Origin of the sequence: Sporolactobacillus nakayamae (genome assembly GCF_900113325.1) — a bacterium.
Classification (GTDB): Bacteria; Bacillota; Bacilli; order Bacillales; family Sporolactobacillaceae; genus Sporolactobacillus; species Sporolactobacillus nakayamae.
Genome location: NZ_FOOY01000012.1, coordinates 57270 through 114940, shown reverse-complemented (window position 1 = coordinate 114940; position 57671 = coordinate 57270). Strand labels below are relative to the sequence as shown.

Below are 57671 nucleotides of genomic sequence, written 5' to 3'. Positions count from 1 at the left end.
ATAATCAGCAACTTTTTGAGCAATTAGATGTGAGTAAGCCAATTTCTTTTACATACAAAGGTGCCGATGGATGGAAAATCGACGGATGGCTGCTCATGCCTCCGGAGTCCTTCCCAACCACAGACAAAGTTCCAGTGGTATTAGAGATACACGGCGGCCCCGCAGCCGCTTACGGTGACTCGTTTAATCATGAATTTCAATGTCTCGCGGCACAAGGATACGCTGTTGTGTACACGAATCCACGCGGCAGCCGCGGTTATGGCGCCGAATTCTGTGCCGGATGTTACGGCGACTGGGGCAGAAAAGACAAGATAGACATTATTAAAGGACTAGACTATGTGTTGGATCATTTTCCTAAGTGCGATCGTGATCGCCAGTATGTCACCGGCGGCAGCTATGGCGGCTTTATGACTAATACGATTGTCGGAACCACCAACCGTTTTCGTGCGGCAGTAACACAGAGATCAATCTGCAACCTGTATAACTTCTTTGGTACAAGCGATATCGGCTATTATTTTCTCACGCGTTACTTTAACGGTGCCGACTTATGGAGCGATGAAGATCTGCTGATGAGTTTCTCACCAATCCGTAACGCGAATAAAGTCAACACGCCTATTTGTATCATTCACAGCGAGCAGGATCATCGCTGTCCAATCGAACAAGCGGAGCAATGGTACGTTGCACTGCGCCGACTTGGTGTCACAACACGCTTTGTGCGAATCAAAGGGGAAAACCACGAGCTTTCGAGAAGCGGGCGACCGCAAAATCGTCTGACCCGACTGCACGAGATCATTAGCTGGTTCAATCGATACACTACGATAGAAACAATTCAATGAGTACCTGCACACCTATAAATGATTAATAGCTCAGTCTTTCGATGTTCGTTGAAGATCGAAGGGCTGTTTTTTTGTCTCAACATGACAATGGGTCCACAAAACGATTATCTTTCGAACTCTTTGCAACTATCCCTAACAACCAATGAGGACAACCATTTATGTTCTCTTTCTTCTTATATAATAAGCTCTAAAACGCACGTTTACTCACATCTGGCTGGATCTTCCACAAATATGGTAACATCATGTAATTCCACCCTTTACCCCACTACAAATCTCCCAAACTCGAAACCTATTAACCAAGGAGGGAATTACACAATGAAAAAGAAAGTAGTTGGTTTAACCATCGCAGGGATGATTGCCCTGCCACTCGTAATCGGAGGTGGACAGGCAAACGCAGCAGAGCAGCCAAAAAACGAATTATGCAAAGCTGACGTGACGAGCCTGCTTAACTCATTAAAAGTGAAGGATCAACAGAATCTGGATCTTAACGCATTGTTGAAAAGTCTGGGTATTACCCTTGATTTTACACAAGTTCAGGAACAGGATGCGCAGCATACTTCTAAGAACGCAGATACGCCAAAGAAGAAGCATGCAAGCAAAGCGGAAAAACCTAAGGCCGCTAAGCCTGCCGAACCGCAAAAATCCGAGGCACCTGCCAATGCTGAAAAGCCTGCGGCTGACAACTCGTCCAAGCCAGCAGACAACAATCAAACCTCAAATAGTGAGATGAACGCTTACGAGCAAAAAGTCGTCGAACTGACGAATCAGGAACGAACAAAAGCCGGACTCCAGCCACTGAAAGCAGATAACAGCACTCTATCGAAAATGGCGCGCGCCAAATCTCAAGATATGAGTGACAAAAATTATTTTGACCACCAGTCACCGACCTATGGTTCACCATTTGATATGATGAAAAAATTCGGTATTTCCTATAAAACAGCCGGGGAAAACATTGCTGCCGGACAAAAGACACCTGAAGAAGTTGTTCAAGGATGGATGAACAGCCCGGGCCACCGTGCGAATATTTTAAACGCAAGCTTTACCACAATCGGTGTCGGCTATGTTCAGGGCGGCTCCTATGGCTCCTACTGGACTCAGGAATTCATCGGCAACTAATCCGTTTTACTTCGACAATCAACGAACCCAATAGAAAACAGCGTCTCACTGTGTTTCACATGTGGGCGCTGTTTTTTTTAGTACATTTCCCTCTATCCCTCCTTTAACGCGTCTGAACCTGTTCTTCTATATTGAATACACTATAGCAAAAAGACAGTTCGTGAACGGAGGTGATCGTAGTGCAGACTCGTCCGCTTTATACTGCTGTTGGTGATTCACTGACTGTAGGCGTGGGTGCAACAATTTTTCAGCCGAATTTTGTCAAGCTGTATCACCACGAGCTCGAAGCCTACTATCAGACACGAATTGAGCGCCGGGTTTACGCAAAAAACGGGGCAACTACCGCAGAAATTAGCGCGAATCTCTCACGACCGGACGTCTCTGAAGCAATCAGAAATGCTCAGTTCATTACATTGACCGGCGGAGGAAATGATTTTCTTAAAGCTGGACGACAATGGATGCGCACAGGAAACTTTTCGCCAGTCATTCAAGCAAGCGAGCAGAGTTTAGCTCATTTTGAACAAATGATCCGGCAGATCGGTGTGCTCCATAAAAATAATCCTAGTCCGTTTATTGTTCGTGTGTTGAATTTGTACAATCCTTTATTCTACATTCCGGATACAAATCGTTGGTTGGAGTCCTATAATGAGCGGCTTAACTCGCTCGAGGATTATCCTTTCGTTCGAGTAGCTGATATTTATCACGCATTCTCAGGGCACGAACCGCAGCTACTTGGATTCGACCGTATTCATCCGAATCCAATCGGCTATCGAATCATGGCCCAAGTCACTGCCTCGCTGGGCTTTGAACCCGCCTTCTGATTCTCTGAGTCATTAAATCTAGTCGCTGTCACATACAAAAACCGGAGCATGATTCGCTCCGGTTTTTGTATGTTGATTCACACCTGCCATTTTGGCGGCATGTTCTTTCCCCAGTAAATTGTCTTGATTTCATGGTGCTTCTGGAATCCGTCCAGTGCTGTATGGTAATGAAAATTAAAATAATAACCGTCTAAAGGCGGATGATCACGCCGAACATGAAGCTTAAGCACTTCTTTGCCAGTCTGTTTGTTGTAGACATGCATGATTCGCTCGCCGAGTCCAGAAGCAGGATCATGTGTCACCTCAAGCTGACGTATCCATAAAGAATTATGCATATCACCAATCTCTTTTACAGCTTGTGCAAATATCGGAACGATTTGTTCTGAGTATTGCTTATTGATTTTCGGAGCGATTCGCGTTCCGAATTTTTCTGCCCCTTGTTTTTTTGCTTCATTGACCGCATAAATAGAGAAACCATCGATCAGCTCTTGCTTTGACAGTTGTGTGTCATCACGATTCGGCTCTTCAGATAGAGGACGGCTCTCAAAATCGCGTACAGCAACAGTGCTTCTCGGTTTTTGGATATTTTGCTTATCATTTTGTTTGTCAAGATCATGTGTGGGCAGTGTCGGAATAACCGTTCCAAAGGTTAATACAGCGACACAGGCAACCAGACTTTTTCTTATCCATTGGGGAATCACAGAATCGACCTCCAAATACAGTAACTCATCATCTTTATATAAAAATTCGTGTGTCTTGCGAATTTTCTGTCAGTCTTCTGCAATAAAAATGTTCCGAGCACTAAGGATCGGAACTTATTCATTAGACATTATCGAAATTGAAATCTTCATCAGTTAACGGTTCGATATTTAGCGGAACAACATAATCGCCTTTTGTTGAAAAGAAATCATGATTAATCGTACTCGTATCAATTCCATTCAACACGATCTGGCTGACCGGAGCGTGATCGTATTTATCGTCATAACCTAAATTCTGCAGAGCTCGGTTCGCATTATAATAGACATAGTCCATGACTTCATCGACTAAACCGATTTTCGTGTAAATTTTGGCTGTATATAGTTTCTCAACCTCAATCAGCTTATCCAGCAGTGTTTCGCGTTCTTTGTCCGCAATTTTACGTTCTTCTTCCGAGAGTTCGTCACGGTAGAGTCGCTGAGCCACCATTCCGGTAAAACTTCCATGTATCGACTCATCCTGAATAATCTTGCGGATGATTTCACCGCTTGCGATCATCCGTCCTTGGCCGGATAAGAAAACCGGGTAGAAGAAACCACTGTAAAAGGAAAAGCTCTCAAGAAACACTGAGGCGCACATTGCCATATAACGCTTGAACGGAGTCACATTTTCCCGTTTATCAAAGAGCTGATCATACCACTGTGCGATCAACCGATATTTTTCTTGAAGTTCGGGCTGATTGTTTACCCATTCTCCTAAATAATAATCCGTCTCTCGCGATGAAATCAACGTTGAAAAAATATGTGAATAGGATTTCGCGTGAACATGCTCCATCATGCCCATCCAAGCGAAAACCGCTTGCTCATGCATGTTGTCATGGTGAATGGCTACCAGCGGCATCCCGTTGTCCCCTTGCTCACGGTCGAGTCCGGTAAGTCCTGAGAGAACCTCAACATAGGTCGCGCGTTCATCATCGCTCATTTTCGACCAATCCGAGAGATCGCGTGAAACTTTGAACGCTTCCTCTGTCCAGAACTGGTTAATGTTTTGTTTCCAATAAACCTTTGCGACTTGATTATCGCTGCTGTTCCAATTAATAGCTTTCATCGTTAACAATCCATCCTTCATTCTGTCATCTGTTTGGAAAGTCGCCTTAACCCTCACACAGAGCAAGCCGTGCATTCTTCAGGCGACAGAAGCTGAGTTCTTGTATAGTAAAGGGATTTGAGTCCCATCTTGTGCGCGTAAACATATAATCTTGCCAATTGCCTTGTGCTCGTCATGCTATCGACGTAAAGAATAGTCGAGATGCCTTGGTCAACATGCTTCTGAATTTCAGCAATCATGTCGATCACGCGAAATTGGTTTGTTTGGTAAGCTGATTTGTAATACCACATGGATTGGGGAGACAGAAATGGCATCGGATAAATCGTCTCACTGTTACCATATTTGCGCCGTTCAATAACATTTACAACGGGCATAACCGAACTCGTCGCGTTCTGCACATAACTGATAGACTGTGTCGGAGCTATTGCCAGCCGATAAGCATTGTACAAACCATATTCAGCAACCTTTTTCTTCAATTCCGTCCACTCTGCGGTCGTTGGAATATGTATTCCGTCAAACAGCTCCGCAGCTCTTTTTGTTTTCGGTCCGAAAAATTCGTGTTCATAGTTCGTAAAATATGAGCCGTCAGCATAATCAGATTGTTCGAATCCCTTGAACGTGGTACCGCGTTCTTTAGCGATCAGCATAGACTTTTCGATCGAATAATAATTCATAAGCGCGAAGAAGGTACGTGCAAAATCCCGAGCTTCCGCTGACTCGTAGGCAAGTTGATTTTTGGCGAGATATCCATTAAGATTCATTGCACCCAGACCAACGGAATGTAATTCGCGATTCGCTAGGCTCACACCGGGCGCATTGGCGATTTCTGTCATATCACTGACCTGAGTCAATGCTTCAATACCCGAATGTACTGAATTACGAACTTTTCCGGATTCCATCACATTCACGATATTAAGCGAACCAAGGATACATGAAACATCGCGGCGAATATCATCAGGAACACTGTAGTCATTAATTGTCGACGTTTCCTGAAGTTGGAAGATCTCCGTACACAGATTCGACATCTTAATGTCGCCTAAGCGGTGCAACGGATGATTCCGATTGGCATTGTCCTTGTAGAAAATATATGGGTATCCGGATTGCATCTGCATCTGTGCAATCAGATTAAGAAATTCTCGTGAGTCGGCCGACTTCTTCTTGACCGCAGGATTTGCAACCAGCTTATCATACATGTCGTCCATATCCATATCGTCCAAATGTTTGCCATATTCCTCAAAAACCGTGTACGGTGCAAACATATAAAATGGTTTGCCTGCTTCCGCCAGTTCAAAGAATTTTCCTGGAACGATCAATCCAATAGACAGCGTTGAGAGACGGATATCCTCATCAGCATTTTCCTTCTTTGTATCAAGGAATTCCGGTGCGTCCCAATGAAAGATATTCAAATAAGCCGCGCCCGCTCCAGGGCGTTGTCCCAATTGATCGGCATAGGAGAATCCGAGCTGCAATTTGCGCGCAACCGGAACCACACCCTTAGCAACACCTTCAACGCCTTTAATTGATTCACCCCGAGCACGAATCTTCGATAGATTGAGTGCGACCCCACCGCCGATTTTTGATAGCTGTTGTGACGTACTCTCGATGTAGTTAATCGAGTTGAGCGAGTCATCGGCTTCAATAAGGAAACAAGAAACCATTTCGCCACGGCGCGCTTTCCCTGCATTCAGAAATGTCGGTGTCGCCGGCTGATAGCGCTGCTCCATCATCGCGCGCGTAAAGCGAACAGCGAGATCGAAATTTCCACGAGCGAGAAACAGTGACACAATAGCAACACGCTCATCATAATTTTCTAGATAGTGAGATTTGTCATTGGTTTTCATCGCATAATCACGGTAGAATTTACTTGCGGCCATATACGACTTAAATTGGAAATTATAGTCGGCTGCCATATGATGCAGTTGCTCGATTTGCTCGTCCACATAATCGGCAAACACGTCATAGTAGTAGTGTTCGTCCACCAAATAGTGCAGTCGGTCTAGGATACTGTGAAAATGAATCGTTTTCGCATGCACTTCTTCCATATATACCCTGATCGCTTCGTTGTCCTTATCTAAACGGTAAAAACCGTCATCCCCGCGTGTCAGCACCTCATTGTTCAGTTCAGTGTAGGATTTTGACTTTATCGCTTCGTTCGGCAAGTGCCTTCACCCTCTCTCGAAATTCAACGACGTCTTCCCCCGTTCCGCCAAGTTCAAACTTGTATAAAACAGGAACATGAAACATTTGGGACACAACATCCGCCGCATGAGCGAAATTTTGTCCCCAGTTTCGGTTGCCGCTCGCCGCAACGGCGACAAGATACTGTCCATTTTTTTTCAAAAAGTTTTTCACTTGTTCCGGAGCGTCGCCAAACCCAATCGTATTCGTTACGAGAACATATGGCTCATGGACCCGATCGCTGCTGCTGATCGGTTCATGAACAAGTCCGGTTTTCGCGAGAAACCGCTTGACATTGCCCGTCATTGTTTCATATAAAATGAGCAATCGACGCTCCTCCTTTTTCTATACATTTAAATGTACAGCCCCACTAAAACACTATATATTGTTTTATGATAAATACAATACCACAATATGTAGTAGCGTTCAAGTGTTATGAACCTTCACATAGTGTGGTATTCATGTACGATCGAACCTCTATTTTTATAGAAACTAACATTAATCATAAGGCATGTATCCATGTGTTTCAATACGTCACATACATAAAAAGAACGCGCGCCCTCCCCCAGCCAACAAAAATCGCGAGTTAAAGGGAAAATGCCGTTCCAGCTATTTCGATAATTTTTTTGGGGGGCTACGATTATTCCTCTGGATTCAGTAAATCCTCACTGTGTCCTTTAATTGGGGTAAACGTCCGTTTCTCGCGAAGTGAATGCTCACGACGAATCGTTCTCTGCTCCGCGAGCTTCGCCAAATGTTCTTGAACATTGAAGGGAATTTTACCACGACGATCCGGTTTTTCATAGCGATGGTCACTGCCAAGCACACGCGTCTTCACGTTGTCTTTCATCATCAGATCGAATAAATCGATGATTGTCGTCTTTATTTTTTCATCCTCGATCGGGAACATCAGTTCAACCCGCCGGTTCAGATTTCGCGGCATCAGATCTGCACTTGCAAGAAAGACCGACGTCTCCCCGCCATTCCCAAACAAATAGATTCGACTATGTTCAAGATACCGTCCGACAATTGAATGGACCTCGATTCGATCACTAACGCTGGGAATCCCCGTCCGAAGACAGCAAATCCCTCGGACAAGGAGCTGAATGTTTACTCCTGCCGCAGAAGCCCGATAAAGAGCCTTGATAATGGATTCATCGGAGAGCGCGTTCATCTTAGCACGAATAAATGCAGGTTTTCCTGCACGGGCATTATTAATTTCATTCTCGATCAAATCAAGCAGATTGCCACGCAACCATAAAGGTGCCATAACTAATTTGTGAAAGTAAGGAGGCTCCGAATAACCAGAGAGCATATTAAACACATTGGATGCATCGATACCCATCTGCTCATTACACGTAAGAAGCCCCATATCTGTATAGAAATGAGCGGTAATGTCATTATAATTACCTGTTCCAAAATGCATGTAACGTTTAATTCCTTCCTCTTCTCGGCGCACGACAAGAGCCATTTTACAGTGTGTCTTCAATCCCACCAAGCCATAGATAACATGGCAGCCGGTCTTCTCCAGCTTCTGAGCCCAGTTGATGTTATTTTCTTCATCAAATCGCGCTTTAAGCTCAACAAGCACCGTGACCTGTTTGCCGTTCTCTGCCGCTTTTTCCAGGTACCGAATAATCGGCGAATTACCTGAGACTCGGTACAATGTCATTTTTATGGCCAGCACTTGATGATCTCTAGATGCCTGGCGGATCAGTTCAATCACTGGATCGAAGGATTCATAAGGATGGTGCAGAAAAATGTCACCGGAACGCATCGCATGAAAAATGGACTGTTCAAGCAGTTCATAGTGGACAAACGGCCGGTGCGGCGGATAGACCAAATCACCAGGCTCTTTAATTTGTCCGGTTAGTTTCGATAAAAAGGTTAAGTCAATCGGTCCATTGACCCGATAAACGTTATCTGGGCTCACAGAGAGCCTGTCAAACAATTTGGCGACAAGGCGGTCACTGATTCCCGCCTCCACATCAAGATGAATGACATTGCCCCGTTCACGAAGCCTCAGCTGCTTTTCAATTTCTTTAAGCAAGTCCTCCGTATCTTCCTCATCGACTTCAAGATCCATGTCGCGCATGACACGGTAACAAGACGCCTCATCAAGTTCATAGCCGACAAAGAGTTGATTGAGATGCCGCCGAATAATGGTTTCAAGTAAAATAAAGCTTGTATGTCCTTCTCGATCCGGTAATTTAACCACGCGAGGCAATACATTTGGGACCTGAACAGTGACAAATTCGCGATGAGCGGTTGTACTGGCCTTTTTATGAATAAACGCGGCAATATTGATACTTTTATTCAGAATCAATGGAAACGGTCGTGATGAATCCACTGCCATCGGTGTCAGCACAGGATATACTTCACGGTTGAAATAATGATCAATAAATTCAAGCTGTTTTTGCGAAAGCTCGCCAATTTCAAGAATATGAAAATTCTTTTCATTAAGCATCTTCTTTAACATCCGATTATAAGTTGTATATTGCTGGCTAACCATCTGATGCGCTGCCTCACTGATTGCTGTCAACTGCTGCTGCGTTTTAAGTCCGGAGGCGTCCGGTTTGTCATAGCCGACATTAAGCATGTCAATCAGAGATGCGACACGAACCATGAAGAATTCATCTAGATTGCTCGCCGTGATTGACAGAAACTTCACTCTCTCAAGTAACGGATTGTCCTTATCTCTGGCTTCCTCAAGCACCCGCTCATTAAAAAGCAGCCAACTAAGTTCGCGATTGCTGAAATACTCCTCACGATCAAAATTCTCCATGACCATCCACCTATCCTCTTAAAATCGGTTTCAATCCAAATACTTCTTCAAAATATGCCGCTTTATCTTTGAACGTCTGCTTCTCCAGTGAAAGATCATCATCCGATCGGGCGGTAACTGTAACCTGATCATTTTTTAGAGATACGGCAATGCGCGCCACCTTTTGCTGTCGACTGTCGTCAAGGGCGTCGGCGATACGGAGAATGGCTGCAAGTTTTGCCGCAATCAGTCTGCTTGTCGCCGGAAGTCTTTGAAAGTCGGACGAGTTGCTTGAAGGTGTCTCCGCACTGTGATAGCGCGCGATATTTGCGACGATGTCACGTTCATTTTCCGATATACCGATGATTTCTGATGACTCAATGATGTAATAAGAGTGCACATAATGCGCGTTCATATCGATATAGCTTCCGGTATCTTGTAGGATCGCCGCGAGCTGCAGAAGAAGCCTGTCCCGCTTGTCAAGGCCATGCAACCGTTTCAGGCGATCAAATAAATGAAGCGCAAAATTTTCAACAATGCGAATATGTTCTGCATCACAATTGTAGCGGGCGGCTATATTACGTGCCGCGACAATAATATCGTCTGTAAATGAATGATTCAGAATTCCCCTATGCAGTTGCAAGAGTTCATGGACGATTACCCCATCAGCAAGATCAGCATCTGACAAAATAATGCTCTCCGCGCCAGTAATCTCAAGAGCCATCTTCAGCATCATCGCCGAAGGCAACAGCTGCGATGCCGAATCATAGGGCAATGTATACTCCTTAGCCAGCACCTGCGGCGGAATGGTCAGGATGTGCTGATATAATTCCGCAAAGCGTTTCCGGCTGATTGTATCCCCGCTTCCCTCCATAAAAGTCTGCTTAAACGCAAGCAGATCCGTTCCCACAAGAACAAAGTTCTGTATGGTAACTCCTTTAGGCGCGAATTGATGATAACCATCAATTTTGCTGCGAATATAATCTTCCATTATTTCTACAAAGTCGCTCGTCTTGCTTTCTAAATCGCCTAATAATTCGCGAATGCGAAGTGGGCCGAGTTTAATATTTCGTGAAAAAATAAAGTGACCGTCGTTATAAACAGTCAGCTGCATGCTTCCTGAACCGATGTCAATCAGCATGGTTCCTCGCTGAATCAGATCGCTGAATGCATCCGTGTTATAAGCCACAGCCTGGTTATGCAGAAAACGTTCTTCAGCGTTCGCTAGCCACTCGACGTTAAGCCCTGTCTTAATCCGAATTTGTTCTTTGATATATTCGGCATTTCTCGACTCCTGAACCGAACTTGCAGCAACCGCCCGGTAACTTGTGACCCCATAATCATTCATAATTTGCACAAATCCAGCCAGCTGACGGCATGCCTGATCAACAGTCTGAAATTCAATCATCTGATGGTCATAGATATCCGCGCCAATTGAAACATCTGCTTTAACATACTCAACGATCGACATTTTCGTCAGGTCGGCAATTTTTAGCACGAGTGTCTGTAGCCCAACCGTGATTGATGCGAACAGTTTATGTTTCGCCACCGTCCTCACCCCACAACTATAATCTCTTTTTCCTTTTTCAAGCACTTGACTCTTATTATACGGCATATTTCAATGTGTATGAGAAGCCATTTCTATTATTTACAAAAACTTTACGTCAGATCAAATCAATCTCATTTACCGTATTGAAGGTTTTCAGTTCTTCTTCAAAAAATTTCACCTAAGAAAAAGCGAGCAAAAGAGCGCTTCGCCAGAGGCTTGGCGAAGCCAAGTTTTCTAATAAATCATTTTGATCCCTTAATTAAGTAACGCGGCCGGAGTAAAATAAGCGGAGATTTTCCGGTTATATGCATCCTGGCGCTTGTTTCACAGGTACATAAGGGTAATTTTTCCGCTTATGCACAGAAAAACCCTCCATTTTCACGTTTTTCGATTCGATAAGCGGAATTTTTCCGTTTATTTCTAAGATTGGGCGCTAACCTGATCACCCCAATCAAATCTTATGACCTGATCGTCGTACCAGCAAGGCAAAACGCTATATTTTCTTAACTTGAAAAAAAGCCGGCGTTGGCCGGCTTTCAGGTTTCTTTATGAAACGATAATCATAATTATGATGGATTCAATCCCTGCTGATTATTGGTGAAGCAGGGACAACTTTTTATCCAGATATAGATCGACAGCTGCAGCCGCTTTGCGGCCTTCTTCAATTGCCCAGACGATCAAGCTCGCACCTCTACGCGCATCGCCCGCAGCAAAAACGCCCTCCTGGCTGGTCTGATAACTGTACGTATCGGCTTCAATGACACGGCCCGATGGATCTCTAGTCACTTCAAAATCATCGAACACACTATCTTCGGCTCCTTGAAATCCGATGGCGATTAAAACAAGATCTGCCTTCCAGTTTTTCTTTGCCGACTCATCACTTTGTTCTTTTTTGAAGGATCCGGTGATCAGCTCTGTGACATGTCCATCTGTGTTCCCGATAAATTTTTCGGTTTCAACGTAATATTCCCGTGGATCTTTGCCAAGTACCTCTTCTGCTTCTTCGTAAGCATAATCAACTGAGAAAACATTTGGGTGCTCCGGCCATGGATTCTTTTCCGTGCGTTGAGCAGGCAGCTTGCCGTGCTTGCCAAATTGGACAACGCTTTTACATCCTTGGCGAATTGCCGTAGCGACACAGTCTTCTCCGGTATCACCGCCGCCGATCACGATCACGCGTTTTCCTTTTGCATCATAGTCGGATTCTAGGGCTTCTCCATAAAGCTGATTACGGTTGCTGGCGATCAGGTACTTCATCGCCGGAGAAATTCCCTTTAGCTCACGGCCTTCTATCGTTACTTCTCGATGCTTGCCTGCTCCGGTACAGAGAATGACTGCGTCAAACTCATCTTTCAGGGACTGAACGCTAATCGTGTTTCCGACGTCAACACTTGTCTTAAAAATAATGCCTTCTTCTTCAAGTAAACGAATGCGACGATCTACCACATCTTTCTCAATCTTCATACTTGGAATTCCATACATAAGCAAACCGCCGGGTCGATCCGATCGTTCGAAAACAGTCACTTCATGTCCAATTTTATTCAGTTGATCTGCACTTGCAAGCCCGGCCGGTCCTGATCCGATCACAGCAACTTTTTTTCCAGTGCGCCTTTTCGGCGGTTTAGGAACGACCCATCCTTCCTCAAAAGCGCGATCGATAATTGCTCGTTCAATGGATTTGATTGATACCGGATCATTCACAAGCCCGGCTGTACACGAACCTTCACATGGCGCAGGACAGGCTTTTGACGTAAATTCAGGAAAATTATTTGTCTTTGCTAATCGATCATAAGCCTCTTTCCACAATCCGTGATAAACAAGATCATTCCATTCCGGAATCAAATTATGGATTGGGCAACCGGTTGTTCCTCTATTAATCGTTGTGCCAATTTGGCAATAAGGAATACCGCAATCCATGCAGCGTGCCGCTTGATCTTTCGCTTCACTTTCAGCCAAAGGAATTTTATATTCATTCCAGTCATTTACACGTTCGACCGGTTTACGTTCTTTTAGGTATTGCTTCTCTATATTAATGAAACCCATTAATTGTCCCATAGTGTCAACTTCATCCTTTCAAAATTTATCCACTTCATGAATAGGCGACCTGAACTCAAACCGGTAGATACGTGGAGTTACGAACGCTTAATTTTCCTTGCTTTTTTAAATAAAACGCTTGTTCCTTCGCTTCTTCTCCGCTTAATCCTTGCGCTTCATAGCGCGCAATTTGTTCAAGCATCGCTTCATAGTCACGCGGGATAACCTTGATCATTTGTTGAACGGAAACTTCCCAATTCATGAGCACATTCTCTGCCTTAGGACTGCCGGTATGATCCAAGTGATTCTTTATCAATTCAAACACTTCATCTTTTTCTCGTTTATCCGTGAGCGGTTCAATATTCACCAGTTCTTTATTAATGCGGTGAATGGTCTGATCCGGTTCTCCATCAGGCAATATATAGGCAACACCGCCGGACATTCCGGCAGCAAAATTTCGTCCTACCGATCCGAGGACAACCACTCTCCCCCCGGTCATATATTCACAAGCATTTTCACCAACGCCTTCGACAACGGCTTTCGCTCCGCTATTTCGCACGCAGAAACGACCGCCGGCAGTACCGCGCACATAAACTTCACCGCTTGTCGCTCCAAAAAGGGCGACATTGCCCATCATTGCCTGTGAATCTGAATCAACGCCGACAAGCTCTTCAGATTTGATGATTACTTTGCCGCCGGACAAACCTTTAGCAACATAATCATTAGCGTCTCCGGTCAAAATCATCGTGACACCTTTTGGAATGAACGAAGCGAAACTTTGTCCGGCGCTTCCCGTAAAAGATAATGTGATGGTATCCTCAGGGAGTCCTTTCCCGCTGGTTGAACGCGAAATAAAGTAACCGAGTGTTGAGCCTACTGTACGATCAGAATTTTTAAGCTTGTAAACAAGGTGCACAGGCTTTTTATTTTCAATCGTCGGCAAGCAGGTAGCTACCAAATTGCGTTCATCAAAACGGCGTTCCACATGGTGCTCTTGAGCGCGCGAAAAATAGCGTTTCGATACATCGCTTTCCGCTTGATAGAGCAGGTCGGACAGATCCAATGTACGTGCTTTCCAGTGACTGTGCACTTCTTTTTTAATTCTTAGAAGATGTGCCTGGCCGATCACTTCATTGAGCGAACGGTAACCGAGCGCGGCTAAATGCTCCCGAATATCTTGAGCAATGAATGTCATAAAGTTAACGATATGCTCCGGTTTGCCCATGAAGTTTTTACGCAGTTCCGGATTCTGAGTGGCAATGCCGACTGGGCAAGAATCCAAATGACAGGCACGCATCATCACACAACCGAGCACAACAAGCGGCGCAGTAGCAAATCCGAACTCTTCTGCACCGAGACATGCGGCAATAAGAACATCGCGCCCGCTCATCAGTTTTCCATCCGTTTCAAGTCGAACACGATCACGCAGACCGTTCATCATCAAGGTCTGATGCGCTTCGGCAAGCCCGAGCTCCCATGGAAGACCGGCATGTTTGATACTCGTTTTTGATGCGGCACCTGTGCCGCCATCATGACCGCTGATTAAAATGACGTCAGCCTTTCCTTTGGCGACACCTGCTGCGATGGTACCGACACCGCCTTTAGCAACGAGTTTGACACTTATTCTCGCTTTAGGGTTGCTTGACTTCAAATCATAAATTAATTGCGCCAAGTCCTCGATTGAATAAATATCGTGATGCGGCGGCGGTGAAATTAAGGCAACACCTGTGGTTGCGTGCCGTGTGCGCGCAATCCAAGGATAAACTTTGCCGGCAGGCAATTGACCGCCTTCACCAGGTTTCGCTCCTTGCGCCATTTTAATTTGCAGTTCTTCAGCCTCAGACAAGTAGTAGCTTGTTACGCCGAAACGCGCTGATGCGACCTGTTTGATCGCACTGCGGCGCCAGTCGCCATTTGTGTCATGTATAAAACGTTCAGCATCTTCGCCGCCCTCGCCGCTGTTGCTTTTCCCGCCGATTCGGTTCATTGCGATGGCCATGGCTTCATGAGTCTCTTTACTAATTGATCCGTAAGACATTGCACCTGTTTTAAAGCGTTTCAAAATCGCTTCAACTGGTTCAACCTCGTCAAGCGGGACCGGTTTGCGATCCTTTTCAAAAGTGAGCAAGCTGCGAATTGTTGAGAATGGTGCTTTGTCGACCATCTCTTTGTATTCTTTGTACAGTTCGTAATCATTTGTTCGTGCAGCCTGCTGCAGTGTATGCACAATCAACGGATCAATCTTGTGCTGCTCACCGCCTTGCCGCCATTGAAGCGTACTTCCCGGATCTAACGGTTTCATATCTCCTTGTCGGCATTCGTCAGCAGCTTTTTGATGGCGCAGACGTGTTTCCGTTTCAATCTCTTCCAATCCAATGCCGCCAATTTGCGAAACTGTTCCAGCAAAGTACTTATCAATGAGACTGCCTGACAGTCCCAGCGCCTCAAACGTTTGCGCGCCGCGATAACTCTGAATTGAAGAAATGCCCACCTTAGACATAATTTTAACAATCCCTGCAACAAGTGCCTTAATGTAATTTTGTTCTGCTTTTTCTTCCGGCAGATCCACATGTCCCGCTTTGATCAATGCGTGTACGGTGTTAAGCGCTAAATAAGGATGAATTGCGTCAGCACCGTAGCCAAGGAGTGCGGCGACTTGATGGCTGTCTCTAGGTTCACCGGAGTCAACAATTAAGCTGATTTGCGGGCGCGTACCCTGCTTAATTAAGTGGTGATGCAGAGCGCTGACCGCGAGCAGCGACGGAATCGGCAAACGCTTCTCATCAACATTGCGATCCGAAAGGATAATTAATGACGCATCTTCATGAATCAGTTCATCCACATGAAGGATCAGCTGATCGACAGCCTTGGAAAGTCCGTATGTTCCATCCTCAATCGGATAATTCAAGTCGACTGTCTTCGTTTTCAACCCTTGATAGCTAAGATCCTGAAAAGCCTTTCGATCAAGGATCGGATGTTTGAGACGAATTTGTTTCGTGACATGTTTCGTTGGTTCAAGAAGACTGATTTGAGGCCCCAGCCAAGTAATTTTCGACATAACCCGCGCCTCACGAATAGCATCGATTGGCGGATTCGTTACCTGCGAGAACCATTGTTTAAAGTAATCAAAAAGCAATTGTGATTTATTCGACAAAACAGCGAGCGGCGTGTCATTTCCCATGGCACCGGTCGGTTCCTTGCCCTGCTCAGCCATCGGCTGAATCGCCTTAGTCACATCTTCATAGGTGTAACCAAATACTTTTTGTTTAAATAGGCGCGCATGATCGGCAAGAAGTTCACCGTTTCCGTGATCACCATGAAGGCCAATCACTGATTTTTTCAGCAGATCGGCATAGTCAATTGAGGAACAAATTTCTTTCTTCAGCTCGTCACTTGGCACAATTCTTCCTTTTTCTGTATCAATAAGCAAAAGCTGGCCCGGTTTCAGATGGCAGCGTTGCTTAATATTTTCTGCTTTAAGATCAGTCACACCAACTTCTGAGGAGAAAATGACCTTATCATCGTTTGTAATATAGTAACGTGCCGGACGCAGGCCATTTCGATCAAGTACTGCACCAATTTGTTTGCCATTGCAAAAACCAAGCGCCATTGGACCGTCCCACGGCTCCATCGTTCTGCTGTGGAATTCATAGAATTTTCTCAGATAGTCCGGAAGCTCACTATCCCCTTCCCACGGTTCCGGTACCATCATCATGACTGCATGCGGCAACGAAAATCCATGGTAAGTAAGAAATTCAAGTACATTGTCAAAAATGGCTGAGTCACTGCCTTCAGTGTCAATAATCTGCGGCAGCTTTCCACCATTCAGGTACTTCGCTTTCGCGGTAAACCAGCTCATATTGCCGCGAATCGTATTGATTTCTCCGTTGTGGACAATCATTCGGTTCGGGTGTGCGCGCTCCCAGCTTGGGAACGTATTCGTGCTATAACGGGAATGCACGAGTGCCAGTGATGATACAAAACGTTCATCCTGCAAATCTGTATAAAAAGCTGAGACCTCTTTTGCGCGAAGCATGCCTTTATAGACAAGCGTCTGGCTTGAAAGGCTGGCAACATAAATTTCATCTTTCAGCTTAGCTTCAATCGCCTTTCTCAGCAGATATAATTTGGAATCTAATTTAGAACCAGCGTCCTGATTAGCCGTACCAATAAACATTTGGTACATGTACGGTGCTTTGCTACGTGCTAAACGGCTGATCTCATTCTCATCAATCGGCACATCGCGTTCACCATAAATTCTGAGATTACGCGCGGCAATGCACGCTTTAATTTTTCCAATCGCGACCAATCGGCTCGACCGATCCTGAGGCATAAAGAACATACCAACACCATAATGTCCAACAGGGGGAAGTTCAAAATCACATACTTCTTGAAAATAACGGTCGGGAATTTGAACCAGAATGCCCGCACCGTCCCCGGTCTTTCCATCAGCGGCTTTGCCCGCTCTGTGGTCAAGTCTTGCCAGCATTTCAAGTGCTGTTCTGACAATTTCATTAGAAGCGCGTCCTTTAATGTCCGCGTACATGCCGATACCACACGCATCATGTTCAAATTCGGGGCGGTAAAGGCCTTCCGTTCTCTCTCTAGTCTGATCTTTGCTCATGATAAACCTCATCCTTCCTTCTGTTCGCAACCACGCAGCATCTGTGCGATTTTTCTGACAACATATTTTTTATCTCTGTATTAGGTCAAAAGTATGGTGCCTTAATTTTACCCTTTCATTATCAATCTTTACAATATATAATTTAGAATAAATCAATCTCATTTTTAGATGAATGGGGCTTTTGTAATGGAATTAAGACAGATTCGGTATTTTATTGAGGCCGCCGCGCGAGAACATATCACTCAAGCGTCTGAAGCGCTGCATGTCGCACAATCAGCGATCAGCCGTCAAATCTCACTTTTGGAGGACGAGCTTGGCGTTGCATTGTTCTCACGAAAAGGACGAAATATACAGCTGACTCAAGCGGGGAAAATCTTCCTCGAACATGCTGAACGCGGTTTAATCGAGTTTGACAAGGCGCAGCAAAAGATTAAAGAATATCTTAATCCCGACACCGGATTGATTCGTCTTGGGATTTCGACAAGTCTTTCCGTGCACACACTCCCGATTGTCCTGCAAAATTTTCACAGCACACATCCCGGCATTGATTTTCAACTGCATCAGGGCACTGTCCCTTACTTAATAAGGCTTATTGAACAAGGAAGCATCGATCTCGCATTTGCTTCGCCGGTTCCGAAGCACCACGAAGTTGTACGAAGCAGCATCCTTTATACCGAACGAATGGTATTACTCATGCCAAAACAGCATGAAAAGGCAGGGCATGGATCAATTCAGCTGAGCCAGCTCAAAAAGGAACGATTTATCACGTTCCGCAGCAAGCTCTCACTCCAGGAATTATTCCGTGATGCGTGCAGACAAGCAGGATTCACACCGAATATCGTTTTTGAAGGCGAAGATATGGATACAATTAAAAGCTTAGTCTCATCGAATTTCGGCATCGCGTTAATGCCGGAGAATGCAGCGGCATACAACCTTCCGGAGACGATCGCCGCAGTTCCGCTGAGCGCGCCGAAAATCACGCGTTCGGTTGGAGTCATTAGACCAAGAGATCGTGATCTTGCTCCATCAGAACAACTTTTCTCTTTATTTATTGACGAATTCTATGATCGTCTCCATCGTTTTGGGCAATAGATTAGAAAACTTGGCTTTGCCGGAACACCTGCGCTATGCGCCGCTGATTTTTAAACATTCTCTTTAGCACACACAAAAGCCGCCTCTCCAGATGTGGAGAGACGGCACGCGGGCGGAAACTGTTAGTCAGTTCCCGTCTCTTTTTCTGTCTGATTAATGAGTTCGTCATGGCGGCGGCGCGATTCTTCACCTACCTGCTCGTCGGCGTGATACGACGAACGAGCGAGCGGCCCCGCTTCACAATGTTTGAATCCTTTCTCAAGCGCGATGTTCTTTAGCTCATCAAATTCTTCGGGCGTGTAATAGCGAACAACATCCAAGTGTTTCCGTGTCGGCTGCAAGTATTGACCAATAACCATGATATCCACATGATTAGCAAGCAAGTCATCCATCACCTCAAGAATTTCTTCCTTTGTTTCCCCAAGGCCAACCATAATGCTCGATTTCACAGGCGTATTGGGACTCAGCTCTTTAACTCGCTTCAGTACGGCAAGTGATCGATCATACGTGGCGATCGCACGTACACGTTTAGTCAATCGGCGAACCGTTTCAATATTGTGGTCAAAAATATCCGGTTTGGCATCCATAAGTGTCAGGATGCTTTCATCATCGCCTTTCATGTCAGAGGGGAGAACTTCAATTGTGCAGTAAGGCGCCTTTCTTCGAATCGCACGGATCGTTTCCGCAAACACATACGCGCCGCCGTCCTTAAGGTCGTCTCTGGCTACCGCAGTAACAACAACATGACGCAACCGCATTTTGCGAACTGACTCCGCAACTCGCTCTGGTTCACGAAGATCTAATTCCGTAGGTCTGCCTGTCTTCACCGCGCAGAACCGGCAGCCTCTCGTACATACATCACCGAGGATCATAAACGTTGCCGTACGACGTGTTGCCCAGCACTCATGAATATTCGGACATTTCGCTTCTTCACATACCGTATGCAGGCTCTCTTCCCGCATAAGATGTTTAATGCCGCGATAGTCTTGGTTCGTATTGATTCTAATTTTCAGCCATTCTGGTTTTCTCAAGTAGGTTCCACGTTTTTCCAATCTCAATTCCCCCTCGCCTTTTTTCAGATGGCACAGTACTCATCTGGACCGGTTCCATCGATCTGTTGCATACTTGTTTTTAGCCAGAGCGCGAACTTCCTTATCATCTTCCTCTGTCAGCGTTAGTGGATGAAAGGTCACGTTCAGTCCTTTTTCAAATCCATGATAAAAAGCTTTTTTGACTTCATCAAGAGTCACTTCGCGGCCGAGCAGGTTTTCCAGAGAGACCGCTTTGTTTGAAAATACACGCTTCGCACGCTCTTTAAGTCGCGTGTTCGCATAGTGAAAACAATCGAAGAGTTCATCCTCATCGACTGAAATTGGAATGGAGCCATGCTGAAGAATCATCCCTCTTTGTCTCGTCTGCGCGCTTCCCGCCGCTTTCCTGCCCTCAACAACCAATTCATACCAGGATGCCTCTTCAAAGCATACGGGAGAGTGAGAGCTGCCTAGTTTGTTCTCGGGGATTGCAAGATCCGCGTTCAGTCCCAAAGCCCTAAATCCTTCGAGCAGGCCTTTGGATAAAATCCTGTAGGCGCCAACGACTGAGCGCGGCATGTCCGGATAATCTTCGGGAATAATGACGCTATAGGTCAGCTCATTATGATGGAGCACAGCAAGTCCTCCCGTCAATCGGCGAACGCAGACTACATGATGTGCCTTTGCTCCTTCGAAATCGATTTTTCCATCCGTTTTTTGGAAGTAACCGATTGAAAGTCCAGGCGGATTCCATCCATAGAAGCGAAGTACAGGCTGCTTTCTCCCCCGTGCGCCGCATTCCAGCAAATAGTCGTCAAGGGCCATGTTATACTCCGGTGAATGGATACCTGAATCAATAAAAAGCCACTCATTTTCATTCATAACAGTCCCGCCTTTACCATCGATACGCCAAACGTTCACATTTGGCCTGCATCGTAATCAGTTCATTCTCTGCGTCATCAAACGCACTAATGTGAGCGCTAACATAAAAAACTAACAGTATAATTTTGCTTAGTGCTGTGCCATACTGCTATTTAGTATTCGGCAATCTTCTATTTAATAATAACAAGAATGCAACAAAAAAGCATGCAGAACCGTATCATAGGATAAACATTCTTGCAGTATCATCTCAATAGCCGCTATGATACACTTAGAGGATCCTGATTTCACATGAGCAGGTTATCTCAAATAATTATTGAAATCGTAATCAATTATTTCTATAGTATATAACGCGATTCCGTTTTTCTATTTAAGGAGATCTTATTTGATGGATCGATTTCTTCAGATGACTTTTATTCCTCACATCGAGAATACATGGAACTTTTTTATTTGGTTCACCGATAATAGTGGTGAGGCGATGCCCTTTCCAAATAAGCTGACCGACAAAGAGACGATTCCTTCATGGATGGATGAAACTTCCAACTATCCTTTTTTCCCATATAGAGCTAATTTCATCGATGGAAAAAGCGACCATGAAGTGGATGGCGCCATCATGCCGATGGCCGGAGTCTTCCGTTTGATTCGCGAGGGTGGTATCTATGAGAACGATACGGGTATTTTTCCTGGAATCACAACGCAATGGTTCCGGCAAATCTCAGAAGCTATAGAGAGTTTATTAGTAAACGGGCTCTTTTATCCCTTTTTCTATCACTTAAAGCGCGGGAAGGATGAACAATGCTATTTCTGTCATTGGATTCCTGACGCCAACGTCCTTGCAGAGAGCACTGTGTTTGCAGATTGGCTGAGCCGCCTCCCGCGTTTAGCCTTCTCGATCGAAGAACTTCAAGATCAAAAAGTTCGACAGTGGCTCTATTTGATTGTCATCTATTGGCTGAACTCAATGATTCGCGCGTCCGCCCCGGAAAAATTGCTGAACGAAACAGTTCCGTTTACACCGGATGACCAACCAGCGGAACTTAAATTTTTAACACAAAAGGCCGCTTCCGGCGATCTGCTGATCGGAACGGGTACACCTTGGTTAATCACTCGTGATCCTGAACAGATCGAGCAAATGGATCGATTGGAATTCGAATTGACCGGCTGGGTTCAACCGGTCGCGTCCGCACAATCGGATTCATGGGCGCAAGCATTGCTGAACTATAAGCGCGAGCAAACTGGGACTTATTTTGCACCGGAGACGGCTAAAATTGTTCTTCATCCCGGAAGTCCTGACAACCTGTTTTCTTCTTCCGCCGTTTGGTCCTATGCGATCACAATTTCAGGTTGGCAAAATGGACGCCGTGTGGAACAAGCACCTGAAGGCACAACGCTCTCCGCTGCACTAGGCCAGGACAATTGGCTATCGAAACGTCTGGATACGATAAAGGCAAAAGTGCCGGCAGCCATCATTACGCTTTTGAAAGAATCTTCCGAAGGCTACATGACGGTTCACGATCTGTCCGAACTCTATCAAAGCGAGGAGGCCCTTGCCAATGCAGATATTCATGTCATTTTCCCAGACAATATCAAAATTCATGACGCTTCATCTGTGTCCGTGGATCTTGAAATTCATCAGAAAAAGGATGGCGAGGAAACTTCGTTATTCAGTCTCAATTCCCTTATCAACTATGACTGGCGAATTGCGATTGGAGACCTTCAAGTAAGCACTGAGGATTTCAGACAGCTTGTTCGTGCAAATCAACCGTTCATACATCAGGGTAATCAGTGGATTCACGTGCCCGTGAAGCAAATGATGAAGGCTTACGAAGAAATGGAAGATGCGCTGAGCATGTTTGATAAAAAGGCGAATGTCTCTTCAGCAATGAAAATCGAGGCGGCACGCCGAAGGAAACGGAACGGCAGTTTAAAAGTTCATCTGGATTCTGAAATTGGCGATTACTTGAGTCATTTGTTAAAAAAGCCGGCGCGTACCATACCGCTTCCTGATGCTTTCGTCGGACAATTACGTCCTTATCAAAAAAAAGGGTATACTTGGCTTGTGAATTTGCGGCGCCAGCATGTCGGCGGATGTCTCGCTGATGATATGGGGCTTGGCAAGACCGTTCAGGCAATCGCCTACTTAGATTATTGCAAACAGATTTCCGGGGACAGTCCGTCTGATCGTTCTGTTTCGTCGTCCGGACCGGCTTTAATTATCTGCCCGACATCACTGGTCGCGAACTGGAACCATGAATGTGCAGTATTCTCACCGCAACTCGATGTTTACCTGCATCATGGAACGAACCGTTTGCGTGGAGAAGCATTTCAAGAACGCCTTAGCCAGTGCGATGTCATCGTGACAAGCTACGCGATTTACACAAAAGAGGCAAGCGAGTTACTGAATTATTATTGGAACTGTGTGATTCTTGATGAAGCTCAAGCTATCAAAAATCCACATGCGCAAAAAACGCGGGCACTTCGCCCGATCAAAACGGCTCATCGTCTCGTTTTAACCGGAACACCAATCGAGAACCGTTTGGAAGAACTGTGGTCGATCATGGAATTTCTAAATCCGGGCTATCTCGGATCGCTCGAACGATTCAGAGCGCAGTTTATTCATCCGATAGAGAAGAAAAACAGCCGCTCCAAATCGAATCAATTGACGCAGATGATCCGTCCTTTTCTTCTGCGCCGCGAAAAAACAGACAAGAAAATTATTCATGATCTTCCCGAAAAAGTGGAGGCTAAACGCGTTTGTAATTTGACAAAAAGCCAGGCATCTCTCTATCAGTCAATCGTCAACAGATTACAAAAGAATGTCGCGGATACCGGTGGAATTCAGAGAAAAGGTATGATTCTATCCACGCTGACAAAACTGAAGCAAGTATGCGACCACCCTTCTTTAGTAAGTGATCGTGATCAGCTGGAAGATCGCAAGTCCGGCAAACTTGATTTATTGTTTCATATATTAGATCCACTTTTCGAACAAGATGAAAAAGTACTCCTCTTTACACAGTATGTGAAGATGGGAAAGATACTTATCGAGGAGGCGCAAAAGAGATATCCGGACGCGACTATTTTCTTCCTCTATGGGGCCTTGAGCGCGGAGCAGCGTCAGAAAATGATCGACAGCTTTCAAGACCCAGAGCAAAAGAAGACACTTTTCATCCTGTCATTGAAGGCAGGCGGAGTGGGCATTAATCTGACAGCTGCCGGCTATGTCATTCATTATGACCGCTGGTGGAATCCCGCCGTTGAGGAGCAGGCAACAGACCGCGCCTACCGCATCGGTCAAGATCGCAATGTCTATGTTTATAAGCTCATTTGCGAAGGGACACTTGAAGAACGGATTGATCTGCTCATCGAACGAAAAAAGAGTCTGCAAAATCAAATTCTCAGCGGCGGAGAAGCCTGGTTAACAGAAATGAGTGACCAAGAACTCTTAGATCTGATTCAGCTGCATGAAGGAGTGGTTTAACTATGGTTCGCAGGCTTATATTCCGTAACGTGCGGCTAGCTAATTGGCTCGCCGATTATGCGGCGAAAACAGAACAGAACACGTTTGAACGTGGTATCATGTTGTTCGACAAACACCGGGTATGGGATTATCACGCTTCTGAACAAGGGCTGCATGCCAGCGTCGAAGATCTCCATAGCACGTTTTTTCAAGTGCATATTCGTTGGTTTAAAGAAACAGACGACATAAGCGCGAATCACCTTCCGCCTAATTTGGATCAGATAGACGCTGTATGCGGCTGCCATTCCAAAGCACCTTTCTGCGAACATATTACTGCGTCAATCATTTACTGGATCATGCGTCTTGATAAGTCGAAAGGAGTCGGAAAAACCGAATCCGCCGCTGATCAAGGAGACAGTCCTGCCTATCAGGCACTCGCGGCTCGGCTTAAGACAATCGCTGCATCTGAAACGCCAAGTTATCAGCGCTTCGACACAAGCAAATTAAGCATATGTCCTGCGATTCAAGACAGCGCTGAGCAGATTGTCAAAACAGTTATGGCATACGTAAAGAATCGTGCACAATAGCAGATTCTATGCGTTGTTTTATCTTACCCGACGGTAACATTGATTTCTATTACTTTTTTCGTCTATAAAAACATACGTTCTTGTCAATCCAATTCAAATGAGGTACGCGACATGCATGTGATCCCATAAGGCATAAGTTGATCAATCAGCGCATCAACCTTTTTTACGGACGCAGTCGCTGTTACAATAACTTCTCGATCACCATTTACGCGTATCGTCCCTCCGTATGCGGAGACAAGCCTCTTCAAGCCGCACTCTTTTTTCTCGTAACGAACACTGATCGTCACGAGTTCGCGGTCGGCACTGACTGCACGTGTATCTAGTTCCCATTCATGCTCACTGGATTGAGTATCATGCGTGGAGACCAGGGCATCCGATTCACTCGTAATCACTGTTGTGTTTGAATGGCATCTGACCGACACATTTTTCGAATTTATCTTTTGGTTTGTAAGCAGCGTTGAGAGACAATCATATAGTGTCTCTCGATCCATATTCACTACCTTCTTACTCCGCTTCATGCTCATCCACCTCGTTTCTTCTGTATTCGCCGCCGATTGGCAGCAGTATCTGCAAGCAAAATAAAAACCCTTTCGTCCCGCACAACTCTGTGCAGGGGCAAAAAGGTTTGGCTTTTTACGTTCCACCCGGCTTTCTGATGCGTTCACAAACACCAGCTCAGCGGCTGTAATTCCCCAAGTTCGGAGAACAGTCATTTTTGTAACAAGTGACCGGCACTCGGTCTATCTTACTCAATTCAGATAGACGTTCAGGGGTGGTATGTCTATGCGACGGTTACCGGGCTCCCACCTTCCCCGATTCTCTTAAAAGCCGTTTACCGCATCACAAGTCCCCGTCATCACTTTAATTAGATAAATATTAGAGGATTGGAATTTATAGTAACGCATTCTTAAACGATGGTCAACCCAAAAAGTAACAAATTTATGTCGTAAACGAGACGAACGACTGCCTTATTTGAACTGTTATCGCTTTTGTCAAGAAAAATAGTCTTGTTGTTGGTCAATCTTCGGGTTATAATGCAAGATACATAACGTAGTACGTTATTTTTACTGAAAAATAGAAAAGTGCGGACAGTTGCGTCAATGAGTTGTCCACGCCTTAATCTGTGAACACGCCATTCTAAGCGGTTGGCTGTGTGATGAATACGAGGAGTGTTGGAAGTTGGAGAAGGTGTCCGTAGGCTTGCTTGGATTCGGGACAGTCGGAACAGGCGTTGTCAGACTGCTCACCAAGAATAAAGAGCGTCTTCAAGAACGTGCAGGTTGCGAGATCAATCTGGAAAAAGTGCTCGTCCGTAACAAAAACAGAGCTAGAAAAGTACTCATTGATAACCGGACATTAACCACAGATGTCTATGAAATTCTTGACAACCCGGAAATAAATGTGATTATTGAGTTGATCGGTGGTGTGGATTTAGCGTACCGCTACATCCTTCGTGCGCTGAAAAACAAGAAAAACGTCATAACCGCTAACAAAGATTTAATGGCTTCCTATGGAGAGGAATTGCTGCTCGAAGCACGCGCCAACCATTGTGATCTCTATTACGAAGCAAGCGTTGCCGGCGGCATACCAATTCTCAGAACGCTTACAGACAGTTTGGCTGCCGACCAGATCCAAAAGATGATCGGAATTGTGAATGGTACGACAAACTACATTTTGAGCAAAATGAGCGGCGAAGGCTTGTCCTATGAGAAGGCTCTTGCTTCCGCACAGAGGCTTGGATTCGCCGAAGCCGATCCAACTTCTGATGTCGAGGGCCTGGATGCCGCACGGAAAATGGTGATCCTTAGCCATCTCGCTTACAGCATCCCGGTAAGACTAGACGATGTGAAGATTAAAGGTATTACCGATGTCACACGCGAAGACATTATCTTTGCCAAAAAGTTGGGATACACCATTAAGCTGGTCGGCATCTCGGAGGTAAATAATGGTGATATCGATGTACGCGTCGAGCCCACCCTGCTTACTGATGGTCACCCGCTCGCCACGGTTGAGAATGAGAATAATGCGATCTACGTTTATAGCGCGGCTCTCGGTGAGACAATGTATTATGGTGCAGGTGCGGGTGAAGGACCAACAGCGGTATCCGTCGTGTCCGATCTTATTTCTGTCGTGCGGAATATTTCACTCGGAATAACCGGCAATCACATTTTCTTGCCAAAAAAAGAACTGCATGCCCGTAAGGACAACCTTGTTGAAAGCAAATTTTTTGTTCGCATGCACATCAAGGACGAACCAGGTTCATTCTCAAAACTAACCGATCTTTTTAGAGAACAGAGCATCAGCCTTAGCAAACTCTATCAGGAACCCATTCAGGGTCGCGACATTGCAGAGGTTGCTATGGTCACCCATGTAACAAATAAAGTACTTTTTGAGAAATCCTTTGAAATTTTAAACCAGTTAGACGTTGTTGTGAATGCTAAATATTTCCGTGTTGAAAGGGGCTAAGATTTATGGCTTGGAAAGGATTAATGGAAAAATATAAGGATGTTTTACCGGTAACCGATAAAACACCGCGTTTGACACTGCTCGAAGGGGACACGCCTCTCATTCCACTTGAAAAGCTTTCCGCTAAATTAGGGTGCGAAATTTACGGGAAATTCGAAGGTTTGAACCCTACAGGAAGTTTTAAAGACCGCGGCATGTTCCTTGCAGTCGCGAAGGCGAAAGAAAGCGGAAGTACCGGTGTGATCTGCGCATCAACCGGTAATACATCGGCTTCTGCCGCAGCTTACAGCGCCCGTGCCGGAATGGATTGCATCATCGTCATTCCGAAAGGAAAAATCGCTCTTGGAAAATTGGCTCAGTCTGTCATGTACGGAGCTAAAATTTTTGAAATCGATGGAAATTTCGATCAAGCTCTGGATATTGTCCGTTACACAGGCGCGCATTCCGACTTCACGATCGTCAATTCGATCAACCCATTCAGACTCGAAGGACAGAAGACAGGTGCTTATGAAATTGTCGACCAACTCGGCACTGCGCCTGATGTGCTCTGTATTCCTGTCGGAAACGCAGGAAATATTTCTGCGTACTGGAAAGGATTCAAGGAATTGCGTGACAGCAAGCAAATCGCTCCGCCTGAAATTCACGGATTTGAGGCAGAAGGATCCGCTGCCATCGTCAAAAATAAAGTGATTGAACACCCTGAAACGATTGCCACTGCGATCCGAATTGGCAACCCCGCAAGTTGGAAACTGGCGGTTGCCGCTGAAAAAGAATCCGGCGGAGAAATTGATTCCGTAACCGATGACGAAATCCTTGCAGCGTACAAGCTGATCGCCCGCACAGAAGGCGTATTTGCCGAACCCGCTTCTTGCGCTTCAATTGCCGGTTTGATGAAACACGTCGAAGCGGGAAAAATTAAGAAAGGTTCAAAAGTTGTCTGTATCCTGACTGGGAATGGACTGAAAGATCCGGCAACCGCGATGGATACCTTGACGATTGAACCAACAATTATCGGCGCAGAGGCGTCTGCCGTTGTCGATCATCTCCAGCAGGCAGCCAAATGAGCAAGCCATCGGCATTTCAAATAAAAGTGCCTGGCAGCACAGCCAATCTAGGACCGGGATTCGATTCCATCGGTCTTGCTTTTGGCCGCTATTTAGTTCTGGATGCGACAAAAGCCAATGCGTGGGCGTTTCATTATATAGATCAGCCGACATTCCGCCCCGCACTGGAAAGTAATCTGATCTATCTCACAGCTAAAAAAATCGCGGATGAACACAAGCAAACGCTTCCCGCCTATTCTGTGGACGTGCGCAACACCATTCCGCTTTCCCGCGGTCTTGGAAGCAGCGGATCAGCCATTATCGCCGGCATCGAGCTTGCCGATTTTCTGCTCGATCTGAACCTTTCGTTAGAGGAAAAGTCATGGATCGCCTGCCGCGCGGAGGGCCATCCGGATAATGTTACCGCCTCACTATATGGCGGGTTAACCGTATCCACACAAAATCAAACTCGGGTCACGACCGTTCGTCTGCCTGCGCCCACTTTTGATTTTGTTACGGTAATTCCAAATTTCGAACTCAAAACAAGCGAAGCACGAAAAGCGTTGCCAGAAACGCTCCCTTTCAAACAAGCTATTGAGGCGAGCAGCATCGGTAATGTACTTGTCGCCGCCTTACTAACCGGTGACGGTACAGTCGCTGGTAAAATGATGGAAGGCGACCGATTCCATCAGCCTTACCGGGCGAAGCTGATTCCCGATATTGATAAAATAACTCGGATTGCAAAAGAAAACGGCGCATATGGCACATTTCTGAGTGGTGCAGGACCGACAGTAATGTCTTTAGTCGATCATGACAAAAGCGCGCATATCAAACAATGTTTATACGCCGCTTTCCCTAGCTACGAATGTGTCGTGCTTCAGCCGGTGAATGACGGTGTGCGTACACGCGTTGTTTCCGCAAAATAAAATCCCATTAACAGTCTAAATAGAAACCTCCTTATCTGCTCAAACTAAGAGCAAATGAGGAGGTTTTTTGATGAAAGTAAAGATTGCCTGGGGGTTTATTTTCTTCTTCGCCATGATCCTTGGTTGTTTGTACATTCTGTTTCTCATCCTGCATTCACAATCTTGATCGAGCACACACGTAAAATCAATCGCTATCATGTAATCGCTTCCACGATAGTCCTGATTTACTACTGCACTGACACATCCTGGAGATGATCATCGATGAGTTGTAATTTCTTACGCTGGTTCATGACACTGACAAATAGAGCGTCGATTAAGGTCACCTGAGCGGCGCGAGCCACATAGGATTCCGACCTGAAATTGGTCGGCACAGAAACTGTGTGAAGCGAGACATCCATCAGATCGGCAAGCGAAGATTTCATAAACCCTGTGACTCCAATTGCTGGACAGCCCTTTTGGTTTACCATTTTGGCGACTTGAACCAAATGCTTATCCCCCGCTGAATAGGAGATGAAAACAGCTGCGTCCCGATCAGTCAATTGGGAAGCCGAAAGCATCTGAAATTCTCCATCGCTGGGCGCATAGGTCATGATCCCCGCTCGCACAAATTTCCTGTGCGCTTCTTGAGCAACTAAAGCAGATCCACTGCTGCCAAAGAACGCGATTCGTTCCGAACGTGCTAAAACCGCGACCGCTCTTTTAAAGGATTCACTGTTGATAATTTGATACGTATTTTCCAAGGTACGAATGTTATCCTGAAAAACCTGTCCCGCTAAGTTTAAAATGTCATCATCAAGATCGGGTTTAGGCGTTTCTTCGAAGCGCTTACTTCGAGCAATGTCAGACGCAAGGATGATTTTCATCTCCTGAAATCCTTTAAAATCTAAGCGGCGGCAAAAGCGAAACACCGTTGCATCAGCCACCTTTATTCGCGCCGACACCTGGTTGATGCTGCTGTGAATCGTTTCTTTCGGATGATTTAAAATATAATCAGCAATTCTGCGTTCCTTTTCACTCAAATGCGGATAGGCTGACTGAATGCGTACAATACACTGACTTTCTGCCATTCATAATCCCTCCTTGTTCTCTGTTTCTATTGTACATCAAACGCTTACATTTGAAAATAATTTTCTGCAAACGTTTTCTATTTTATTAATTTGTTAATTTTTTTCTGTCTTATTATGAACTTACAGATCTCAATCTTTATGTTCACATCTATCTTTAGATGTTATAAATGCTTACGTCCTCTTTACATTTACAATTTGCCATGTTTAAATGTAATGGGTCAACGAACACAGTCACCCTGTTTTATAAAGGGTATTATTTGCGGTGTCACAAGTACAAGCGCCGAATATAGGTGATAGAAAAAATGAACGTGCAAACGAGGAGCGATGCATATGTTTAAGAAAAATCTTGAGAGCCTCAGAGCTTATGATCCGGGCCCATCGGTTGATGCGATAAAGAAAATATATGGTCTAAAGCATATGATCAAATTAGATTCAAATGAAAATGTGTACGGTGCTTCACCAAATGTTCGCGATGCGATTATCAACGATGCGCTTCTTCCCGAACTCTATCCGGACTGTGAAAACACGGATCTTCGTCTTGAACTTTCACAGAGGCTTTCAGTCAAACCTGAACAATTTCTCTTCGGTGCGGGTTTAGATGAGATCATTGTTCTTGTCAGCCGGGCGTTCTTAGCAGCCGGCGACAGCATTGTCATGGCGTGGCCTACGTTTTATGAATATTATTGCCATGCGCAAATTGAGGGTGCGACAACACGAAAAATTCCTTGTGATAAGAATGGAAAACATGACTGGAAAGCGATGCTCCATGCCATTGATGCAACGACAAAGGTTGTCTGGATCTGTAATCCGAACAATCCGACTGGTACCTATCTGTCGAAAGTCGAACTGGATCAATTTATTCAGAATGTCCCTAAGAATGTGCTCGTTGTCATTGACGAAGCGTATATCGACTTTGTGACAGCTAATGATTTTCCAAATGGACTGGACTACCTGCCGACAAATGACAATGTGCTCATACTTCGCACCTTCTCCAAATCCTATGGTTTGGCTTCTTTCCGGATTGGTTATGCTGTTGGCAGCCTGAGGATCATTGAGGAGATTGGTAAAGTCCGACCGCCGTTTAACAATCCAAGATTAAGTCAGGTCGCTGCACTTGCCGGTCTTAAGGATGATGATTTTAAAGAGAAATGCCTGAAAAAAAATAGAGAGGTATTGGCGATGACTACCTCTTTTCTAGATAATAAGTCCATTCCCTACTATGACACTCAGGCAAATTTCATTTATATTAAAACTTCTGAACCAAAACAGGTTGCGCTCTACTGCAAAGAGAATGGTTTCTTGATTAATGCTTTTCAGGATGGTGTACGTGTCACGATCGGGAAAATGGAGGACATGAAAACATTTCTCAATGTTCTTGAAAAAGCGCTTCTCGAAACATCAGCCGAGCCGAGCAACTAATTAGGTGCCGACATTTCATAAGTAACGTGGCCGGAATAAAATAAGCGGAGATTTTCCGGTTATTTGCACCATGGTGCTTGTTTTACAGGTAAATAAGGGTAATTTTTCCGCTTATGCACGGAAAAACCCTCTATTTTCACGTTTTTCGATGCGATAGGCGGAATTTCTCCGTCTATTTAAGCAATTTTTTCATTCATTTTCTAATTAAGCGGAATTTTTCCGTTTATTTCTCAGATTGGGCGCTATCCTGCGCTAACACTCGTTTCCTTGAATCTTTAATTTTTTTATACTTTCTTACCAGTGGAACAAATCGAAATATTTTTCTTTACAAACATTCAGATAGCTGTTACAATTTGGACACAATCAGTTAAAGAAATTTGATCATGTTAATTGCGATGACGGAGACAACAATATTTTTGGAATCAGTCACCAGAGAGCCGGGACACGCTGAGAACCGGTACGATTCTCAATTTATTGAGCACTCTTGAGCAGGTTAGCAGAAAGTTAATGCGTTGACACACTGCGCATTAATGAGTATGCAGATTCGGCTTAAAGCCGTTATCGCGTTTAATGAAGGTCACCAAAGGCGTTTCTCGTGCTTTGGTGGCAAATGAGGGTGGCACCACGAATATTAGCGTCCCTCGCGGTATGTTTTGCATACTGCGAGGGACGTTTTTATTATTTTTACCGGACGGCAATCTTATTTGATCAGCCGCTTCCGCAAATCAAAGAGAAACAGAAAGGATGAGTTCATTGTTTTTAGATCAGACGTATTTGTTTACACCAGGCCCTACCCCAATCCCTAACCAAGTCAACGCCGCTATGGCGCGCCCGATGATCGGGCATCGGAGTCCTGACTTCTCTGTACTGATTGAAGATGTCGCGACGAGACTGCAACCCGTCTTCGGCACAAAACATCCTGTCATGATTTTAACCAGCAGCGGTACCTCCGCTCTCGAAGCGGCTGTCGTGAACACTGTTCATGAAGGCGATCACGCCATCGTTATTGTTGCCGGATCTTTCGGCGACCGTCTGGCTTCGATTGCGGAAAATTACGGAGCAACTGTCCATCGTTTAAATATAGAATGGGGCAAATCATGTTCCCCAGAACAACTCGAGAACTTTATCGACAGTCTCAATGGAACACCGATCAAAGCCGTATTCGGCACATTTAACGAAACCTCAACCGGCGTTCTGAATCCGATTCACGCGCTCGGTCAGGTCATCAAAAAAAGGACCGATGCCCTGTTCATCGTTGACGGTGTCAGCTGCATTGGTGCCGTTCCTGTTGATATGGAAGAAGACAAGATCGATATTCTTGTTACCAGCTCGCAAAAAGCGCTGATGCTTCCTCCAGGTCTCGCATTCGCCGCATTCAGCGACCGTGGATTGAAAGCCATTCGCGAGTGTCCGGAAAAACGTTTTTATCTTGATCTGAAACGCTATGTGGATACTTACGAAAAGCAAAAATCAACACCGTTCACTCCGGCTGTGTCACTCATACAAGGGGCACAGGCTGTGTGTGACATGATTGAAGAAGAAGGCTGGGAAAATGTAATCAAACGTCACCTTTTGCTCCGTGATATGCTTCGTGCCGGTATCCATGAACTAGGGCTGCCTCTGTTAACTACTGATGAAGACGCCTCTCCCACCGTTACCGCGGTTCAACCGGAAGGCATTTCAGCACCCGAGATTCAGAAGGCCCTAAAAAAAGATTTTTCAATTACGATCGCCGGCGGTCAGAAGGATCTCAAAGGCAAGATTTTCCGCATCGGACATATGGGCTATTGCACCCCATTTGATATTTTAAAAGTATTAAGCGCGCTCGAATTAACACTTGCCAAGTTTGGACAAGCGCCTCGTTTCGGCGCGGCTGTTAAAAAAGCCGAGGAGGTTTACGCACAGCATGTATAAAGTTATTGTTACCGATCCAATCAGCGAAAGCGGTCTGAAAGCATTGACCGGAAATCAGGAATTTAAGGTTGAACAGCATACCGGTCTAGAGCCTGTTGTGCTTGCTGAAATGATTAAAGACTATGATGCGCTGATCGTTCGCAGTCAGACCCAAGTGACCCGTGAAATTATTCAAGCAGCAGATCGACTGAAAGTCATCGCCCGTGCCGGTGTCGGTGTCGACAATATTGATATTGAAGCCGCAACGGAAAAAGGCATCATTGTCATCAACGCGCCGGCCGGAAATACGATTGCCGCAACGGAACACACCATGGCAATGATGCTTGCCCTGGCACGCAATATCCCGCAGGCCTATGGTTCTTTGACCTCGGGAAAATGGGAACGCAAACTTTTCAAAGGTGTTGAACTTTACCAAAAGACACTGGGCGTTGTCGGCATGGGGCGAATCGGCACGGAAGTCGCGAAACGCGCTAAGGGGTTCCAGATGAACATTCTCGGCTACGATCCGTTCCTTACTGAAGACCGTGCAAAGAAGCTGGGCATTATTAAAGCAAGTCTGGATGAAATTGCGGAGCAGGCTGATTTCATTACTGTCCACACACCGCTGACCCCTGAAACGCGTGGACTAATCGATGCGGATTACTTTGCGAAAACGAAAAAAGGTGTACGTTTCATAAACTGCGCACGTGGCGGAATTATTGACGAGCGGGCACTCGTTGACGCTGTAAACAGCGGCCAGGTCGCCGGAGCTGCGATCGACGTATTCGAGCATGAACCGCCGGAAACTCCCGGGCTCACACAGAACCCGCGCATTATTGTCACGCCGCACCTCGGTGCCTCTACTGAAGAGGCGCAAGAGAAAGTCGCTGAATCAGTCAGCGAAGAAATCGTTGGCATCTTCACTGCAGGAAACGTGCAGCATGCCATTAATCTGCCGCATATCTCCGCTTCTGTTCAGCAAAAAATCAAGCCTTACCTTACATTGAGTGAGCAAATGGCTGAACTGCTGATGCAGATTTTTAAGAAGGCACCGGAAAAAATCAATATTAACTACTATGGTGAACTCTTTTTAGAAGACACCGGTTTACTAACGCGGCAAATGATCAAAGCACTCCTTTCATACTATCTGGATTCATCGATCAATATTGTAAACGTGATGCAAGTGCTCAAAGCGCACAGTCTCTCCTATAGCGTGCAAAAAAACGCAGCACACAAAGGCTTCACGAACTTTATTGAACTTGAAATCGTCAATGGCGATGACAAAGCGACGATCGCTTGCACCTACCTCGCCGGGTTTGGCGGACGAATCGTTTCGATCAATGGCTATCGCCTTGACATGGAACCGGAAAAGTATTTGCTGTACATTGATCACATGGATGTTCCCGGCATGATTGGAAACGTAGGATCGATTCTCGGCGAAGGACATATCAACATCGGCAGCATGTACGTTGGCCGACAGACTATTGGCGGTAAAGCCGTCATGGTCTTAACCGTTGACAAGCCTGTACCAGACACCGTTCGCGACACAATTCTCGGCATCGAAGACTTGAACGATGTGCAATTTGCGGAAATTAACGGCTTTGCGGAAGAGAATTAATTACTTACCTTATTAAAAAGCCCTCCAGTCCTCAACTTTCGAGGATGGAGGGCTTTTTATTCAGTTAGACAGCGCGGCGCCTACAGCACCGCAGAATGAGCCGTCACGTAGGATAATCGGAGTAAGCCCCCACTGCCGGCTGTAACGCGTTACACTTTTTTTAAGCTTGGGATTTTCTACAAAAGAGCTTCCAATATAAACGACCGTATCCACACCGGCTTTTTGAGCAGCCATGACACTGAGTGCCGTTACCGTTTCAGCAACCAGGCCAATGACTGAAGCGACTTGGTCGGCAGATGGCGGTACCGCAGCCTTGCTGGACACCGCACCAAAATTACTTGCCGTTAGGTCGCCTGGGATCGGGGGCGTTCCATTCCCATAGATTCGGGAAACAGTCAGATCAACCGAATCCCTGTGACCTTGAGCGGCAAGCTGTATTAACTTCGAATAATCATAGACATTCGTTAACAGACCAGATAGCCCTACAAGTGTCCCGCCGCCCACACCCGTTCCACCGACCCATTCCTGCGTTTCTCCCCGGATCAGGTTAATCGAGGTACCTGTTCCGACATTGGTAAGAATAAAATCGGTAAGCTGACTCTGTCCGTCTAATGCGAGCAGATGACGCGCGCCATTGCAGGAAGCAAGGAATTCCGGAACACTGGCTTTGTCCTGTCGATTCAGTTTATCTTGAACCATGTCGGCCTTTCCTCCGGTGATGCGAAGCGAAAGCGGCGCGGCGCGTTCATTCAGCCATGCGAGGCACTCGTCAACTTGCCGAATGGAAAACGATTGAAAGTGCCATCCCTGTCGCTTTTGGATCGCCACTTTGATTAACGTCCCGCCTGCATCAATACCTGCTCTTTCTGTACTGCTCAACGTTCATCCTTCTTTCTTCATTTCACATGACCGGCATGTTGTTATAAAGACAAGGGTGTCTCAAAGCCAAAAACGGACTTTTGAGACACCCTCCGGTACACATTCTTATTCTTCCAAGAGACCAAGTACAAGATCTTTTACGTCTGCGACAGAATCTAAAATAAAATCGGCACCATGCTCTTCCAATTCACCGCGCGCTTTCTGACCGGAAAGTCCTGTGAGAACGCCAACAAATCGGCAGCCCAATTGTTTCGCACATAACAAGTCGGCAAGCGAATCCCCGACAATTAACGTATTTTCACCTTCAGGCAGCTGCTCCGGCTGACGAGCAGTCCATCGTTCAATGTCGCTATCCTTGCCATGGAACGAGGTTAGGTAAGTAAACGGATGCGGCTTTGCAAGGGGGGCCGCATCATATTTTCGTTCTGCTGCCAGCACATCATCGGCGGTCGCGATGTGATTCTGATCGAGCTCGCCAATCCAGTTCAAGTACGTGAACGGTTTAAAGGTCTCCAATCTCGGGCGCCCGGTCGCGATCCCTACACGAATCCCTTTCTCGCGGAATGCGTGAAACATTCCCTGAATAAAGTCAGGTTCCGCAAGTGTCACTTCTTCATTCATGAATCCTTTTTTGCCGGTCTGAACGGATGGCGCGCCAGTCGCGCTAAGCACATTTTCATCACCTATGTACCATTCTTGTGAAGCGTGCTCACCGATATGCCAGAAATCACTCTTTGGCTGGAAGGCTTTTGTTTTAATGCCAAGCCGTTTCTCAGCGATCTCATTCAGATAAAGAATTAATTCCTGTTTTGTCGCATGACTCTCTTTAAAGTCAATCATGAATCTAGTGAAATCAGGCTTCACAGGATATTCTTTAAACAAGGCTCTAAACGTATCGAGCGTCGTCCGAGTGATCGGTTTTGTCAGTTGTTTCACTGCCTGAACCCGTGCCTCCTCTGGCAATTGCGTTGTCAGATGAATGAGCTGTACGGAAATCGTTATATAAATCATATCCCAGTTGGCGTTCATCCCCCGGGATTTCAAGAAGTTCAAAACGTCATCATTCAGAAAAATAGTTGATCGGATCTTTGCAATCTCTTCATCGCTGTATTCCGTTTGAAAAGACTTGCCATCGCCTAACCCTAGATAATTTTCGCTCAACAGTAATTCACGCACAGTGAGCGCCGATGCGTCAAAATAACGTTCCTCGCTAAGAAAAACGCCGTCAACATCGAATAAAACCGTATGAATCATTTTTTCACCGATCCTCTCGCCATTTCTATCAGTTTACCATAAACAGTTCGTTGTTCCTATTCAATTCCCGTTCAACCCTCGGCCTTTTTGGGCAATAATCGTCCAGTTCTGTCCACCATTTTCCGTTTGATACATATCCCCATGCTTGGTTAGAATAATCGCTTCTCCGGGTTTGATCGGATTTTGAATGATTTTAATCAAGCGATCACTCGCTACAGTATCCATGTCAAGATTAATGGTTTTCGTTTGTTGCGGAAGAATTTGGTAGAGTGATGTTTCTTGTCTGAAGCTGGCGACAAGCAGTGAGGACTGTTTGGTAAATCCATACGCCATGCTGGTCACAGAATGACCCTTTAAGTATCGCTGAAAATGAGCGCCATGATCCGTGCTGACATAGAGACCTTTTGTTGTCCCGATTGCGAGCTGACTCTTATTAGTCGGCGATACAGCTAAGACTTGAGCAGTTCCTTCAACGGTTTCCAACTTGATCGTTCTCCAAGAATCGCCTCTGTTATCAGAGAAACGTAATTCGGATGTTTTACCTATGGTGTGAAGATTATACAGTCGACCCGTCGCATAGCCTTGCGCCCACAATCCTTTTTGGTCATTTAGTTTGCGGCGATTCAACGGTTCTTGTTTTAGCGTCTTCCACTCTATGCTTCCGGATTTACTTATTTGGATAAAGCCGGAATTGATCGGCAAATACATTAAGACGCGCGAGTCGCTCTTTAAATTTTCAGCGTCCCATGTACCTTTTTTATAAGTTACAAGCTGTTTATCAGTCCCAAGCCAAACTGTTTTCCCATCCTTGCTGTATCCGGCGCCGAGCACATGTGTAAAGCGTACGCCTTCACTGCTGCCTGAATTATGCGCCTGAACTGCGTAGATAATCCACACAGTCACTCCGGCAAGCAGGAGAATGAAGGCAATTTTCGCAGCGAGCAGCCAGAATACCCAACGGACACTTGTTTTACCGGATGCTTGCTTTTTCGTTTCATTCACGTGGTACCACTCCGCTATTTATCGTTCCTATTAGTGTAACGAATCCGCAGACAGAAACCTAGTATAATGCTCGGCATTAGAAATAAAACAACGCCGCCGGAGGACAACACGGCGACGCAATGGATCATTAAACTGATTTATGAATTAGTCGCCGTTAAACATGTTGAACAAACCGCCGGTAAGACTTCCCTCATCCTTACTGCGTCCGGCCGGATTGCCAGGCATCGCGCTGAACACACGGCTGGCGAGGCGGCTGAACGGAAGGGATTGTACCAGTACTTTTCCCGGGCCTCTTAATGTTGCGAAAAACAATCCTTCTCCGCCAAACAGGGCAGTTTTAACACCTTTGACAAATTCAATGTCATAGTCCACACTGCTCGTCATTGCGACCAGGCAGCCCGTGTCAACTTTTAACGTCTCGCCTGGTGCAAGATCAAGCTCTTTAATCATGCCGCCCGCATGGACAAATGCCAGACCGTCACCCTCGAGCTTCTGCATGATAAAGCCTTCTCCTCCGAAGAATCCGGCCCCGAGCTTTTTCTGAAAAGCGACCCCAACAGAAACTCCTTTTGCGGCGCATAGGAAAGAGTCCTTCTGACAAATCATGCGACCGCCGTAGAGACTTAGATCAAGCGGAATGATTTTTCCCGGGTAAGGGGATGCGAAGGAAACATGGCCCTTCGTTGATCCCTCATAAGTAAACGCGGTCATGAAAAGACTTTCACCTGTGAGCAGTCGTTTGCCGGCACCGAACAACTTGCCCATTACCCCGCTTCCTTGATTGCTCCCATCGCCAAAAATAGTTTCCATGGAAATGCCAGCTTCCATCATCATGAAGCTCCCGGCTTCGGCAATCACCGTTTCACCGGGATCCAATTCGATTTCCACGAATTGCATTTCCTGACCCTCGATTTTGTAATCAATATCATGGTTATTCACAGATTCACTCTCCTAATGTCCCTTCCAAAAGGCTTAGCAACCCTAAGCCTGCTTCCGCAGTTATTTAAAAGCGATTATATAGTAATCCGTAACAGACTCTGTAAAAATACCTGAAGGATCAATTGATTTCAACTTGTCATAGAGTTCTTTTTCAAAATCAGGTGCGTCGGTGCCGAGCATAGTTTTTCGGCAAGTGGATGTGGAATAAAGATAACCGATGACAGACGGAATATCGCGTTTACGTTCTGAATGAATCTGACCGGTCACCAAAGAGTGAAACGAAGATTGAGCCAGCAACTGCTCATGTCGGACACTAAGTTTTCGGTGTCCGCTATTCGGAAACCATTTATCAATGACCTGCTGAACCGCCTGCTGCCAATCAAGCGAGCGGTCACCAAGCATATGTCCCTGCCCGACAAGAGCTAGCGCTCCGCCTGGTTCAAGACGATCATAGCTCAGCTTAAGCACGAGTTCGCGATCCATCCAGTGAAAGGCATCGCCAGCTGTAATCATTCGAAATGAGCCCAGCTTTGGATTCATTTGCTCAGAAGGCATTTGCAGCCACTTCATTTTGTGAATATCGAGCAGTTCACATTGGCTGCGCGCGGATTGCAGCATATCCGAACTCACATCAATGCCAACAGTGTCGTCAAAATACTTTGCCATTGGAAAAGTTAACTTACCGGTTCCGCACCCTAAATCCAGCAGACGCCCTTTACCATCCAATCGACATTTTGAGGCTAATGTTTGGATCAATCGGTCACTGTACTGGCCCCGATACTTCAGATAATAGTAGGCGGCGCCATCATAGAGACCTTGTGTTTGCATCATCTGTTTCACTTGATCACCTGTTTCTCATCCAATTCGGTCCATACATCTCAAACATTATAGCAAAGGACGGACAATTTTCACTCGATGTATTTTGTATAAAGTCATGAAAATCGCCCTTAAGTGATGAACACCTTTCTTATTTTAACATACAATACCTTCCGACCGGGCATTTTTGAAGCACAACAATCGAAAAGACGGCCGCATTATTTACGGATCAAAGGGGCTGAGAAGAGATGCATTGGTTCATGATTCTTTTAATCGGCATAGCGGCAAGTATTGATAATTTCGCAGTGGGTATGTCTTATGGGATTAATGGGAAAAAGATTACTTGGATGGCCAATCTATTCATGGCAGTTGTCGCATTGACAACTTCTCTTATTACGATCATCGCCGGTTCATTCCTTGGATTCACGATCCCTCAATTTTTTGCGAATTTAATGAGCGGCGCGATCATCCTTGGCATTGGCTTATGGTCGTTCTTCGACGCGTTCAGGCACCACAGTTCTCCCTCGAGAACAATTCCCCAAGCAGATCAGATCGACCGTGACCAAAACAATTTGATTTCTTACAATGAAACATTTTGGCTGAGTTTCGCGCTGTCCTTTAACGCAATGGGCACTGCGTTCGGCGCAGGTATTGGAGGATTGAATCCTGTTGGCGTTGCCTTAACTGTCGGCGTTCTCTCATTTTTTTCGATTGAAGCGGGGCAACGATTAGGCTTAAAGAAACTTAAATCACGTATGGGAACACTATCCGAATATATCGCTTCCCTCATGTTAATCTGCATTGGCATCTATACAATTTTAACTGCAATTTAAGCATCCAAAAAGATTTGTCAACCTGTTGAAGCTGATTAACCGCCCATTTTCATTGCTCGAATCCTTCCATATAGATAAACCGTTCGAGCGCGTTGGGTGTCTTTAATTAGGACACGCTTGTGGCATGAAAGAAAAACCAGGTAAAATAAGCGGAATTTTTCCGCCTAATTCTCAGATTGAGCGCTTAACCGAATCTTATGACCTTATCGTCGTACGAACAAGCCAACACCTAAACTACTTGTTAGAGAAACCGGGCAAAGAGCGCCCGGTCGCTAATCTCCAGCCATATGTCATTGGTTCGTGTCTTTATGGTGCTTAATCGTCGCTTCGGTTGCTCGCGATCAACTGGTGCACTCGCTGACACGTAATCAACAGAGACATTCCCGCAGGCGTCTCACACCTTCGCTTTGATTCTCGGCCAAGACACGGGTGTATTTGGTTTGATACAGGGCAAAATATGATACTTTTTTTACTTGTTAAAAAATCGACTCATTCATTGGCGCCATTGATGTACCCATTAGTGATAAGGACCCTCCTTCGGGTGGCGGTACAGCTTCGACAACTTTTTTACAAGCATATACAAGCCAAATGCGGCTAGCGCATAAATTGAGCCTGCAAGTGCACCTTCGATGAGATCTGTTCGCTGCTCAATAATTGCTGTATAGAATAAGCCAAATGCAAATGCTGATGGAAAAAGAAGTAAGTCATGGGCGTGAAAAAGAATTTTAACGAAAACCATCAAGATCATAATCGCGCCTAAAGCCGCAAACGTTTGAAAAAGAATCATTTGAATCACAAGCTTCACCTGCTCTCAATAGTCCTACGGTTTCTGTCATTGTATGCGGCAGCTTGTCTTGGAATACATATTCATGAAGCTTGCAAATTGACACAATCAGCGAAAATAAAAAAAGATCCAAAGGTATCATCCTTCAGATCTCTCTTCTTTTACCTAGTCACAATCATTAGCCCTCGGTGACTTTTATTTCTTTCTCCAGCTCTTTTCGCGAAAGGTTCGCGTTCAGGAATCCTGCCGTCTCAGGCGTATAGAGACTCATATGTGATTTTTGATCGACTTGAACAGTACCGTGATCGAAGGTGTAGTCAAAGACGTGACCCCCGCCCTTGCGTTCCTCGTCAATAAAATGAAGGTGAAAGCCGGAAACCGCAATTCCTTGAGTAAATGCCGGTGACCAAAAACCAACGACCGTTCCCTTCACATTCTTAAAATGAAAAATCGGTTGCGTCTTAACCGCTTCAGTCATCGGAATCGGTTTCTCCTGGTAGGCAACCGTTCGTGTACTGACTTCTTTAAAGACACCGTCGATGCGGAATGCGTAAAACAGATTTTCGCTTTTCATCAGTTTTTTCAGTTCATCTTCAAACGCGTTTTTATCCAGAGTGTGATCAATTTTCTTCTCAACGGTTGGCTGAAAATAGGTCAGTGAGCAGAACGGCGTCCTGTCCTCGCTCTTGAGTGGTGTAGCTGTTCCGTCTCCGCGCAAACGGTAAAATTGTCCGTCAAAAGCAATCATTTCACCGTCCAAATGCTCAAAGGTGCCAATGCCGAAATTGCCAAATTCCTTGATTTCATCGTAATTCATTGCGCCTTCGAAGACACCGTCGAGCAGCGATGACATCGTTGAAAGTTGAAACAAACGACCATTATCCTTTGCACTTGCCATAATTTATCTACCTCTCTTGTAGTAATGATTAGTTCAATTGGTTTGGGATCAAGCTCTTGCCAAGAGCGATGTTATCACTGTAATCCACAGGCACATCGATAATCACCGGTCCATCGTTGTATGCGAGTCCTTCTTTCAGTACACTTTCGAGTTCCTCCGGCTTGTTCACTCTCAATCCTTTTGCACCGAATGCTTCAGCATATTTCACAATGTCGATTTTTCCAAAGTTAATCCCTGAGGTGCGTTTGTATTTCATTTGCTGCTGGAAGGCAACCATGTCATACGTCCCATCGCGCCAAACGATGTGGACAATCGGCAATTTCAGACGAACTGCTGTTTCCAGTTCCATCGCGGAGAACAAAAATCCGCCATCGCCCGACATGGAGATTGTTTTCGCATGATCCTTAACCAGCGAAGCAGCCATCGCCCATGGGAGCGCGACGCCAAGCGTCTGCATGCCGTTGCTAAAAAGCAGCGTCTTCGGTTCATAAGAACGGAAATGGCGCGCCATCCAAATGTAATGAGAACCAACGTCACATGTAATTGTTGTTTCATCGCTGACCAAGTGTCGCAGCGTGTGAATCAGGCTGAGCGGGTGCACAAGATTGCCGTTCGTTTCCTTCGGCGGTTCATCCCGTGCATCCAGTCTGTGGCGCATTACTTCCAAATAAGAGAGGCTGTCTTGCGTCATATTCAGATTCGTCAATTTATCCTTAATCCGCTGAACTGTTGATGGAATGTCACCAACCAATTCAATCGACGGTTGATAGAAATGGTCAATATCAGCGCGAACTTCATCTAAGTGAATAATTGTACGCGCGCCGACATTATTCCAGAATTTAGGATCATATTCTACGGAGTCATAGCCGATCGTAACCACGACATCAGCCTTTTCAAGCACTAAGTCACCGGGTTGATTGCGGAATAGACCAATGCGGCCGAAGAAACGCTCCTCCATATCACGCGGGATCAATCCCGCTGCCTGGAAGGTTTCCACTACAGGGAACGCGATCTTCCGAAGTAATGAACGGACTGAAGACACGACGGAGAATCGATTGGCGCGCATGCCGGCGAGAATAACCGGCATTTTCGCGTTCTTAATCGCTTCCACAGCTTTGTCAATGGCTTCTTCTGACGCTGTTCCAAGCTTCGGACTTTCAAGCGGTCCGAGCGCGTTCACTGTCGTTTTCGAAACCAACACGTCCTGCGGGAAGCTGACAACACTCGCACCGGCGGATGTTGATTCAGCGGCGCGGAAGGCATTGGTTACAACTTCAGCTACGTTTTTCGGATCAACGACTTCAGCGCTGAATTTAGAGATTGGCTGGAAGAGAGCCGCATTATCCATGGATTGATGCGTTCGTTTCAAACGATCAGCCCTCGGAACGGCGCCAACTAACGCCACAATTGGATCGTTTTCTACGTTAGCGGTAACAATACCGGTAGCAAGATTGGAAGCCCCCGGACCGGACGTTACTAAGCAAACGCCTGGTTTACACGTGATTCTGCCGATGGCCGCAGCCATAAAAGCGGCGTTTTGCTCATGTCGGCAAACAATCAGCTCAGGTCCGCGGTCCTTCAGTACATCATATACCGCGTCAATCTTCGCTCCCGGAATACCAAAAATATACTTCACACCTTGTTTAATTAAACAGTCAACGACAAGTTCGGCACCGGTTGCCAGTTTCTGTTCTTCTTTCTCCTTTTTCAAATCACTCACAATACGTTCCTCCTCTTAATTTGCGGGCGTCTATTTCTAAATGTGCTCACATGATTATCTGTTTCTGCCTTTAGGGTCGGTAGTTCGCCTGTGCATATATTGGTAAACTTTTCTGTGACTAATATCATTTTAGCGCGCCAATTTACTTATGTGAAATATATTATTGAACACCATGTAATACACGTAGTATATTAATAGTGAATAAACCATTTTAACGATGACTAAAAATAAATTGGGAGAATCGCTGCTAATGGAACTTCGTCATATTATCTATTTCATTACCGTTGCTGAAGAACTGCATTTTGGACGAGCTGCCGCGCGCCTGCAAATGACACAACCGCCGCTGAGCAAACAGATCCAACAATTTGAAGAGGAAATCGGTGTCGCGCTTTTTAAACGAAATAAACGACATGTCGAGCTAACAACGGCGGGGCAACTCTTTCTGCCTGAGGCACGAGAAGTTATCGCTCAGGTAAATCAGGCTGTGGATACAGCTCAAAGGGCACACCGCGGAGAATTCGGCCGTTTAGTGATCGGCTTCGTTGGTTCGGCAACTTACGACATTCTTCCGCAAATCATCCGCGAATATCGGAGTACGTTTCCTCATGTTTCGATCCGTCTGCATGAGTTTTCAACACCCGATCAAGTAAGTGCGCTGATCGGCAGCCGAATTGATGTCGGGCTCTTACATCCGCCGGTCAGCAGTTCCCTTATCGAAACGATACCGATCAAACGGGGCTTTGCCGCACTGTCTCTTCCTAGAAATCACCCGCTTGCGAAGAAAGAACGAATACGAATTAAAGATCTTGAGGATATACCGTTCATCCTAGTCTCACGTGACATTTGGCCGGGTTTATATGATGAATTTCTTTCCCTGTTCCAGAACGTCGATTTCACGCCGAAAATTGTCCAAGAAGCAACTGAATATCAGATGGTCGTTGGGCTGGTCTCCGCGGGGATCGGCATCGGAGTTGTCCCAGCTTCAGCAGAAAAGCTGTTCAACCTAGAGGTCGTTTACAGAGAAATTGACGATTACCCGCTCAAAGCCGTACTCTCGCTTGCCTATTTGAAAAAAAATACGAATCCTGCCCTGAAACAATTTGTTTCATTAACAAGGCGGATTCGTATTGATGAGTCATAATTTTTACGATTTGATCAAGCTGTCGTCTTTACTTTTGCGGCGTAAACGAACTAAGCGAATCATATGCGAAATAAATGTCTTAATCATCGCATAGGTTGGTACAGCCAGAATCATGCCGATCGGCCCTATCCATTTTCCAGCGACAAGCAGCAGGACAATGATCGTTAACGGATGCGTGTTCAGACGCTTACCCATGACAAGTGGGGAAATCAGATGACCATCCAGCTGTTGAACGATGATGATCACGGCAAGAACAAGCAGCGCCTTGGCGGGTGAATCAATCAACGCAATGATCAGCGCCGGAGTCGCCCCTATTATCGGTCCCAGATAAGGAATAATATTGGTCACACCGACAATTAGTCCGAGTAACAGGCTGTATGGCAAGCCGATCACAGCAAAACCAATACTTGATGTAATCCCTACAAACGACGCCACAATAATCAACCCGTGAATATAGGATGACAACGTGTCATTAAGGTCACCTAAGATGTGATTGACTTCATCATGATACTTTTGTGGAAAAAAGCGTGATACTGCCTTGGGGAGACGATTGCCGTCCTTCAGCATATAAAATAATATAAATGGAACAGTGACCACAGTAAGCGTCACATTGGCCAGTACATTAAAAAATGTCGATAATCCGGAACCTGCGTTATCCGTGAATGTTTTTACCATCTTCTCGAGACTGTTCTGAATTTTGTCGATAGAATAATAATCTTGATGGATTAGCCATTTAAATCCTTGAGAATCTGCCAATTTCTCAATGCTTTGCCCCAAGCTGGTGATGTAATCCGGGATCTGCCCGAATAACGATTTCACCTGCTCTGTAAGCGGAGGACCGACAATGACAACGAGCAGGGCAATCAAGCCCGTAAGAATAATGTAAATAACCAAGATACTAATGGTCCTTGGAAGCTTCATGCGTTGGAAAATATCTACGAACGGACTAATTAAAAAGAAGAGAAAGCCAGCCACAATGATCGGAAAAAACAGTGTAGAGATTAGGGTAACCACCGGAACAAAAATAAACGAAATTTTTGTTAAAACAAAGATCAGCAACGCGAGTCCTAGAAGCTCTAAAGTCCAGAAAATAAGATTCGAATGTTTTTTCAGCACAGTCTCCACACCTTTTCACAAGCCCTCAAAGGACGTCTTCTATTTCACTTATAGTAATTATAGCGTGTTCTCACAAAATGAAGCAATGAAAGTTGCGCGCATGCTGAACTTCTGTTCCTCCCGCTAGCGTGCCTTGCTTGTTTAGGGTTATAATCAAGTATCATGTGGCAGTGAAAAGGATGTGGTGTAATGAGCGTTATCTCGATACTCCTGACGATCATGATCGTGATTAATATAATGCTCGGTGCGACCGTCGTTTTCCTTGAGCGGAAAAGTGTCAGTTCCACTTGGGCATGGCTGATGATTCTCAATTTTCTCCCAATCGCCGGATTCATTCTCTATATAATATTGGGACAGAATATGAGCAGACGAAAGATTTTCAAGTGGGATCATATGGTTCACCAAAGAACAAAAGATATCGTTAGCAAACAGATGCTGGCGATTGTCAACAAGGAACCGCCGTTCTCCGATCCGATTCTTTATGACTACCATAGGTTAATTTATATGAACTTGAATAATGATGAAGCCCCGTTAACCTTGAATAACAGACTCTCCATCTATACTGATGGAGAGTCTAAGTTTCAGAATTTGCTGCAGGACATCCGTTCGGCTAAACACCATATTCATATTGAATACTATATTTTCCGGGGCGATTTTTTAGGAAATCAATTGATTGACACACTCATTCAAAAAGCAAAGGACGGGGTTGTGGTTCGCTTACTCGTCGATGATGAAGGATCAAGAAGGTTACCAAAAAAGCTGGTTCAAGGTCTGATTCATGCGGGCGGCAAGTTTCAAACCTTTTTTCCCGGACGATTGCCGCTTCTAAACCTGCGCATTAACTACCGCAACCACCGAAAGCTTGTCGTCATTGACAGTAAGATCGGCTATATCGGCGGATTTAATGTTGGCGATGAATACCTGGGACTCAGCCGGAAATTCGGATTTTGGCGCGACACGCATCTGCGTGTTGTCGGCGAATGCGTGATCACCATTCAATCGCGCTTTCTGCTGGACTGGAACCAGGCTTCCGGTGAACAAGTACCCTTTCAAGCCTACTATACAATGGATGATCGAACGCATTATGGAGATGTCGGCATTCAAATCGTTTCAAGCGGTCCGGATCAGAAATGGGAACAAATCAAGAATGCATTTATTAAAATGATTTTATCAGCGAAAAAGAACATTTATATTCAAACACCTTATCTTATCCCGGACGAAAGCTTGCTTAATGCCATATCAATTGCTTCGCTCTCCCACGTGGATGTGCGTATCATGATACCGAACAAACCCGATCATCCATTTGTTTATTGGGCAACCTATTCAAATGTTGGCTTGCTGCTGGAAACCGGGGCGCGCGTGTACCTCTATCAAAACGGCTTTTTACATGCGAAAACCATTATTGTTGACGATCAAATTGCGACAGTGGGTACGTCAAATCTTGATTTTCGCAGTTTCAGCTTAAATTTTGAAGTGAATGCATTCATCTATCACCAGCAAACAGCCAAACAGCTTGCTCAAATTTTCAAACAAGATATCCGACTTTCCAAAGAACTGACAATGTCCGATTATCGCAACCGTTCATTCATTATCAAGTTTAAAGAAAGTGTCTCACGTCTTCTCTCTCCAATATTGTGACCAACAAAAACAGCCGAGCGAATAAAGCCGCTCGGCTGTTTTCTAGTTAACTTAGTCTTCACTTTTTTCAGCAATACGAATCTGTCTTAATGCGGGTACGCCCTCCGGCACATCTTGGTGTTGTTTGAGTATTCCTTTTATCGCCTCTGTCAGCGGCATAACTTTTTTCTCTTTATAATCATAACCGATCAGCGTTACCCGGCCGCGCGCATGCCAAATGCCGTTCGTTCCGGATATCGCATGCTCAACATCAAAGCTGGAGCGCGATATGGTGCTGATCCAAGTATAAATGGTCAATTCTTCATCATAATTAATCTCTTGAATGTAATCGCAATGTGTCGATGCAACAATCACACGCCAGTCATTCAGATCCATAGTCGGGGTAAACCAGCGGAAAATCTCGCGTTTCCCCTCTTCGAAATAGGTATAATAGACTGCGTTATTGACATGTCCCATAGCGTCGCAGTCATTAAAACGCACAGGAATTTTTGTCTTTATCATTTAAAAGCCCCCATAATCCTTGTTTACAGAAAGATAGTCACTGGGAACTAGTTTACCACACGAGCAGCATTGTGTGTCTGATCTGAGATTTTAAATAATTCACAAAAAATTAGCTGCCCGGTATTCCGACGGCGACCGCCGCTCATATTTCTTAAACATCTTTGTAAACGATGCGTTATATTCATAGCCCAATTGATAGGAAATAGTCAGCACACTGAGCTTTGGATCCCCTAACAGTTCCTTCGCTCGATGAATGCGCAGAAAATGTATATATTCAAGTGGCGTCATCTTCATTTTGCGCTTAAACCAATCACAGTAGTAGGAAGGCGTATAGTGCTCCATCGCCGCTAAGGACTTCACATCGATCTTCTCCGTATAGTGACTGTGAATAAAGCGAATGGATATGTTCGCCGGCTCATCAGCCATTTTATGAAACCAATAGTTAAGCAGTAAAACAGCTTCATCATGGTTATTCTGCATCACTTCATGGACCAGCAAGTCCTTAATTGATTGCCAGATTAAATTCGCATCCCAAATGAATTCGTTCTCTTCATCAATATGATTTTTCAACAGCTCATTGTTATAACGCTCGGGTACTTCAATCACGAGATTTTCATTTGATTCAGTGGAGCGGAGTGAATAAGAAAAATGAACAGGCAACAGGCAAAATTGTGAACTCGTAAGTTTTTTTTCTCCTGATTCGGTCACGATACTTATCAAGCCATGAATCGGGATCACGATTTTACAGTGTGAGGAGCTGCAATAATGCTGTTCCTTGCTGAATGACATAAAGTAAAAATAAATGCCTTCCAATTCGTTGAACCTCCTAATACTCGTGTTGTCTGTTCTTTAGATGACGAATGTTCTTCTCTTCATCGTTCTTCTTCAAAGCGACTGATAAAATCAACCGTCAATTTGGAGTATATCAAATAATAGTGACTAATGTGTGACAATGCTGTTAATAGTTACTCTTTTCCGCAATAAAAGTCAACCCAAATTCTAGAAGTCAACAAATTTGCATTTTGTAAGCGTATACTATGAATTTTGGATAAAATTAATCGGAGAAATGGAAAAGAAATAGACTTGCATTCCTTTTATACTCTTCCTGTTAAAACAAATTGCAGGGGGAAAATGAATCAATGCATCAATTAATCGCGGAATTTTTAGGGACGGCTTTAATGATTGTTTTTGGTGTTGGCGTACACTGCTGTGAGGTACTGAATACATCAAAATATCAAAATTCCGGCCACATTTTCGCCATTACAACTTGGGGTTTCGGTATTACCATCTCGTTGTTTATCTTCGGAGATGTCAGCATTAATCCTGCGATGGTTGTCGCTCAGGCAGTTCTTGGCAACATTCCATGGTCAAGCGTCATCCCAATAAGTATCGCAGAAGTACTCGGCGCAATCTTCGGATCAATTGTCGTATTCATCGCTTATTACGATCAATTTAAGGCTTCTAAAGATATCGATCGGGTAAAAATTCGTAACATTTTCTCAACAAATCCAAACGTGCGCAATTTACCACGTAACTTTTTCGTCGAATTTATTGATACGTTTATTTTTATTACCGCAATTCTAGCGATCGCATCGATTAAAACTCCGGGTATTGTTCCAATTGCTGTTGGTCTTCTCGTTTGGGCTATCGGCATGGGTATGGGCGGTCCTACCGGATTCGCGATGAACCTCGCCCGTGATATGGGGCCACGTATCGCACACGCTATTTTGCCAATTCCAGGCGGAAAAGCAAACAACGACTGGCAATATGGAATTCTTGTACCAGGCATTGCTCCTTTATTAGGTGCCGCATGTGCCGCATTGTTTGCCCGCGGATTCCTCGGATTATAATCTGCGTTAGTTAAAAGAGAAACAAAAAGACCGGAAAGGCAGGATTTCCTGCTTTTCCGGTCTTTTTGTTTGTGAAGAGGGCATCTCAAAGTAGCTCAGTCAAATCGTTTGCCTTTAAAGATATTCTTGACCATCACCAGCAGCATGGGCAAAATCGACACAAAGATGATCAACAGCATCATCATTGAGAAATTATCCTTAATGAATGGGATCTGTCCGAAGAAAAATCCTGCCATAAGTCCCGCTAATGTCCACACAACACCGCCAATAATGTTGTAGAAAAGAAAGAATGGATAGTGCATACGACTCGCTCCTGCGATAAATGGTATGAACGTCCGTATGAATGGCGCGAATCGACCGAGGAAAACAGCAAATCCGCCATATTTATTGAAAAAACGTTCTGCCTTTGCCATTTTTTCCTTGTTAATCAGCCGATGAAAACGATTATGCTTCTCCAGCGACTGCCCGAGTTCACGACCGATCCAATAGTTGATCGTATCGCCAAGTACGGCCGCAATAGCGATCAGAATCACAAGCAGCCATATATTCAGATCGGTGCCATGATGTGCGGCAATCGCGCCTGCCGCGAACAGCAAAGAATCACCAGGAAGAAACGGGCAAATCACCAGTCCTGTTTCAATGAAGATCACAACGAATAAAATAGCGTACGTCCAAGCGCCGTATTGATTGACAATTTGTGTGAGAAATTGATCAATATGAAGAAAAACGTCAATAAACCAAGTTACAGAATCCATCCACACGTCTCCTTAAGTTTGTTTCATCCAATAAGCTGAAATTCGATATGCTGCAAGAAAAGGCAGATATAATGATAAGCCTATTCATCATCGTACCTAATTTCTCGCAAATAGAAAACCCTCTATCAAATTATAAGCGATAATTGTTAACTTTTTCTGAAAAACAAAAAAGCCTGGGCATTAGAATCCCAGGCGAGCGCTTAATATTCAGCCAATGGCTTCTTTCATAAATGCTGTGATGGTTTCTTCTTTTGAATCACTTAATAATTTGCCCGTTTCTTTATCAATAAAAGTCGGAACAGTCATAAATTGATATTTTTCTTTTAGTTGAGCAAACCGTTCCTCATCATTTTCACGCACAAAAACTTCGATTTGGTCATTATATTTTCCTTCGAGTGCGTGGTTCAGAACCACTTTTGCCCGATCGCAATACGGACATACTGTTTTTGTTATCATTAGGACTTTTTTATCTGCCATCTCGTTCACTCCTTTCCTATAGTGTAACCAATAGACGTAGATCCTGTCATGCGTTCTGCCCAGCATTTTAAAATTAGTATCTCCTAAGAGCGGCTCCGATGTATACTGTAGTTAGTCAGAAAGGATGATCGGTCATGGATCTGTTCAAAGAAAAGCAACCGGAGATTCTTAACCTTTCACATTCGCTTCGATTAAGAAAATTTCAGCATAGTGTTCCTCAGGCACTGGCTTGGTACCAAAGCGCAGAAACATTGCGGCTCGTTTGCAGACAAAATTGCGAGCCATTTGATATGGTGCGACTGAAACGAATGTATCAGTATCTGGAACAACATGGCGAATTGTATTATATCGAATCAGTCATCAACGGCTCTTTCAAAGCGATTGGAGACGTTGCTTTATGCCCACGTGACCTGCCTATTGTTATTGGCGATCCAACATATCGAGGCAATGGTATAGGCAGCCATGTGATTTGGGCACTGTCATGCCGGGCGTTCACACACGGAATGACCGTAGTCAATGTAGAAGATATTTACGACGACAACATCGGTTCGCAGCGAGCTTTCCAGAAATGCGGATTTTCAGAGGATAAAAAAACAAAATTTGGGCACTCATATCGGTTAACCATCGAGCAATACAATCGAAAAAAATTCGTTAACCGCTCTTTGAATTCTATTGACAGTGGTTCAGGTGCATAGTACAATCATCCTTAATCCCTTGTAATCTAGTGGGTTTTATCGGTATCATGACTTTATTTTATTTTAATTTTAGAGGAGGAACTAAAAATGAGCAATGAAAAAAGCATCGAAAAAAAATCTTTTGATGTCAGTGACATTGTGCTTGTCGCCCTGTTTGCAGCAATCATTTATCTTGGTATTTGGATTTTGAGGATCCCGCTTCCGGCCGCTGTCGGGGCACCGTTCATTCATTTTGGCAATTCGCTTCTTGTCTTAGCTGTACTGCTTATCGGCGGCTTCCGTGGCGGTCTCGCCGGCGCGATCGGACTTGGTTTATTTGATCTGCTCAGCGGCTACGCGTCAACAGCTCCTGTGACTGTCATACTCGCCTTTGCTGTTGCAGGCATTGTCACCTACGCATTTCATCTATTGAAACACGTTGACAAGCCTCTGAACATCTTTATCCTCGCAGTTGTTGCCGGCGCATCCAAAATTGTGCTTGAATTCCTGCATGGGCTGATCGAATTACTGTTTGGCGGCAGCGCATTTGGCGCAGCAGTGGTCGGCGCATTCACAAGTCTTCCGGCTACAGCAATCAATGCGGTTTCAACGGTGATTATTGTTTCCGTTCTTTACTTCCCACTGAAAAAGGGACTATCGATTTTTGATTCAAACAAAGGGGTTTCCAAAGCTTCGTAAAACCGTGTATGATTAAGTTCGGACAGGTCTTCATTTCATGTCCGGACTTTTTTCATACATTTTTTTACCCTAAACTAAAGGAGTTCTTATGAGCGCTCTGATTGAAACCAAAAATCTGCATTTTCAATATTTACATAATGATTCCCAGGAATCCTGGATTTTGAACAGAATAAACCTATCGATTCAAAAAGGTGAATTCGTCGCGATTCTCGGACCCAATGGATGCGGCAAATCGACGTTGGCCAAGCATTTTAACGCGCTTCTTGTGCCATCAGACGGTGAAGTGCTCGTAGACGGTTTGGACACACAAAATGATCAGAATCGGTTCGATATTCGGCAAACGGTCGGGATGGTCTTCCAAAATCCTGATAACCAATTAATCTCAACGATTGTCGAAGAAGACGTTGCGTTCGCACCGGAGAATTTGGGTATGGATCCCTTAGAAATTCGCAGTCGTGTGGAGTGGGCGCTGAAAGCCGTTGATATGCTGGACTATAAGCGGCACACACCTTTTAAACTGTCTGGTGGGCAAAAACAGCGTGTCGCCATTGCGGGCATTCTCGCCATGCGTCCGCAATGTATTGTCCTTGACGAACCGACATCGATGCTCGATCCGAAAGGACGTGCCGACGTCATGCGAACCATTCGCCGACTCAATCACGAATTCGGTCTTACGATCGTGTTGATTACCCACCACATGGAAGAAGCTGCACAAGCGAAGCGGGTGATTGTGATGGACCGCGGGAAAATTGAACTCGATGACAGTCCTGAAAACGTCTTTTACCAAATTGATCTGTTAAAGCGCCTGAAACTCGATGTACCGCAAATCTCCGAGTTAGTGGTTCGTTTACGCCGGCGTGGTATCCATCTGCCGGATCAGATTACTCAAGTTGACCAATGTGTCGATGCATTGGTCGCCGCTTTGGAGGAATAAAATGGCCATTATTGAATTAAAAAATGTAAACTTTCGCTATGGCTCAGGTACTCCCTTTGAAAAACAAGCGCTTCACGATATCTCGCTCTCAATTGAACCCGGCGATTTTCTCGGCATTATCGGTCATACCGGTTCCGGAAAATCGACTCTGATCCGTCACTTCAACGGTTTGCTTCGCCCTGATTCAGGACAAGTACTCGTTAACGGAGACGATATTTGGACAGCTTCAAAAGACATTCGATCCATCCGTTTTCAAATCGGACTTGTCTTTCAATACCCTGAAACACAGATTTTCGAAGATACGGTCGCTCAGGATATCGCCTATGGTCCACGGAACATGGGGCTGGATGAAAAAGAGGTAGAGCTGCGTGTGCATGAAGCCCTTCAATTCGTTGGTCTGAATGATTCTTACCTTGAGCGTAATCCATTTCGTTTGTCCGGCGGCGAATTACGTCGCGTCGCCATCGCCGGTGTGATCGCCATGAGGCCACAGGTACTGATATTAGATGAACCTACTGCAGGTCTTGATCCTGAAGGACGGAATAAGATTCTCAACGAACTGGAACAGTTCCGGCGCGAGAGCGGCACCGCCATTGTTCTTGTTTCTCACAGCATGGAGGATATTGCCGAACATGTACGGAATGTGCTTGTTCTTGATCACGGAAAAATTGCACTAGATGGGACGACCTCCGCCGTTTTTTCACAGGCGGAGAAACTGGTGCAACTTGGTCTCGACATTCCCCAGATAACGAAAGTCCTACTTGGACTTAAAGCAAAAGGCTATGCAGTGGATACCGGAGCACTGACATTAGATCAAGCCGAGCGCGCGCTTTTGCGATTGTTCGAGAAGGAGCGTCGCTGAATGACACGTGATATTACAATCGGACAGTTTCTTCCAGGACATTCAATCATGCACCGACTGGATCCGCGAACAAAGATCGTCTTGACATTCTTTTTCATTATTCAGGTGTTCATTTCAAGAAGCGCTGCAAGCCTATGCTTCTTAATCGTGCTTCTTGGATTCTTGATCGCCAGTTCTCAAGTTCCGGCAGGAAAAGTACTTAAAGGTGTGCGTCCAATGATTCCGGTGATCGTCTTCACCGCACTGCTGAATATTTTTTATGTATCCGGTGAACCTGTTTTCACTTTCTTCTTTCTTCAAATAACAAAACAAGGATTGTTTACAGGCTTCACATTGCTTGTTCGCTTGACGGCACTCATCGCCGGATGCTCATTGATTACGTATACGACCTCGTTGAATGCACTGGCTGCCGGTCTGGAGCAGCTGCTCGCACCACTCAGACGCATTCATTTTCCCGTTAGCGAACTGTCAATGACCATTTCGATCACACTTCGTTTCCTGCCAACGCTGGCCGAGGAGTTTGATCGAATTATAGATGCTCAAAAAGCGCGCGGGGCGGAATTCAACAGTGGGAATCCGATAAAAAAAATCAAGTCCTATTTTCCTGTCCTACTTCCTCTATTTATGTCCGCATTCAGACGAGCGTTTGAATTAACGAACGCCATTGAATGCAGATGTTATCAAGGGGGAAAAGGCCGAACAAAAATGAATGTGCTTAAACTTGCCCCTAGAGATTTCTGTGCAATTGCATTTTTTGTGATTACTTTTTTCCTAACCATTGCCTTCAATTATTATTTTCCCGCTCCTTACTGAGCAATTTATAGAAGACAAATGCAATTAGTACATTCGCCCTCCCAATATCGGAACGGGATACATATAATGCAGTATCCGATTGATGAGGGGGTGTTTTCATGGGCTGTCCAGACAAAGGCGCTGTCAGCTGCGGTGGATTCGGCAACGGCTTCGCACTTCTCGTTGTACTGTTCATCTTGTTGATTATCGTTGGTGCAGCATTCTGCTACTAATTCATTTGAGTTCTGAAGCGACTCATCCACCCGTCACCGAGTAGATGCAGCATTTTCTAGTTAAATACAAAAGCCTCCTGAGAAAGGGCACCCGTACTGTGGGTGCCCTTTTTTAACATTAAGCTTCCTAAGTAAGATCCGAAAAAATAAACCAGACCAGAACTATTATTAATTACGCAAGAATCACATGATCACATTGCATCGAAATTCATTTACTTTCAGCTTTCAGTTGCAGTGACACGCGTTGTTTTCTTCATGTTGTCAGTGAAAACGCTGATTGTTCCTTTGTAGTATTCTGCGCAAAAGACATCATCAACAGATTCAATCCCCTGTTCCCGAAGCAACTCGTTAAGCCATTGCTCATCTTTATCCATCAAATCCAACATATCGTAATCAACGGATCCTTCAGCAACGAGAATCACCCCGAGACGATCACTGTCCTTTTTTAAAACTGTTAAATGACCGTTTTGTTCCACCTGAGCTCGGCGAACCTCCTGTATTGTGTAAACATCTTGCATACGCAGCATTGTTGAAAAATCAGAGACAGACAGATTCGCCTTTTTGAAATTTTCCGGAATCATTTTTCCTTTATTAATGATGATGATCGGATCCCCATCAATCCATTTACGCACCTCGCTGTTCTGAGCTTTGAGAATACGCATCGTGATAATTAGCCCTGACCAAATGAGGAGGACAATCAAGAATTGCAGAATTGTGATATCCGGATTATAAATCACACCACCAATAATACCGCCTAATACATAATTTTGGATTTGGTCCGCTGCCGACAACGGAGCTAAATTTCCTTTACCTGACATATTAATGAAAATGATCAGACATATGAATCCGATAACGAGCTTAACTGCCACATCCATGTACGAAAACATGCTTTCCCCCCTTTAATCATCGATGGTCTTTATCGTCGCACTATTTAATAGCTGAATCTGTTCAAGCACATAGTGATCCGGATCATCTTCATTACGCTCAAGTCGGAAAAACTGATCGTCAACTTTATATAACATAATTTCTTCAGGAGTCATGTGATTGGTATAAATCCGATCCACCGGAACGTCCAGTTCTTCTGCCAGCTGATTCATTTCATTGAGCACACCGCGATACTCGGATTGCGTGTGTTCCTTATTCACCCAATCATTGACTTGAATGCCGCCGAGCAAGATCAAAAGTATAAAAAGAAGGACACCGATTTCTTTATATTTATAAGGCATCTGCCTTTTTCTGAATCTCAGAATTAAGAAAAGCAGCATAAGAAAAAGCACTGCCATGAAAGCGATTTGCACAAACGCTGCCGTGTCCGTGTGACTTTCTATGTAGTGATAGCTGTAAAAATTCAAAAGCATCATCCTCTACGGAATTTAAATCGAATGGCAAAAAGAAAGCAAGCCAGTTCTCTATTTATTATGACGGTATCGACGAAATCTAACCGATTTGACCAAAAAACGTTCAATGCATCCTGATGAGAAGTAAACAGTGAAGACGAACGGCGCAGTTAAAATACGCGAGTAAAAAAGGCCATCAATTATGCATTGTTCAGGCAAAAGAATCAGCGTTCAAGCGAAATTATCAGCGTTCGGAGAAAAGAATCAGCGTTCAGGCGAAATTATCAGCGCTCAGACAAAAGAATCAGCGTTCAGACAAAAGAATCAGCGTTCA

Annotated in this window: 49 protein-coding genes (1 of these 49 only partly in view); 22 read left to right on the top strand and 27 right to left on the bottom strand. The window is 45.0% G+C overall.

Annotated features, from left to right (window positions below):
- From BM003_RS09725 to BM003_RS09715, 3 genes are all read left to right on the top strand, one after another.
- On the top strand, positions 1–836 hold the 3' portion of the coding sequence (locus tag BM003_RS09725; RefSeq protein WP_093672551.1) for a S9 family peptidase. 1144 nt of this gene lie to the left of the window's left edge; 836 of the gene's 1980 nt are visible here — the last part of the coding sequence; its start codon lies beyond the left edge, outside the window; its stop codon occupies positions 834–836.
- A gap of 315 nt (positions 837–1151) precedes the next feature.
- The gene (locus BM003_RS09720; protein ID WP_093672549.1) at positions 1152–1952 is read left to right on the top strand and encodes a CAP domain-containing protein; all 801 of its coding nucleotides are present in this window, start codon (positions 1152–1154) and stop codon (positions 1950–1952) included.
- 179 nt (positions 1953–2131) lie between these two features.
- Entirely contained in the window at positions 2132–2773 is a 642-nt protein-coding gene (locus tag BM003_RS09715) for a GDSL-type esterase/lipase family protein (protein ID WP_093672547.1), read from the top strand.
- A 77-nt stretch (positions 2774–2850) separates the two neighbouring features.
- Here the strand turns inward: BM003_RS09715 and BM003_RS09710 are convergent, their stop codons facing one another.
- The 8 genes from BM003_RS09710 to gltB form a co-directional block, all read right to left on the bottom strand.
- The gene (locus tag BM003_RS09710) at positions 2851–3474 is read right to left on the bottom strand and encodes a YpjP family protein (protein WP_093672545.1); all 624 of its coding nucleotides are present in this window, start codon (positions 3472–3474) and stop codon (positions 2851–2853) included.
- A 121-nt stretch (positions 3475–3595) separates the two neighbouring features.
- Positions 3596–4576: a class 1b ribonucleoside-diphosphate reductase subunit beta gene (nrdF, locus tag BM003_RS09705; protein ID WP_093672543.1), complete on the bottom strand. Its 981-nt coding sequence runs from the start codon at positions 4574–4576 to the stop codon at positions 3596–3598.
- Between the two features lie 53 nt (positions 4577–4629).
- Positions 4630–6735: a class 1b ribonucleoside-diphosphate reductase subunit alpha gene (nrdE, locus tag BM003_RS09700; protein ID WP_093672541.1), complete on the bottom strand. Its 2106-nt coding sequence runs from the start codon at positions 6733–6735 to the stop codon at positions 4630–4632.
- A complete protein-coding gene (gene nrdI / locus BM003_RS09695) occupies positions 6698–7081 on the bottom strand; it encodes a class Ib ribonucleoside-diphosphate reductase assembly flavoprotein NrdI (protein ID WP_093672539.1) in 384 nt (127 codons plus the stop codon). Before nrdI ends, nrdE begins: the two co-directional genes overlap by 38 nt.
- Positions 7082–7394: 313 nt before the next feature.
- A complete protein-coding gene (locus tag BM003_RS09690) occupies positions 7395–9539 on the bottom strand; it encodes an RNA degradosome polyphosphate kinase (protein WP_093672565.1) in 2145 nt (714 codons plus the stop codon).
- A gap of 10 nt (positions 9540–9549) precedes the next feature.
- Positions 9550–11067, bottom strand: a complete 1518-nt coding sequence (locus BM003_RS09685) for a Ppx/GppA phosphatase family protein (RefSeq protein WP_245734189.1) — start codon at positions 11065–11067, stop codon at positions 9550–9552.
- A gap of 591 nt (positions 11068–11658) precedes the next feature.
- The gene (locus BM003_RS09680; protein ID WP_093672535.1) at positions 11659–13122 is read right to left on the bottom strand and encodes a glutamate synthase subunit beta; all 1464 of its coding nucleotides are present in this window, start codon (positions 13120–13122) and stop codon (positions 11659–11661) included.
- A 55-nt stretch (positions 13123–13177) separates the two neighbouring features.
- On the bottom strand, positions 13178–17725 hold the full coding sequence (gltB, locus tag BM003_RS09675) for a glutamate synthase large subunit (protein ID WP_245734187.1): 4548 nt from the start codon (positions 17723–17725) through the stop codon (positions 13178–13180).
- A gap of 186 nt (positions 17726–17911) precedes the next feature.
- Here gltB and gltC point away from each other — a divergent pair, with 186 nt between their 5' ends.
- Positions 17912–18817: a glutamate biosynthesis transcriptional regulator GltC gene (gene gltC, locus BM003_RS09670; protein ID WP_093672533.1), complete on the top strand. Its 906-nt coding sequence runs from the start codon at positions 17912–17914 to the stop codon at positions 18815–18817.
- Between the two features lie 122 nt (positions 18818–18939).
- Here the strand turns inward: gltC and lipA are convergent, their stop codons facing one another.
- Together lipA and BM003_RS09660 are read right to left on the bottom strand one after the other, a co-directional pair.
- A complete protein-coding gene (gene lipA / locus BM003_RS09665) occupies positions 18940–19875 on the bottom strand; it encodes a lipoyl synthase (protein ID WP_281242891.1) in 936 nt (311 codons plus the stop codon).
- Between the two features lie 33 nt (positions 19876–19908).
- Positions 19909–20730 carry a lipoate--protein ligase family protein gene (locus BM003_RS09660; RefSeq protein ID WP_093672529.1) on the bottom strand — a complete coding sequence of 274 codons (822 nt, stop codon included), beginning with the start codon at positions 20728–20730 and terminating at the stop codon, positions 19909–19911.
- Between the two features lie 385 nt (positions 20731–21115).
- Between BM003_RS09660 and BM003_RS09655 the strand changes: the two genes are divergently transcribed.
- Both BM003_RS09655 and BM003_RS09650 read left to right on the top strand, forming a co-directional pair.
- Entirely contained in the window at positions 21116–24205 is a 3090-nt protein-coding gene (locus BM003_RS09655) for a DEAD/DEAH box helicase (protein WP_093672527.1), read from the top strand.
- 2 nt (positions 24206–24207) lie between these two features.
- Positions 24208–24771, top strand: a complete 564-nt coding sequence (locus BM003_RS09650; RefSeq protein WP_093672525.1) for a hypothetical protein — start codon at positions 24208–24210, stop codon at positions 24769–24771.
- Between the two features lie 83 nt (positions 24772–24854).
- Here BM003_RS09650 and BM003_RS09645 read toward each other — a convergent pair whose 3' ends face one another.
- Entirely contained in the window at positions 24855–25289 is a 435-nt protein-coding gene (locus BM003_RS09645) for a hypothetical protein (RefSeq protein WP_177184731.1), read from the bottom strand.
- A 661-nt stretch (positions 25290–25950) separates the two neighbouring features.
- On the opposite strand from BM003_RS09645, the gene BM003_RS09640 reads away from it, so the two are divergent.
- Genes BM003_RS09640 through thrB form a run of 3 tightly spaced genes read left to right on the top strand, consistent with a single transcriptional unit; the run spans position 25951 to position 29206 of the window.
- The gene (locus BM003_RS09640; protein WP_093672521.1) at positions 25951–27237 is read left to right on the top strand and encodes a homoserine dehydrogenase; all 1287 of its coding nucleotides are present in this window, start codon (positions 25951–25953) and stop codon (positions 27235–27237) included.
- A 5-nt stretch (positions 27238–27242) separates the two neighbouring features.
- On the top strand, positions 27243–28301 hold the full coding sequence (gene thrC / locus BM003_RS09635; RefSeq protein ID WP_093672519.1) for a threonine synthase: 1059 nt from the start codon (positions 27243–27245) through the stop codon (positions 28299–28301).
- Positions 28298–29206: a homoserine kinase gene (gene thrB / locus BM003_RS09630; protein ID WP_093672517.1), complete on the top strand. Its 909-nt coding sequence runs from the start codon at positions 28298–28300 to the stop codon at positions 29204–29206. Before thrC ends, thrB begins: the two co-directional genes overlap by 4 nt.
- 227 nt (positions 29207–29433) lie before the next feature.
- On the opposite strand, the gene BM003_RS09625 is transcribed toward thrB, so the two are convergent.
- Positions 29434–30273, bottom strand: coding sequence for a MurR/RpiR family transcriptional regulator (locus BM003_RS09625; protein WP_093672515.1), 840 nt, complete (start codon positions 30271–30273; stop codon positions 29434–29436).
- Between the two features lie 330 nt (positions 30274–30603).
- Between BM003_RS09625 and hisC the strand changes: the two genes are divergently transcribed.
- The 3 genes from hisC to serA all read left to right on the top strand — a co-directional run bounded on the left by hisC (position 30604) and on the right by serA (position 35203).
- Entirely contained in the window at positions 30604–31692 is a 1089-nt protein-coding gene (gene hisC / locus BM003_RS09620; RefSeq protein ID WP_093672513.1) for a histidinol-phosphate transaminase, read from the top strand.
- A gap of 744 nt (positions 31693–32436) precedes the next feature.
- Positions 32437–33606 carry a pyridoxal-phosphate-dependent aminotransferase family protein gene (locus BM003_RS09615; protein ID WP_093672511.1) on the top strand — a complete coding sequence of 390 codons (1170 nt, stop codon included), beginning with the start codon at positions 32437–32439 and terminating at the stop codon, positions 33604–33606.
- Positions 33599–35203 (top strand): phosphoglycerate dehydrogenase, encoded by a 1605-nt coding sequence (gene serA, locus BM003_RS09610; RefSeq protein ID WP_093672509.1) that lies wholly within the window; start codon positions 33599–33601, stop codon positions 35201–35203. The genes BM003_RS09615 and serA overlap by 8 nt, the downstream gene beginning before the upstream one ends.
- 60 nt (positions 35204–35263) lie before the next feature.
- On the opposite strand, the gene coaW is transcribed toward serA, so the two are convergent.
- The 5 genes from coaW to BM003_RS09585 all read right to left on the bottom strand — a co-directional run bounded on the left by coaW (position 35264) and on the right by BM003_RS09585 (position 40108).
- The gene (gene coaW / locus BM003_RS09605) at positions 35264–36082 is read right to left on the bottom strand and encodes a type II pantothenate kinase (protein ID WP_093672507.1); all 819 of its coding nucleotides are present in this window, start codon (positions 36080–36082) and stop codon (positions 35264–35266) included.
- 105 nt (positions 36083–36187) lie between these two features.
- Entirely contained in the window at positions 36188–37336 is a 1149-nt protein-coding gene (locus tag BM003_RS09600; protein ID WP_093672505.1) for an HAD family hydrolase, read from the bottom strand.
- Positions 37337–37396: 60 nt separating this feature from the next.
- Entirely contained in the window at positions 37397–38338 is a 942-nt protein-coding gene (locus BM003_RS09595) for a hypothetical protein (protein ID WP_093672503.1), read from the bottom strand.
- 144 nt (positions 38339–38482) lie between these two features.
- Positions 38483–39277, bottom strand: a complete 795-nt coding sequence (locus tag BM003_RS09590) for a TIGR00266 family protein (protein WP_093672501.1) — start codon at positions 39275–39277, stop codon at positions 38483–38485.
- 60 nt (positions 39278–39337) lie between these two features.
- A complete protein-coding gene (locus tag BM003_RS09585; RefSeq protein WP_093672499.1) occupies positions 39338–40108 on the bottom strand; it encodes a class I SAM-dependent methyltransferase in 771 nt (256 codons plus the stop codon).
- Between the two features lie 233 nt (positions 40109–40341).
- Between BM003_RS09585 and BM003_RS09580 the strand changes: the two genes are divergently transcribed.
- Entirely contained in the window at positions 40342–40926 is a 585-nt protein-coding gene (locus BM003_RS09580; protein ID WP_093672497.1) for a manganese efflux pump MntP, read from the top strand.
- Positions 40927–41443: 517 nt separating this feature from the next.
- Here the strand turns inward: BM003_RS09580 and BM003_RS09575 are convergent.
- From BM003_RS09575 to alsS, 3 genes are all read right to left on the bottom strand, one after another.
- On the bottom strand, positions 41444–41722 hold the full coding sequence (locus tag BM003_RS09575) for a hypothetical protein (RefSeq protein WP_093672495.1): 279 nt from the start codon (positions 41720–41722) through the stop codon (positions 41444–41446).
- A gap of 166 nt (positions 41723–41888) precedes the next feature.
- Positions 41889–42608: an acetolactate decarboxylase gene (gene budA, locus BM003_RS09570; RefSeq protein WP_093672493.1), complete on the bottom strand. Its 720-nt coding sequence runs from the start codon at positions 42606–42608 to the stop codon at positions 41889–41891.
- Positions 42609–42636: 28 nt separating this feature from the next.
- Positions 42637–44328, bottom strand: coding sequence for an acetolactate synthase AlsS (gene alsS / locus BM003_RS09565; RefSeq protein ID WP_093672491.1), 1692 nt, complete (start codon positions 44326–44328; stop codon positions 42637–42639).
- A gap of 250 nt (positions 44329–44578) precedes the next feature.
- Here alsS and alsR point away from each other — a divergent pair, with 250 nt between their 5' ends.
- Complete coding sequence (gene alsR / locus BM003_RS09560) at positions 44579–45469, top strand: acetoin biosynthesis transcriptional regulator AlsR (protein ID WP_093672489.1); 891 nt, start codon at positions 44579–44581, stop codon at positions 45467–45469.
- A 3-nt stretch (positions 45470–45472) separates the two neighbouring features.
- Here the strand turns inward: alsR and BM003_RS09555 are convergent, their stop codons facing one another.
- Positions 45473–46585: an AI-2E family transporter gene (locus BM003_RS09555; protein WP_177184730.1), complete on the bottom strand. Its 1113-nt coding sequence runs from the start codon at positions 46583–46585 to the stop codon at positions 45473–45475.
- Positions 46586–46774: 189 nt separating this feature from the next.
- Here BM003_RS09555 and cls point away from each other — a divergent pair, with 189 nt between their 5' ends.
- A complete protein-coding gene (gene cls, locus BM003_RS09550; RefSeq protein ID WP_093672485.1) occupies positions 46775–48223 on the top strand; it encodes a cardiolipin synthase in 1449 nt (482 codons plus the stop codon).
- Positions 48224–48274: 51 nt separating this feature from the next.
- Here the strand turns inward: cls and BM003_RS09545 are convergent, their stop codons facing one another.
- Both BM003_RS09545 and BM003_RS09540 read right to left on the bottom strand, forming a co-directional pair.
- On the bottom strand, positions 48275–48724 hold the full coding sequence (locus BM003_RS09545; protein WP_093672483.1) for an acyl-CoA thioesterase: 450 nt from the start codon (positions 48722–48724) through the stop codon (positions 48275–48277).
- 99 nt (positions 48725–48823) lie between these two features.
- Positions 48824–49537 carry an AraC family transcriptional regulator gene (locus tag BM003_RS09540; protein ID WP_093672481.1) on the bottom strand — a complete coding sequence of 238 codons (714 nt, stop codon included), beginning with the start codon at positions 49535–49537 and terminating at the stop codon, positions 48824–48826.
- A gap of 326 nt (positions 49538–49863) precedes the next feature.
- Between BM003_RS09540 and larD the strand changes: the two genes are divergently transcribed.
- Positions 49864–50574 (top strand): D/L-lactic acid transporter LarD, encoded by a 711-nt coding sequence (larD, locus tag BM003_RS09535; protein WP_093672479.1) that lies wholly within the window; start codon positions 49864–49866, stop codon positions 50572–50574.
- 95 nt (positions 50575–50669) lie between these two features.
- Here larD and BM003_RS09530 read toward each other — a convergent pair whose 3' ends face one another.
- Positions 50670–51329 carry a VTT domain-containing protein gene (locus BM003_RS09530; protein ID WP_093672478.1) on the bottom strand — a complete coding sequence of 220 codons (660 nt, stop codon included), beginning with the start codon at positions 51327–51329 and terminating at the stop codon, positions 50670–50672.
- A 207-nt stretch (positions 51330–51536) separates the two neighbouring features.
- Positions 51537–51806: a glutaredoxin family protein gene (locus BM003_RS09525; RefSeq protein WP_093672476.1), complete on the bottom strand. Its 270-nt coding sequence runs from the start codon at positions 51804–51806 to the stop codon at positions 51537–51539.
- A gap of 134 nt (positions 51807–51940) precedes the next feature.
- On the opposite strand from BM003_RS09525, the gene BM003_RS09520 reads away from it, so the two are divergent.
- From BM003_RS09520 to BM003_RS09495, 6 genes are all read left to right on the top strand, one after another.
- Positions 51941–52501 (top strand): GNAT family N-acetyltransferase, encoded by a 561-nt coding sequence (locus BM003_RS09520; RefSeq protein ID WP_093672474.1) that lies wholly within the window; start codon positions 51941–51943, stop codon positions 52499–52501.
- Positions 52502–52588: 87 nt separating this feature from the next.
- Positions 52589–53179 carry an ECF transporter S component gene (locus BM003_RS09515; protein WP_093672472.1) on the top strand — a complete coding sequence of 197 codons (591 nt, stop codon included), beginning with the start codon at positions 52589–52591 and terminating at the stop codon, positions 53177–53179.
- A gap of 88 nt (positions 53180–53267) precedes the next feature.
- Complete coding sequence (locus BM003_RS09510) at positions 53268–54113, top strand: energy-coupling factor transporter ATPase (protein WP_093672470.1); 846 nt, start codon at positions 53268–53270, stop codon at positions 54111–54113.
- Between the two features lies 1 nt (position 54114).
- The gene (locus BM003_RS09505; RefSeq protein ID WP_093672468.1) at positions 54115–54975 is read left to right on the top strand and encodes an energy-coupling factor transporter ATPase; all 861 of its coding nucleotides are present in this window, start codon (positions 54115–54117) and stop codon (positions 54973–54975) included.
- A complete protein-coding gene (locus tag BM003_RS09500) occupies positions 54976–55788 on the top strand; it encodes an energy-coupling factor transporter transmembrane component T family protein (RefSeq protein ID WP_093672466.1) in 813 nt (270 codons plus the stop codon). It begins immediately after the preceding gene.
- A 98-nt stretch (positions 55789–55886) separates the two neighbouring features.
- The gene (locus BM003_RS09495; protein ID WP_093672464.1) at positions 55887–56000 is read left to right on the top strand and encodes a YjcZ family sporulation protein; all 114 of its coding nucleotides are present in this window, start codon (positions 55887–55889) and stop codon (positions 55998–56000) included.
- A gap of 218 nt (positions 56001–56218) precedes the next feature.
- On the opposite strand, the gene BM003_RS09490 is transcribed toward BM003_RS09495, so the two are convergent.
- Both BM003_RS09490 and BM003_RS09485 read right to left on the bottom strand, forming a co-directional pair.
- Positions 56219–56887, bottom strand: a complete 669-nt coding sequence (locus tag BM003_RS09490) for a DUF421 domain-containing protein (RefSeq protein WP_093672462.1) — start codon at positions 56885–56887, stop codon at positions 56219–56221.
- A gap of 12 nt (positions 56888–56899) precedes the next feature.
- Positions 56900–57352 (bottom strand): DUF3290 family protein, encoded by a 453-nt coding sequence (locus BM003_RS09485; RefSeq protein ID WP_177184729.1) that lies wholly within the window; start codon positions 57350–57352, stop codon positions 56900–56902.
- Between the last annotated feature and the right edge of the window lie 319 nt (positions 57353–57671).

Excerpts from the sequence above, each read along its gene's own strand:
- BM003_RS09720 (WP_093672549.1), top strand. The coding sequence starts at position 1,152 with ATGAAAAAGAAAGTAGTTGGTTTAACCATCGCAGGGATGATTGCCCTG.
- nrdF (WP_093672543.1), bottom strand. The coding sequence starts at position 4,576 with ATGAAAGCTATTAATTGGAACAGCAGCGATAATCAAGTCGCAAAGGTT.
- BM003_RS09690 (WP_093672565.1), bottom strand. The coding sequence starts at position 9,539 with ATGGAGAATTTTGATCGTGAGGAGTATTTCAGCAATCGCGAACTTAGT.
- BM003_RS09680 (WP_093672535.1), bottom strand. The coding sequence starts at position 13,122 with ATGGGACAATTAATGGGTTTCATTAATATAGAGAAGCAATACCTAAAA.
- gltB (WP_245734187.1), bottom strand. The coding sequence starts at position 17,725 with ATGAGCAAAGATCAGACTAGAGAGAGAACGGAAGGCCTTTACCGCCCC.
- gltC (WP_093672533.1), top strand. The coding sequence starts at position 17,912 with ATGGAATTAAGACAGATTCGGTATTTTATTGAGGCCGCCGCGCGAGAA.
- BM003_RS09660 (WP_093672529.1), bottom strand. The coding sequence starts at position 20,730 with ATGAATGAAAATGAGTGGCTTTTTATTGATTCAGGTATCCATTCACCG.
- BM003_RS09655 (WP_093672527.1), top strand. The coding sequence starts at position 21,116 with ATGGATCGATTTCTTCAGATGACTTTTATTCCTCACATCGAGAATACA.
- BM003_RS09650 (WP_093672525.1), top strand. The coding sequence starts at position 24,208 with ATGGTTCGCAGGCTTATATTCCGTAACGTGCGGCTAGCTAATTGGCTC.
- BM003_RS09645 (WP_177184731.1), bottom strand. The coding sequence starts at position 25,289 with ATGAAGCGGAGTAAGAAGGTAGTGAATATGGATCGAGAGACACTATAT.
- thrC (WP_093672519.1), top strand. The coding sequence starts at position 27,243 with ATGGCTTGGAAAGGATTAATGGAAAAATATAAGGATGTTTTACCGGTA.
- thrB (WP_093672517.1), top strand. The coding sequence starts at position 28,298 with ATGAGCAAGCCATCGGCATTTCAAATAAAAGTGCCTGGCAGCACAGCC.
- BM003_RS09625 (WP_093672515.1), bottom strand. The coding sequence starts at position 30,273 with ATGGCAGAAAGTCAGTGTATTGTACGCATTCAGTCAGCCTATCCGCAT.
- hisC (WP_093672513.1), top strand. The coding sequence starts at position 30,604 with ATGTTTAAGAAAAATCTTGAGAGCCTCAGAGCTTATGATCCGGGCCCA.
- BM003_RS09615 (WP_093672511.1), top strand. The coding sequence starts at position 32,437 with ATGAGTTCATTGTTTTTAGATCAGACGTATTTGTTTACACCAGGCCCT.
- serA (WP_093672509.1), top strand. The coding sequence starts at position 33,599 with ATGTATAAAGTTATTGTTACCGATCCAATCAGCGAAAGCGGTCTGAAA.
- BM003_RS09600 (WP_093672505.1), bottom strand. The coding sequence starts at position 37,336 with ATGATTCATACGGTTTTATTCGATGTTGACGGCGTTTTTCTTAGCGAG.
- BM003_RS09585 (WP_093672499.1), bottom strand. The coding sequence starts at position 40,108 with ATGATGCAAACACAAGGTCTCTATGATGGCGCCGCCTACTATTATCTG.
- BM003_RS09580 (WP_093672497.1), top strand. The coding sequence starts at position 40,342 with ATGCATTGGTTCATGATTCTTTTAATCGGCATAGCGGCAAGTATTGAT.
- budA (WP_093672493.1), bottom strand. The coding sequence starts at position 42,608 with ATGGCAAGTGCAAAGGATAATGGTCGTTTGTTTCAACTTTCAACGATG.
- alsR (WP_093672489.1), top strand. The coding sequence starts at position 44,579 with ATGGAACTTCGTCATATTATCTATTTCATTACCGTTGCTGAAGAACTG.
- cls (WP_093672485.1), top strand. The coding sequence starts at position 46,775 with ATGAGCGTTATCTCGATACTCCTGACGATCATGATCGTGATTAATATA.
- BM003_RS09545 (WP_093672483.1), bottom strand. The coding sequence starts at position 48,724 with ATGATAAAGACAAAAATTCCTGTGCGTTTTAATGACTGCGACGCTATG.
- larD (WP_093672479.1), top strand. The coding sequence starts at position 49,864 with ATGCATCAATTAATCGCGGAATTTTTAGGGACGGCTTTAATGATTGTT.
- BM003_RS09530 (WP_093672478.1), bottom strand. The coding sequence starts at position 51,329 with ATGGATTCTGTAACTTGGTTTATTGACGTTTTTCTTCATATTGATCAA.
- BM003_RS09525 (WP_093672476.1), bottom strand. The coding sequence starts at position 51,806 with ATGGCAGATAAAAAAGTCCTAATGATAACAAAAACAGTATGTCCGTAT.
- BM003_RS09520 (WP_093672474.1), top strand. The coding sequence starts at position 51,941 with ATGGATCTGTTCAAAGAAAAGCAACCGGAGATTCTTAACCTTTCACAT.
- BM003_RS09515 (WP_093672472.1), top strand. The coding sequence starts at position 52,589 with ATGAGCAATGAAAAAAGCATCGAAAAAAAATCTTTTGATGTCAGTGAC.
- BM003_RS09510 (WP_093672470.1), top strand. The coding sequence starts at position 53,268 with ATGAGCGCTCTGATTGAAACCAAAAATCTGCATTTTCAATATTTACAT.
- BM003_RS09505 (WP_093672468.1), top strand. The coding sequence starts at position 54,115 with ATGGCCATTATTGAATTAAAAAATGTAAACTTTCGCTATGGCTCAGGT.
- BM003_RS09500 (WP_093672466.1), top strand. The coding sequence starts at position 54,976 with ATGACACGTGATATTACAATCGGACAGTTTCTTCCAGGACATTCAATC.
- BM003_RS09495 (WP_093672464.1), top strand. The coding sequence starts at position 55,887 with ATGGGCTGTCCAGACAAAGGCGCTGTCAGCTGCGGTGGATTCGGCAAC.
- BM003_RS09490 (WP_093672462.1), bottom strand. The coding sequence starts at position 56,887 with ATGTTTTCGTACATGGATGTGGCAGTTAAGCTCGTTATCGGATTCATA.